The sequence below is a fragment of the Paenibacillus sp. R-74696 genome, assembly GCF_055814915.1.
Map to the genome: position 1 here is coordinate 1 of NZ_JBPULM010000008.1, position 57,671 is coordinate 57,671.

A 57,671-nucleotide genomic window follows, 5' to 3' on the forward strand; every position below is an offset into this window, starting at 1 on the left:
AGCTCAAGACCTCGTGGTCTTGAGCTTTTTTGTGTTTTTTGTCAAATCCCACTTACACTAAGGCTTCTAAATAAGCTAAACCCATAATCCGAACAAGCCTTCATTCACACCTAGATTATACATATAATACAACCCAAATATAGCACTAACGATGCCGGTTGCCCCAATTAGGACGCGATTGAGCTTAAAGCGGCTGGAAGAGAGAATAAACGGAATGCTGATGAAGGTGGTAAAGCACAGCATGCCGATTACCGTACCAACACCAAATACAGCGATATAGATCAAACCTTCGCTAATACTGTTCACAGTGCTCATCGTCAGGACGACCATGGCTCCACTGCCAGCGAGGCCATGAATGAAGCCAATCAGCAGCGATTTACGATAGGAGCCATGAAAATACTGGCTTTCCTTAGCACCCGCACCCGCATCCACATTCGCGCGCATGCTTCTAAGCGAAATAATCGTATTGACTCCCAGTACTACGATCATCACTCCAACCAGAAACTCTAAGGACATCGCCCATTTTTCCGTCATTTCACTTCTCATGGCCATGAGGATAAACCCGACAATAAACAGCGTTAGCGAATGTCCGATCCCCCAAAATACGCCGGAAAAAGCGGATTTTCCGATATGCTTGCTTTTAATCGCAATCGTGGATACCGCAATAACATGATCCGGCTCAAGCGCATGCTTGATGCCGAGCAGAAACCCGATGGCCAGCACAGAGAGTATACCCGCGTCCATCTCCCATAACCCCCTGTTTTTAATGCCTATAACAACTACTTCCGCAGCTTAAAAGCATCCTTACCCAACAGCAGTGGTCGCAGCTCGCTCCAAATGACATGGAACAGCGCCTCAAGCTCTGCCCCGCTATATCCAAGACAGCGCACGACTAGCCCGTTCGCCTCCAAAAGCGACACTCCGCCGTAAACCCTCTGCCCTGCTCCTCCTCCACTTGACGTCTTCACGTTTAGATAACGATCAAGCACCCGCCGCACCGCATCCACATGCTCTGCCCCGACAGCCTCGGATAAGCACCAGAAGCTTCCGAAATGAGAATATCCCCCGAGTACGGATTCAGGCGAAAATCTCAAAGGCTCCAGACGCAGCGGGTCCCACACGACCAGCCGATCCCCCCAATAGATCGACAGCTCGCTATGCAGCATTTCGTATTCAAACATCTCCCCAAAACCTGCGCGGCCAGGCGTCAGCATATCGCTCATAAACAGCTGCGCCCCCTGCTCCATATGTACCGACGTAATTCCTCTATAGCGAACATCCTTATAAGGAACGAGCGGACCGGGAAAATACTCCAGCACAGCATCTTTCCCGACTCGAATAAGATTGCTCTGTCCACTCGTTGTCCCGCCCATTCCCGGATGCAGCTTGCATGACGACTGTGTCGTAAGCAGAAGATGAGCATTTTCCCCTACTGTGCATTCCAGCTCCTGAACATCTCCGCCGAACAGGCCGGGAGACGATTCCATTAAATAAATAATCATCTCGCCGGACGGCCCTTTGAACGGGCGGGTTATTTTCAGCGGTGCTTGATGAGCCGAATAGCTCAAAACATTTTTCTCATTAATATAATCAATCTCACCCTGCCATCGGCTATGCATGGTCGTGATGATGCTCGTGATGGTGGTGATGAGTATGACTATGCTTTAGGGCTGGGCAAGCTGCGATAATCCATTCCACGACTTTAGCGGCACTTTCTTCACTTTTGAGATTGGTCATTACAAATGGACGATCACCGCGCATCCGCTTGGAATCCTCGCTCATCACCTCTAGGCTGGCGCCAACATAGGGGGCGAGGTCAATTTTATTAATGACGAGCAGATCGGAGCGGGTAATGCCCGGCCCGCCTTTGCGCGGAATTTTCTCGCCTTGGGCAACATCAATGATGTAGATAAACATATCGACCAGCTCTGGGCTGAATGCTGCCGCCAAATTATCGCCGCCGCTTTCAATGAACAGCAGATCCAGGTCGGCAAAACGCTCCTCCAGATCCTCGACCGCTTCCATATTCATCGATACATCCTCGCGCACAGCAGTATGCGGGCAGCCTCCTGTTTCCACGCCAATGATGCGCTCCTGCGGCAAAACACCTGTTTTGGTCAAAATAACTGCGTCCTCTTTCGTATAAATATCGTTGGTAATAATACCAATGCTGTAGTCTGGATACATGATTTCACTGATTTTCTCCAGCAGCGCTGTTTTCCCCGAGCCTACAGGACCGCCAACTCCGATTCGAAGCGCTCTTCCTCCTTGAAACGGCGTACTGTTCCAGCTGTCATGGGCATGGCTATGAGTTGCTCCTCCACACATACAATCATCTCTCCTTCATCTTTTTTATTGGCAACGCGGGGCTAACCTTCTCCACCATTAGGACATAAATAAACGGGAATACAAGCTCTCATGGCGCATAGCCGCAATTTCCTGCATGACGTTTGCAGTATACATCCGACTTGGCAAAAGCGGCTCTGTCGTTATCGCCGCCGCCTCGCGCTCCAGAAGCGGGAACAAGGCAGCCATCATTTTTTGACCATCTGTCTGGCCCAAGCTCCACATCCGAATTAAATTTTGCAGCATGCTGTTAACCGTCTGATATAAAAAGCTGAGCACCGCCATATGAGGCGTCAGCTGCAAATATGCGCAAATCCAGCCATGAACGATCGCCGCGTTTGCATCCCCGCGCTCATGCTTAATCCAAGCCGCATAATCGCCCAGCAGCGATTCGGGGTATACCGCCTGCACGGTATGCAAATACCGTTTGCCGATTTTACTTGCCCCTTCTCTTGACTCCCGCGCCAGGCGTGTCCCCGTCATCCTGCGCGATAAATCCAGCAGCTTCGCTTTAATCGTTTCCTGCTCCTGCTGCTCAGGCTGCTGCAAGTAAGCAGGCACCCATATCGCGCTCCAATACACGCCAGTTCCTTCAATGGGGGCAACCGTACCACAAATGTAGCTATCCATCCACGCCAAAAAATCGGGAATGGTGCGAATCCGCTCCTCCTGCACATACGTTTCCAAGCCGAACGAATGGGAAAAGGCCCCTGTTGGAAAGGCCGAGTCCACCAGCTGCGCCACCTGCAAAAAAGACATCATACTCGGCTTCTCCCTCCAAGCGAGCTGCTAAAATAAGTAATACCGCTGTGCCATCGGCAGCTCGCTTAGCGGCTCGCATATCGCCTGCTCGCCATCTACGAGTACCTCATACGTATCTGGATTAACGGTAATTTCCGGCGTTAAATCATTCAACAGCATGTCACGCTTGCCGATGTTTCGGCAGCCCGATACAGGCAGTACCTGCTTTGCAAGGCCCAACTGCTGCTTAATGCCAGCATCGGCAGCAGCCTTCGATACGAAGGTAATACAGCTGCTGTATTTGGCCTTCCCATGCGCTCCGAACATGAGTCGACCGATTTTTGGCTCCGGTGTTGGAATCGAGGCATTAGGATCGCCCATGATCGCGAAGGCAGGCATGCCGCCCTTCAGCACCATTTCCGGCTTCGTCCCGAAAAATTCCGGCTTCCACAAGACGAGATCCGCCCATTTCCCCGCCTCGACCGAGCCTACATATTTCGAAATGCCATGGGCAACGGCAGGATTTATCGTATATTTAGCTACAAAACGCTTTACCCTGCTGTTGTCGTTAGCACTCACCTCTCCGGCTTTGCCATCCGCAACAGCCTCGACATCCGTGCCAGCCCCGCCATCTCCAGCCAATGGACCGCGCTGGCGCTTCATTTTATCGGCTGTCTGCCACGTACGGGAAATGACCTCCCCCACTCGGCCCATCGCCTGAGAATCGGAGCTAATAATACTAAGTGCTCCTAAATCATGCAAAATATCTTCAGCGGCAATCGTTTCAGGGCGTATGCGAGAGTCAGCAAAAGCGACATCCTCGGGAATGTTGCGATCGAGGTGATGGCAAACCATCAGCATATCCAAGTGCTCTTCTATCGTATTAATCGTAAAAGGCTTTGTAGGGTTCGTCGAAGACGGAATGACGTTCGGATGGCCTGCGAGAGTAATAATATCCGGCGCATGGCCGCCGCCCGCCCCTTCGGTATGGTACGTATGAATCGTCCGTCCGTTAATGGCTTTAATCGTCTCTTCCACAAAACCCGCTTCATTCAGCGTATCGGTATGAATCGCTACCTGAATGTCCATCTCATCCGCGACTGTGAGAGCCGCGTCGATAACAGCTGGCGTTGAGCCCCAATCCTCATGAATTTTAAGGCCAATCGCCCCCGCAGCTACTTGCTCGCGCAGCGTATCCAGACCGGATGAGTTGCCTTTGCCGAGAAAACCAATATTCATCGGGTATTCCTCAGCCGCCTCCAGCATGCGGTGGATATGCCAGCTGCCCGGCGTACAGGTCGTTGCTTTCGTCCCCTCGGCCGGCCCCGTTCCTCCACCAATCATCGTCGTCACCCCTGAAGACAGCGCCGTCTCTATTTGCTGAGGGCAAATAAAATGAATATGCGTATCAATGCCGCCTGCAGTGATGAGCTTCCCTTCCCCCGCAATAACCTCTGTAGCAGCGCCAACGATGAGCTCAGGATGAACGCCGTCCATCTTGTCCGGATTGCCCGCCTTGCCAATGGCAACGATTTTCCCATTTTTGATGCCAATATCGCCCTTTACAATACCGGTGTAATCAATAATAACGGCATTGGTAATGACCGTATCGAGCACATTCTCATCCCGTGTACGAAATGCGGACTGTCCCATCCCGTCGCGCAGCACCTTGCCTCCGCCGAACTTGCATTCATCGCCATAATGGGCATAATCGCGTTCAATCTCTATAAACAGCTCTGTATCAGCAAGCCTAACCCGGTCGCCTATCGTCGGCCCAAACATGCTGATATAGGCTTCTCTAGAGATTGGCAAGCCTACCTGTTTATCCTCTCCTTCCGTGCTGAGCGGCGCAGCCCCCCCGCCATAAGCTACGAGCTGTACCAGCTTCTCCTCGCCTGGCTCGAAGCGCACAGCCGTGCCTGATGGAATATTGAGGCGAAAGCCTTCTGCTGCCGAGCGGTCAAAATCCAGCTTCGGATTCACCTGTGCAAAAGGAAAATGCGACCCGACCTGAATCGGACGATCCCCGCGGTTCATAACTAATAGGTCTCTTACGATGCGACCTGTATTTTGCCATACCATATCCTGCTTTGGAACCACCTCACCGGGAATCATGCTTGACTCTCCTTCCTTCGCGGAACGATTGGATCATGAATCGTTACCAGCTTCGTTCCATCCGGAAAGGTAGCCTCAACCTGTACCTCATGAATCATCGACGAGATGCCCTCCATGACTTCATCTTCAGCAAGAATGGTACGGCCGTAACTCATGAGCTCAGCTACCGTCTTCCCATCCCTTGCGCCTTCCATAATTTCATAAGTAATAATGGCAACAGCTTCGGGATAATTAAGACGCAGGCCGCGAGCCTGCCTTCTCCGTGCCAAATCAGCCGCCAAAACGATAAACAGCTTTTCCTTCTCTCTCTCCAGCAAATACATAGCTACACTCCCTTTATAGCGTCATCTTCGTCATGTTGTATAAACTATAAGTTCCTTGTCATATATACTAACATGAAAACCCTTATATTTGGATATTTTGAATAAAAAAATAAATATTGCGTCCGAACGCCAGCCAGCCTCATAAAAAAAAGCCTCCAGCCCCACGAAATCCGTGGTTCTGAAAGCTGGGCAAAGGTGCTTCTTCCCTATCCTTCTAGCACCTCTTTCCATATCGGTTATGAATCTAGCAAACTCAATATCATATTCATGCTATTGTCAACAAAAGAACGATCTGGGCGAGCTTTCATCAAAACCGTAAGTCCAATTAACGACACGACCAGCGTCTGCGCCAAAACCTTGGCGTTGATATTGCGATTAAGCTCGCCCGTGCTAATACCGCGTTCAATCGTCTCCTCAAAAATAACCGAAAGATACATCTGATGCTCTCTCGTCAAAATTTCAAATTTCTCATCGTGAGGGGACAGCTCCACCATCGTATTGATGCAAAAGCACCCCAGCTTTAAGCCTTCCCGGTATTCTATATCCAGCTTTTGCTCAAAAAAAGCACGAAACGCTGCTTTAACCGAAGTCTTCTTCTGCAGGCTCGCACGTACTTGAGCAGCATGTTCTCTTGTATATTTTCGCAGCGCAGCTTCAAACAGCGATTTCTTATCCCCAAAGGCCGCATAAATGCTTGGACGCTGAATGCCCATCGCCGCGGTCAAGTCACTTAAGGAAGTCGCTTCAAAGCCCTTCTCCCAAAAAATCCGCAGTGCTGCATCCAATGCCTGCTCCTCATTAAATTCGCGTATACGAGCCATAGAAACCTCCAATTAAATAACGATCAGTATACTATTATATTAAAATCCAATAGGAGAATTGTCAACGTAAAATCAATTATTCCTTGACAAGCTTCCAGCTTTAATTTTATAGTAAGCAAGCATAATTATGTACTGATCAGTACATAAATTCACATCCATAAAGGAGTTATTTTTGATGCTGAAAAAAGGATCACCATTTGCGGATCACGCCGCCACAACCGTACTCACTCAAGCAAACGACAACCCTGCCCCGGCTTTATCGCGAAAAACAGCCCTACTATTCGCTTTCGCCTGCGGACTTGCCGTAGCAAATATTTATTTTGCCCAGCCCTTGCTGGACACTATTTCGGGCGAGTTTGGCATTGCTGCCTCTTCAATAGGTGCGGTCATTACCGTTACCCAAATTTTCTATGCGCTTGGCTTGCTATTGCTTGTGCCGCTTGGCGATTTCTTGAATCGCCGCACACTCGTTGCCTCGCAAATGCTATTATCCGTCATCGCCTTACTCGTCGTCGGCTTCTCCACAAACTCAGCTGTTCTGTTTGCAGGCATTGCCGTCGTCGGGCTGCTTGCTGTTGTCACCCAAACCTTGGTCGCTTTCGCAGCCGCGCTAGCTTCGCCTTCTGAACGCGGACAAATCGTTGGAGTCGTTACGAGCGGCATCGTGATGGGCATTTTGCTGGCTCGCACCTTTGCTGGAATTTTGACAGACATCGCTGGCTGGCGCTCTGTTTATTTAGCTTCTGCAGCCCTTACTCTTATGATGGCCGTCGCGCTGTACCGCATATTGCCACGCGATGAGCGGCAGCGTGACAGCCTATCGTACTGGCAGCTGCTGCGCTCTGTACTCACCTTATTTGTGGAAGAACGGGTGCTTCGGATCCGTGCTGTGCTGGCATTGCTCATTTTTGCCGCCTTCAGCATATTGTGGACGTCTTTGGTACTGCCGCTTAGCGCTCCGCCCTTCTCGCTTTCGCACACCGCTATTGGCGCCTTCGGTCTAGCCGGCGCAGCCGGAGCTTTAGCAGCAGCGAGAGCAGGACGGCTTGCTGACCGCGGCTTTGGCCAACGAACAACAGGCATCGCGCTTGTCCTGCTGCTTATTTCCTGGTTGGCCATTCGTTATGCCGACCAATCCCTTTTCCCATTAATAATAGGTATTATCTTGCTCGATTTAGCCGTACAGGCCGTACATGTCACCAATCAGAGCATGATCTTAAGCGTTCGACCGGAGGCGCGAAGCAGACTGACCGCTGGTTATATGGTATTTTATTCTATAGGCAGTGCAGCTGGTTCGATTGCTTCTACCAGCATTTACGCTTATGCAGGCTGGAGCGGCGTATGCTGGCTAGGAGCAGGCGTTAGCGCCATAGCACTTCTATTTTGGGCGGCAACCCGTTTGCCGAAAGTAGCTTCCTAGCTCTCCATTTTTTCAATGGTGCATCCGCCAATTGTATTGGGGTTTCCATTGCTTTAGGCCGTTATCCCCTTAGCTCAGAAAAAAATATCGGCTCACCATTTGACACAAAGTTTCTGAGCTAAGGGGATAACTTAGCAAAGCGCAAAAAACAGCATCAGCGTTTTGCATTAATGAAGGATACAATTGCGGCGGAAAGACCAGTTGTTCCAAACCAGCTGTTTAAATACATCGGAAAAGCTGCTGCGAACAAGCTAGTAATTCCCCAGGAAATAAATGAGCATATAACGGCTACTGCAACAAGCTTGCGCATGCCTTTAGCTAGCCATTCTATTTAGTGTTCATTTGGCTATTACAAAATAACGCTCATTTATACTCGATGTTTATTTATCCGCATCTCTGCCAGTCGATCCGCTGCACGGAAAGAAGGAATTTGCTGCTCTCTCGATATTTCAAAAATACGCTGGAGCTGGCTGTAAATTCCCTCTACCTTGCTGAGCACTCGCTCCCTGTTATAGCCATATAATTCGTCAGCGACATTCATTAAGCCGCCGGAGTTGACGACGTAGTCTGGAGCATATAATATGCCCTGGGCCTCGAGCTGATCTCCATGCTTTTCTTCCTTCAGTTGATTATTGGCAGCACCCGCAACCACTTTCGCCTTAAGCAGCGGAAGGGTATCATCATTAATTATTCCCCCCATCGCGCATGGGGAAAAAATATCACATTCGACGCCATAAATATGATCCACGCCGACCGCTTTTGCCCCAAACTCAAGCACTGCACGCTCTGCATTTGCTTGCACGACATCAGTTACAATCAGCTTAGCACCCGCTTCATGCAAATAGCGGCATAAATGATAGGCAACACTGCCTACACCCTGTACCGCAATCGTTTTTCCCAACAGATCAGTTGACCCGAAAACCTCAAGGGCAGCGGCTCTGATGCTGTGAAATACACCGAGTGCTGTAAATGGCGAAGGATTACCCCCACTTCCAAACTCTGGCGATACTCCTGTAACGAACTTCGTCTTCTGACGAATAAAATCCATATCCGCCACAGTCGTCCCTACATCCTCCGCCGTGATGTATCGGCCGTTCAATGTTCCAATGAATCGTCCAAACGCATGAAACAGCTCCTCGCTTTTATCCGTCATAGGGTTGCCGATAATGACCGCCTTGCCCCCACCCAGATTAAGCCCTGCAACGGACGATTTATAGGTCATGCCTCGCGCAAGCCGGACGACATCATGGACGGCGGCCTCCTCCGTTGCATAGGGATACATACGAGTACCACCAAGTGCTGGTCCAAGTGTCGTATCATGAATAGCGATAATTGCCTTTAAGCCCGATTTGTAATCATAACAAAAAACGAGCTGCTCCACATCATATTGCTCCAACCGCTCAAAATACAAAACACCCACTCCTATCTCCATTAAAATAATGTCAGATATAATAACACTATTATCATCCATGAGGTTCATACCCTCTCGATAATCTATTCTTTAAAGCTATGATTTGACTCATCAGCTTGCCTAGCCAGCCATGCAAGTTTTACTAGACGGTTTGCCTTCGATGGGCCGCTCTTATAGATGGGCTGCAAACAAAAAACAGCCTTATTTTCTCGGCGATCCAGAACCGTAATCGTTCTGGACGCGGGTAAATAAGGCTGTTTAGGCAAGCAATTTCATCCTGTCCCTCTTTATTTTTGAAAAGGAATTAGCTTACGGACTTGCTCGTTACGCAGCCAAATGCCGCCCCAAGCTAACACAGCAAGATATACTGGAAATAAGGTGTTGCTGAATAATGGAGCATCCAGGCGCAGATGGGTTACGATGACCCCGCCGAAATACCCGGTCAGCAGTACAACGCCGAGGAATGACGTACGCGGCAGCGCATACAAAATCGTTGATACTAACGCAAGAACACCCATAATAACAATATGATGCTCCTGAAATCCGAGCTGAATGGTCGACTCAACTACAACCGCAGGCTTAAACAGCTTCATAATGCCATCAAACAGCATAAACAAAATAACCAATCCACTCATGCTCCAAGATGTCCAGAGCCGTCCTTTTGAAATGCGCGTGTTCATCGTTATTTTCCCCTTACGTTTTTTTGAACATATTGTATCACATTTCTCAGCTGCTACGGCAAGCGGAAAATACGTGGCAGAGCGGGCAAAAGCCTGTCCCTTGTAATTGGATCATCGAAATTCCATTTGGCCTCCGTTACATAAACCCGGCTGCTGTCAAACGACTTCCAATAAACGCTGTTTATAATTCGCGAAGCCTCGCTTCTGGAACGCTCGCTCTCACCTACTAATAAGAATAGGCGGTCAGCATAATATTCACTCATTTGCTCCTGATCAATCCCTTGAAATGGTATTCCTGCTTCAATTAATTGCTTCACCTTGACAGCTGGCTCAAACGCCATTGGATGATAAAGCGTTAAGGCGATGCCCCTCATGCCCATGACATACAAATCGCCATCTACTAGAACGAAAATAGCAGCCGTTTCCCTCTCCATCGTGTGTAAATTCAAATGCCGCCACATTTCTCCGGCTTTGCGCTCATAGCGTTCAATCCACCTCGTTGCCTGCTCTTCCTTTCCGAACAGCTCCGCCACCTGCATGAGCCGGTTATAGGTGGACTGCAAGCGATCAATGGATACGGTAGGCGCTATTTTGGACAGCTCCTCCATTCGATCCTGGCGAAAGCTGCTGTAGAGAATCAAATCCGGGTACAGCGCTTTTACCTTGCCGAGCTCCCCCAGCAAGCCAATATCTGAAATATTTTTCAGCTCATTGCGATAAACGACCTTTCTGCCGATGACCGTCATGTCCGCTCCTACAGGCCTAATACCCAGAGATAACAATTCGCCAAGCACATAACCCACTACAACGACTCGTGAAAAAGGTGTCACGTCCTGTTTTATTGTCTGATTGCTGACGCCGTGCGTTTTAGCATATTGCTTCGGAGTCAGCCCCATGGCATGCCGGAACCTGCGGGCAAAATAATATTCGTCCTTGAACCCTGTTTGACGGGCAATAACACGCAAAGGATCATCTGTTAGCAGCAGCAGTTCCTTCGCGCGATTCAAACGAAGCTCCGTCAAATAATCGAGCGGCTTCTTTCCCGTCAAGGTTTGAAACAAAGTGCTATATTGCCAGCGGGCTACACCGGACATTTTCGACAGCTGCTCCACGGTCATTTCCTCCCGGTAATGCTCCACCATATAAGCGATGCTTTCCTGAACAGCAAGCTTAGCATCCGACAAGGAGTGTGAAGCTGCAACATGCTCCATCAGCAGCACAAGAAGCTCCTGTAACCGAATCTGCTGCTTGAATTGATCCACTTGCTTGCCACTTTGATTATTTGCGGCACCCTCAGCAGCCTGCTCCAACAAATCAATGAGCCGAGACATCGCTGCCACATCAATTCTCGTCTCGTAGGGCAAATTCAACCCGATCTCTAGCGCTGGCTCCCGTTCTCCCATACGATAGGCATCGAAAGCAATCACATATACCGCTCCGCGATGCCCCTCCATATCCCTTGCTTCTATTTGTGCTTGTGCACCGGGAGCAAGCAGAAAGCACGCCCCTTTTTCGGCATAAATGGCGTGGCCCTCCAGATGGAGCTTCCCTCCGCATTGAGCAAAGGCAATGATGCGATGCCCCTTGCTTTCTAATGAAGGGATTATTCGATCAAACCCACAATCTACTATGTTAACCGACGTAAGAATATACAAGTAAGGCAGTGATAGGGAAGCTGTTGTTTCACCTGGTTTTAACAATGGAGCGTCATCCATTGGCGAGCCCCCTTCTCTTCATAATTGTACTAGTATATCGGAATATAAAAGGGCTATCAACAAACATTCGAGCCCGCTCTTCATTTTGTCCAATAAAAAATCAGACATTTCTCTATTGTTAGCTGCGATAATAATCCTTAGTATTATTGAACGTAATAATCATTCTCAATTGATGAAAAGGGGTACCTGCTCAGATGTCCAGAATAAAAGGAATTACCACCCTGCAGATGATTTTAGCTTTATTAGTATTAGTCATCCTCGCAATGGGCTGCTCGCAGCAAGAGGCGTCATCTACGGGCAACAAGGCGGGAACGAATACAGCCGCACCGCAGGAAAAAGCGATTACCGTGGCTTGGCTAAGAGATATAGGCCCGCTTAATCCTCATGTCTACTATCCATCGCAATTATTTGCCCAGTCCATGCTCTATGAGCCATTGGTCAGCTACAATGAGGGCGGAGAGCTTAAACCGCAGCTCGCTGAGTCATGGGTCATTTCAGCCGATGGCAAGGAATATACGTTCAAGCTCCGCCAAAATGTCAAATTCGCGGATGGAACGCCTTTTAATGCAGCTATTGTCCAGAAAAACTTTGACGCTATTATGCTCAACAAAAGCGTCCACAGCTGGATTGGACTCGTCAAAGTGCTTGAAAAAACGGAAGCTGTCGACGAATATACGTTCAAAATAACGTTGTCCGCACCTTACTATCCAACCTTGCAGGATTTGGCGATTGTGCGGCCTTTCCGTTTTCTTGCTGAAGCCGGATTTCCGGATGACGGAGATACGACGAAAGACATCAAGCAGCCGATTGGCACCGGGCCTTGGCAGCTCGCTGATTACAAGAAGGATGAATATGCGGTTTTCACCAGAAATCCAAATTACTGGGGAGAAATGCCCAAGCTAGACAAAATTACGGTCAAAATCATACCGGATGGCGAAACACGAGTTCTCGCTTTTGAGAAAGGCGAGCTGGATCTGATTTTTGGCGAGGGCGCGATCAGTATGGATGCTTTCCAGCAATTAAAGGATTCAGGCAAATATGAGACCGGACTATCCGAGCCTGTTGGCACAAGAAGCCTGCTGCTTAATACGCTAAACGACAAGCTGGCTGATCACCGGGTGCGGCTTGCGCTTCAGCAAGGCTTTGACAAAGCAACCATGGTAGATGGCGTAACGGGTGGCGTAGAGGAAGCTGCAAACAACATCTTATCCAAAAACTATCCTTATTCCAATATCGACTTTGCGCCTATCGGTTACGATGCTGCCAAAGCAAATGACTATTTGGATGAAGCCGGATGGAAGCTCGAAGCGGGTAAAACGGTACGGGAAAAAGACGGTCAGCCGCTCGAGCTTGAGTTAATGTACGATAAGGGCGATCTTATTCAGAAAGCGATGGCCGAAACGATTCAATCCCAGTGGGCAGAAATCGGAGTCAAGCTGAACCTCAATGCCGTCGAGCTTGCCATGATTCCTCAGCGCTTGCGGGAAGGCACCTTCGACATCCACTTCTGGTTTAATTACGGCGTGCCTTATGATCCGCATACGCTTATTAACTCGGTCAGGGAGCCAGGCTTCGGTATATCGGAAGCACATAGCAGCCTCCCAATGAAGGCGGAACTGGATCAGCAAATTGTCACAGCACTCGCTTCCACGGACGAAGCCGAACGCCAGCAGCTGTATACGAACATTTTGAAAACATTGAATGAACAGTCGGTTATTTTGCCAATCTCTTATATTAAACAAACCGTCGTTTACCAGAAAAACTTGAAAAACTTCAAATTTCCAGCCAGCCGTTGGGATCATCCTTTTGAAGGGCTCGAACTGAATTCGTAAAATGGGCAAAAGCATAGCTGTCTCCGTATCCCCGCCTTTTATAAGGCTTTATATTGTAACCTTTTTATTTTTCAGTGCAAATCCGATTATTAATATCATTGTTCCGCTGCGCGGTGAAGCCGAAGGAGCAAGCAATGCCGAAATTGGCATAATGATGGGCGCTTATATGCTTACCAGCATGCTGCTTCGGCCCTGGGCTGGCAATGTGGTCGCCCGTTTTGGCCCACAGTTTGTACTGCGTTTTTTATTGCTCGCGAACGTTATCATTTTGGCGTTATATGCGTTTCTCGGGCTGGAATGGTATTTTCTGCTGCGTGCGCTGCAGGGCGTGACGACCGCCTTTTTTTCCTTGGCACTGCAGATGGGCATTGTTGATACACTGCCTGAAAAGGAGCGTTCACAAGGACTGTCGCTATATTTGTTAGCTGGCATGCTTCCAACCGTTATCCTGCCAATGGCTGCACTTTACTTGTGGAATTGGGGCGAAATGCATACATTCGCAGCCGCCATGCTTATTATCGGCGTTGCAGCAGGAATTGTGGGGTATACTTCCCTCCTTCCTACCCGCTTGGCCAGCTCTAACACTGGCGGGCAAACAAGCTCTACACTGGCACAGCTTAACCAGTTATGGAGCAATCGGGCTTTTCTCGTGTGCAGCACGGCCATGCTCATTGCTTCTATTGGCTTTGGTGCTGTCGTCACCTTTATTGCCCTGTATACGAAGCAAAGTGGGGTCGGCAATGCCGGCATATATCTCATGATCCAGGCTGGCATCATCGTAATCTCCCGCTTTGCGCTGCGGACAAAATTGCCCTCCGATGGCAAGTGGCCTGCTGGCTTAACGATCAGCTTGCTGCTGTGTATGACGATAGGTACAGCGCTGCTAGCGATGTCGATTTATTGGGGAGCCGCCTATATGTATGTGGCAGCCGGATTTATAGGGCTTGGCATGGCTCTGCTTTATCCAACCTTAATGACCTATTTGACCTTTGTGCTGCCAGCCGCCTCCCGAAATACGCTCATTGGCTTGTTTATTGCCATGTCTGACCTTGGTGTTGTGCTTGGCAATATGGCGATGGGACCAATCGCCGATCATTTATCCTACTCCTTTATGTACAGCGTTTGCGCCTTATTATTACTTGCCGCTGCTGCCGTTGTACATATTAGCGGCCGCCGCTTGGCATCGGAATCCCACTAATACCTGTATGAAAAAAAACGCTCATTGATCGGCTATTTTGCCAGCAAATCAATGAGCGTTTTTATAATTTGCTGCCTTCCCAACGGCGTCCAGCTCATCACGAACCAATTAGGAATCGCATGTACATTCCCCTCATGAATAGCCCCTGTCTCCTGCCACGCAGCTGTTTGTGTCATCATCTTGAATATTTCCTCGCTGCCTGCCAAGACATGATGCTTCTGAATAAACAAATGCTCTGTCTCCAGTACAGGCAACGCTTCCGGCGGAATTTCCAGTCTCCACATCTCTTCAGGCACTTGTCCACCCGGCTTTAGAGCAAGCTCTTTATAAATCAGCTCATTAAGTGGATGGGCCGTTTTCCCTTGAATGCCGATTGCTCGGTGACTGACCTGCATAACCGTAATTCGTTCCTCGCCCATCGACTGGTGCAAAAGCTGCTTGGCATCTTCGATGCTCAAATCCAGACGAGTCAACACCGCTCCAGCTTCACGCTCCCGGTTTACAAGCTCGGCAATTTTCAAAAAGTTCCGTTTCCAATCCCACACTGAAAAATCAAGAAAAAATGGTGTTGCGATTTGCTTAAAGCTGTCTTTAAAATGCAAATGGTAATGATCTGCAATAATTAAGTCGCAATTGGAACGCTTTAGCTCTCTAAGCTGCTCATCCAACTGTTTGCTATACGCCTGTTCCCCTATGCCCGGATATTGAAACAAATCGACGACGCATACAGGCTCGATGCCGATGGACTGCAAATGCTCGTGAAAGCCAAGGGAAGAAGCTACCGCTATTTTCATCGTTCCGCGTTTCATATAAACGGTTGGTGATACGCCGACTAAACGCTGAAACATGCGGCTGAAATAAAACTCGCTGCGAAAGCCGACATAATCGGCCACTTCCTTCACGCGCCGATCTTCCTGATCGAGTATTTGCTTCGCTTTATCCATCCGAATTTGACTCAAATATTCAATAGGGCTTGCGACCTTCATTTTGCGAAAGAGGCGTGAGTAGGCTGTCGTCGTCATTTCGGCAGCCTCTGCCAAATGGTCGATGTTTATTTTCCGCATATAGTTTTCTTTCATATAAAGGATGCTGCGCTCAATCCGCTCATCGCTCGCTTCACGCTGCTCCGGTGCATTTGTAATAATAAAGCTTATAAACTCTTCCAACAGCAGCCGCAAGGAAAAAGCATCCGCCCTCGCTGCCCCTCTGCTTTGGTCATACATATGCAGCAATCGTTGAAGCACCTGCTGCGGCTGGCGAATAGGAATATGGCCCGGCAAAAAAGCGCCGGATAGCGATAATGATTTTACCCCTTCAAACTTTTTGCCTTCCTTCACTAGCATGATGGGCTCGAAAAAAAGACCATAATACGTAATCGTGCTGCAGCGGTCCGGAATATCAACGATCATTCCCGGCACTAACAGATACAGCTCGAAGGGGCGAATTCTGCACAATACACCATCTATTAAAAGACTTGCTTCGCCTTCTAAAATAAAACACATTACATGCATGCCGATCCGATAGCTGCCTGCACCTTGATGAACGGGAAACTTACGTTTCCGTATATATGAAAATAAATAGAGCTGATTCGTCTTCGAAGAACGCAGCGGCATTCGGTTTAGCACCGACCTTTCGTATAACCGTGACAATTTCTTCTATTATATAGTATTACGCCTCATCAGCAAATAGATCATATAAGGTGCGCCAATACATGCGGTAACTAGACCCGCCGGTATTTCATAGGGGGAAAATACCATTCTCCCTATCAAATCCGCAACGATAACGATTAAACCGCCAAGTAAAGCCGTAACGGGAAGACGCTTTAGGCTGCGCGTACCAACCAATCGCACTGCCATGTGAGGGGCGATAAGGCCAACGAACGCAATCGTACCCGCCATAGATACTGCCGATCCTGCTAAGGCGACGCTTATGAGGATAAACCAAAATCTCATTCGCTCCAGGCGCAAACCCAGCCCTTTGGCTGAATCATCGGTTAATTGAAACAGATCAAGCTGGCGTACACTTAACAGCACTAAGGGGAGCAGCACCACCGTCCACGGCAGCAAAGGCCAAAAATGCTCCCATGTCCGCCCATACAAACTGCCCGCCATCCACACGGAGGCTTGGGAAACGCGAAATATATTGCCAAGTGTCAGCAAATAGGTGATACATGCTGCTGCCATAGCTGAAATGCCAATTCCGACTAACAGCAATCGAATGATTGAAATGCCGTTGCTCCAGGACAACAAATAGATCAGTGCCGCTACAATGACAGCACCAGTGAAAGCAGCAAAAGGCAGCTGGCTCATCGGATATGCTGGCACAAGCACCATGACAGCGACTACAGCCGCGGCTGCTCCCGAATTGAGCCCAATAATGCCTGGCGAGGCAAGCGGGTTGCGAGTAATGATCTGCAAAATCATGCCGGATACAGCAAGTCCGCAGCCAGCTAAGAAGCCGGTGAGCACTCTAGGCAGTCTTACTCCACGGACCGTAAAAGCAAATTCATCATTGCCGACATGAAGCGCCGTTCGAATCGCCTCGAGAGGAGGCACCGCTCGCTCTCCAAATACGATGCTCAAAAGCAGAACAAGCAGATTCAAGCCAAGCAAGAGCAAAATGATTCCTAAGTAGCGTCCCTTTATAATAGAAGAAACTATTTCGCTTCCCCCTTTCGCTGCGCCAAATAAATGAGAAAAGGCGCTCCCAGAAAAGCAGTCACTACGCCTACTGGCAGCTCCTCGCCAGGCAATATAAACCGGGCTGCGATATCAGCCAGCAATAGCAATAAAGCGCCTAATACAATAGCATATGGCAAAATCCAGCGATAATTGGTTCCGGCCATGAAGCGGGCCATATGGGGAACCGCCAGCCCAATAAAAGCAATAGGTCCCGCAATAGCAACGGCACTGCCAGCTAGAATAATAATGACACCGATACAGAGCAGCTTAATGAATAGGACCCGCTGCCCTAAGCCTTGGGCCATTTCCTCTCCCAGGCTAATGACATTCATATGTTCAGCTAATAAAAACGAGCCAACCAGACCAAGCAGCATATAAGGAAGCACTGCTAAAAATAACTGCATATCCCGTCCCGTAATGGAGCCGGCAAGCCAGAAACGCATCGTATCCAGCGATTGTTCATTTAATATAAGAATGCCTTGCGTCAGCGAAGCCAGCAGCAAATTAATCGTCGCACCGGCGAGCACCAGCTTGACCGACGTTAGCGGCTGTCTGCCGATGGAGCTCAGTATAAATACCGAAAAACCCGCTATAGCAGCACCCGCAAAGGCTGACCACGTAAACAGTCCAAGCGAAGTTGTACCGAAAAGAAATGAAGCGATGACGGTTGTTAAAGCAGCCCCATAATTAATGCCGAACAGTTCCGGGCCTGCGAGCGCATTGCGGCTAAGCGCCTGCATCAGACAGCCAGCTGCTGCTAATGAGCCGCCAACCAGCATCGCGATCATCGCCCGAGGCAATCGGACTGACCTTACGATGAGCTGATCCCGCGATCCGTCAAAAGCCCAAAAAGCATCTATAACGGCTGCAAAAGGCACCCGTACAATTCCAAACATAATGCTGGAGGTCCATGCCAGCACAAGAAAAACAAACAGCACTGCCAAACCGGTCATTCTGCCCCTCAATGTTTCTACCTCCGAACGTAAAACGGTATAATCATACAGAAAGATTGGGCCGCCACTGCGGAAGACCCAATCTCCAATGAAACGATATGCACGAACCTTTTAACCTGCAACGTAGGTGTTTAAATCATCTGCTACTTTTGTAGCGGCTTGAATGCCTAGGCCACTCATCCAATATTCCCAATCTACCGGATGAACGCTATTATTTTGAGCACCCTTTAAGCTTTTCCATAGCGGACTGCTTTCCAGCTTGGCAAAGGCATCCTTCTCCCGGTCAAACCATAGTATAACATTTCCATCAAGATCAGCGATCTGCTCCTCCGTTAAATCTTTGGAGAACCCTTCATCGGTTTGCGCGGCCGGACGGACGATGCCCGCTTCCTTCATAATACCGCCGGCAAATGTCCCTTCCAAATAAATTTGGATTTTATCCTGGCGCGGACGGAAGAGCGATACTTCCTTGCCCTCGACCTTTGCTTTCAGCTCATTTATTTTTTGCGTGTAAGCCTCCAGCAGCTTTGTTCCTTCAGCCTGCTTATTCACGGCTTCGGCATGCAGCTGCAAATTCTCCTTCCAAGTTACGCCCAGCGTTTCTACGAATACGGTTGGCGCAATTTGCGCCAGCTGATCATGAATCGCATCATGTGTATCTTTATTTCCAATAATCAAATCCGGTTTCAGTGCATCAATCGCTTCCAGATTAGGCTCATTGACCGATCCAATATTTTCAATGCCGTCCGTTCCCGTCAAATAGGCAGGATAGGGATCACCAGCAGCCAAAATCGATGGAGCTCCAACTGGTTTGATGCCCATCTCCAGCAAATTGTCCAGAGCGCCGATATCAAGCACAACAACACGCGCTGGATTTACAGGAACTTCAACATCGCCATATGTATCCTTGACCACTCGGGTCGTTGCCGCTGGCTCCGTGCTGCTTGTGCTTTCAGGTGAAGCAGCTGGTGAAGCGGCATTTGTTCCACCAGTAGCCGCATTGCCGCAGCCTGATAAAATGAGGAGCATAATCATGAACCCTGCAAAATAAATCGTAAAACGGTGTTTTTTGTCTATAGCTCTTACTAGCATGTACTACATCCCCCTGCGATTAATAATGATTATCATTAATAACAAGAATACCAAGCCCCTTGGCAAGCTGTCCATGCAATAAGCTGTCGATCTCATGCATTATTTTTATATCCAGTGAAAATTCAACCATTATTATCCATGAATCATTATTTATCAGCTAATGGATTGCGTACTTGATGGATGCGCAGCTCATTATCTGGGAATAGCCTTCTTTTCGTCAATTGCTCAACGCCTATGACCGCATCGAATAGCGAGAAACGTTCAAACTGCTCGGCATACTCTGGAAACTGCTGCTGATACTCCACAATAATCTGTTTAACCAGCTGCCAAAACTTCTCCTCGGCGAAGCCGTAATGCTCCTCCATAAACAACGCCAGTTCCCCTAAGTTAATAAAGAAAAAGGCATCATGGACGAAATCGCGCACAGCTGCCGGATCATCCGTCTCCAAAAACGAATTGCGATTGACCCGCTGATGATATTCCGGCACTTGCACAAGCTGCGGGCACTTGTCCGGCTGAGCAAGAGCTGCTTTCATAAACCGGATGCCGTCATGAAAATCCTTCAGTGCAACCCGCTGCGGTAGTCCCGCTTGATGGATCAGTATCATATTTTGGGCATGAGATTCGATAGCGATGCCATGGGCAAACAGAAAATGAATAATCGGGCGTACGCTCGCGCCCAGCAGCTCAGTCAGCCAGTTCTCTGCTCCATGCCGCTTAATCCACGGATCAATGATGGGTTCGCCGTTCAGGTCCGTGGCACATAGAGCATTGAATGGCACCGCTGATTCTTCCGGCAGCAGCAGCGGATGCAGGCTTTCCCGCCATATGCAGGCAAGCACGCCATAGGCTTGCGGCTGCAAAGCAGCAGGAATGTCGGCATTGACATAGGCTGTGCCAGCAATCTCGCCTAAGAGAATGACGCGCAAGTGGTCGCGCAAATAGCTGTCTTCAGCTGCCAAGCCTTGCAGCCAATCCGTAATGAGCGGTGCATTTTCAACTGTATGCGGAGCCAGAATCCTTCCGGTTGATGTGTTTAAAATACTCAAGGCCAGCTTGACATAGGCTTTATGGGGAGCAGTCCGATTGGCAAGTGTACGAATCGACTGCTGGGCGGTATAACGCTCACCAGCTGTGCCTAGCAGTATCATTTCTCCCGAGCGAATTTGCGCTGAGAATACCGAGGTTAATTTATTGTTCCATTGCCACGGATGGACGGGAAGCAGCACATAGGCGCTTGCCTCAATGCCGGCCTGCTTGAAATAAGCGGCAAATTTGGACCGGCTGCTCTCATCCAGCTGTGCGCTGACCCATTCGTTCAGGTCCATCTGCGAAAAAGAGGCGTTTTTGAGCTTCGCTGAGCAGCTTGTCCGCGCGAACTTCCGCTGCACGGCTACCCAAATAGGCTCGATTGGCTTAGCAAACTCCGGTCCATACGCCCAATGATCCAAAACATTAAAGCCTATACGTGATTTGTAGCTCGGATGATACGGATGCCCATCCATTATCAAGCTTTCCCAGTCCTCATAAGGCTGCTGATGGATGGGGATCGCCGCCTGGTGCCGTTCATATTGGGCAAGCGTATCGTTGATTAACGTCTGTTCAAGCTCTTGGATAAAATGAAGCGTCCTCGCCTCATCCGCTCCGCTCCCAGCGGCAGTTTCAAGTAGAAACAGCGCGAGCGAATCAGCTTCCCGTTCGCTATTATTCATTCTGCGCCGCAGTGGCTGAGCATCCATTCGCAAGCGGTCGAACGTCAGATGGCGCGTGCCCTCGCAAATATATGCGACCGCTTCCCCGCTTTGGCTCACCCCATGAATTTCACAGGACCAGCGATTACCCGGCGCAGGCTTCAAGCCGTCGACAATACCTTCATAGAGCATGGACTGAACCAGCTGCCGAAAAATCCGGCGTCTTACCTGCACAAAATGAGGTGAGCGCATCGCAAGCGCATAATGGTGTTCCTGCATCGCTCCCTCTTTCGGCGTTGCTGTTAAAACTTCTGTCTGACCGTTTTTCATCTTCTCACTCCCCTGCTACTGTGTAGTGCTTCGGCTGGTAGGCATGCAGCGGATTGCTTACGCTGTGAACGCAATCCTTCGGCCCCTCGTACAATCGGCGTTTCGTAAGCTGTTCCACCTCGATATCTGCTGCAAATAGATCAAATGTTTCAAATCGTTCACCAAGCTCAGGAAAGTTCTCCTGATAGCCAGCGATAATTTCAGCCGTCATCTCCCACCAGGCTGCTTCCGCCAAGCCATAATGCTTCTCCAGAAAAAAGGCCAGCTCGGTTAAATTAATAAACATAAGCGCATCAAGCAAAAAGTCTTTGACCTCTTTAACATCCTCCTTCGCAATAAATGAATTGCGATTGACGCGTTGATGATTGGCTGGAGGATACATAATGTCCGGATAGCCTAGCGGGTGGGGAACAGCGGGCGAATAGCGAATGCCATCGTGAAAATCCTTCAGTGCCACACGTGTCGGCAGTCCCCGCTCCAATACAATAATCATATTTTGCGCATGAGACTCCAGCGCCGTTCCATGCGCATACAGCAGATGAATTAGAGGAAGGACTGTCACACTGATCAGCTTTTTCACCCAGTCCTCCAAGCCATGCTTCTGAATCCATTCCTCAATGACCGGCGTCCCATCTGTTTGCAGATAACACAAGGCCCCAAACGGAAGTGCTTCCTCGCCTGACTCCAAATACGGATGCAGGCTTTCTCGCCAGATGGCGCCAAGGGTGCCATAAACCTTTTGCTCAAGCAGATTTGGCAGCTTCTGATGCTGATAAGAAACACCCAGCACCTCCTTCAGCATAATGAGCCGGAGTTCATCGCGTAAAAAAGCATCGCCTTCCACCACCTCGCCCAGCCAATCTGATATGCGTGCCGCATTAAGCAGCGTATGCTGGGCCAAAATACGGCCGGAGGACGTATTTGTAATACTTAGCGGCAGCTTGACATACGCCTTGGAGCTATCTGAGCGATTGCTAAGTGTGCGAATGGACTGCTGCGGAACATATCCATCGCTTCCATAGCCTAAATAAATCATTTCTTGCGTCTCCAGCTGCTCAAAAAATGCCATGGCCGCAAACCGCTCCCACTGCCAGGGGTGGACAGGCAGCAGTGTATACTCGCCGGGATTTTTACCCGCCGCCTCTATTTTCGCTTGGAATGCCGCATAATCGGCTCCAAGCTCATGCTGCAAATAGCAAGTAAAATCAATTGCGCGAGAAATCGTAAAACTCGCAGATGTCTGGTGCACCGCTACCCAAGCCAAGTGCAGCTCCGGCTTAAATTCCGGGCCATAGGCCAAATTGTCCTCCAGCGTAAAGCCCATTCTAGATTTATAGCAGGGATGATACGGATGGCCCGCTTGCACATAACTCTCCCAGTCGTCATAATCGGCTGGCTTATGCTGCTGAAATGCCTTCAGCTGCTGGAGGGCCATCGTATCTTTCAGCAGCGTTTGCTGGATTTCATCGATAAAGACGGACAGCAGCGCCTCTGTCGTTCCTATGGCCGGTGCAATTTCCAGCAGAAAACGAGGGAGAGAAGCCGCCTCTACAGCTTGACCTGCCGCACAGCGTAAAACAGGCTCATCCGACAAGCGGATACGACCATAGCTTTTTTTGCGAGAAGCTTTAAACCGATAAGCGACCTGCTCGCCAGAGTCAGCCTTTCCGTAAAGCTCATATTCCGTTTCTGCACCGTTTGCGATGGCAGGCCTGGTTACAATTTGCTCATACAGCAGCGACTCTATTAGTTGGCGGAAAATTCGCCTTCTTGCTTGAATCAGCTCATTCGAGTGCAGCAATGACAAACTAATATGGCTCATAGGGCACCTCCAAAAAGAGTACTCAGCTCTTCGACATAAATATGCTCAGGGTGCGGATGGCTCAAAAAGTCATGATGCGAAATCGCCCAGCCATATGCGCCCGCATAACGAAACAGCAATACATCACCTACACGTATCTCTTTCATTTCAACATCTTGCGCCAGCACATCCTTTGGCGTACATAGCTGGCCGACTATTGTCGCCGAACCGTCATAAAGCGCCGGCCGCTCATAGGAATGCGGCCAATGCTCAATGGCGATCCGCTCGAACGGATGGCTGTGATTCCAGGAAACAGGCAGTCGAAAATGATGGGTGCCTCCTCGAATAATGACATAATCCTTCCCGTGATTCCGCTTAATATCCAGCACCTCGACGGCATAATACCCGCTGGACGCGGTGAGGTAACGCCCGCATTCAAACAGGATTGTGGTCGTAGGCTCCAGCTCCCTGCCTAGCATCGGCTCAAGCCCGCTAACAAACTCGGTCCAATTAAACTGCCGATCCAAATCCGCATAATTGACCCCGATGCCGCCGCCCGCATTGATATAATTTAAGGTCAAGCCGTATTTTGCAGCCCACTGCCGTGATAGGGTGCAATAATATTCAACCAGGCGAACATGCTGCTCCGCATCCAAATTATTCGATAGGGAGTGAAAATGGAATCCTTCCACTCGGACATGCCGCAGCTTCTGCAATTGCCCCATAACTTCCGGAATCGACTCCTCGTCAATGCCGAACTGAGTTGGCTTTCCACCCATCGCCAGCGTCGCTTGCGGAAGTGGGCCCCGCAAATTAATGCGCAGCAGAACCGGTGCCACAATGCCTCGCCTTTCAGCAATCGCATTCAGCTTATTCAGCTCATGACCGCTCTCCACATGAACGAGACTGACGCCGTATTCCATTGCGCCTTCCAGCTCCTCCTCCGTCTTTCCGGGTCCGCCGAATAAAATCGGAATTCTCGAGGATATTTCGCGCACTTTTCTGATTTCGCCTAGCGATGCGACCTCAAAACCGTGCACAATTTCAGCGAGTGCAGCAAGCACCTCGCGCTCCGAGTTTGCTTTAATCGCATAAAACAGCTTGCAGCGCTGGGGCAGCGATTGCACTCGCTCCCTCACATGACTGCGCAAGGCATCCATGTCACGCACATATGCACATAATAGGCCGGGTTGCTCCACCTTCAGCTTTTGAATATAAGGAACGATGCTCTGGATTTCTGAACGTACGCCGCTTGAGGTTACAGACATAGACGCGTACCTATTCCTTTCTGCACGGCCTGCGCATAAATTTCCGCCGCGCTTGAAATATCCTCAACCGCCATTCCCATCGGATTAAGCAAAATAATTTCATCATCGCTTTCGCGCCCCGGCTTGCTGCCAATTACGATTTCACCCATCTCAGCATGCAGCTGCTCACGCGAAAACCTGCCCTCCAGCACGAGCTGATTGATCGTTTTTTTCTCGCGGTTGGATTGATCCCAATCGTCGACAACGACTTTATCCGCAAGAACGAATACGTCCTTATGCACATCCATAATCGAGATATTGCTGATGAATGTGCCTTTATTCAGCCATTCGTATGGAATATACGGCGCTGAGGCTACTGTTGCGGTGACGAGTACTTCCGCCTGCCGAACGGCTTGCTCCGCCGATTCCTCCACCTTGAAGTCGACCTGCTTGAACTGCCCTCGCAGCTCAGCTGCCAGCAGCTCGGCATTCCCCCTGTTCAGGTCAAATAAACGAACGGTGTGAATCGCCGCAAACTGCTCCACCAAGGAGGTGATTTGCATCTTCGCAATGACGCCGCAGCCGATGACTGAAACAGCACCAAAATCTTTTTTCGCTAAATGCTTTGCACCAATGACGGTCACCGCCGCTGTGCGCATGCCGCTTATGAGACTTCCCTCCATAACGGCGATCGGATAATTGGACTCGGGATCATTCAAAATAATAAGAGCGCTTGCCCGTTCTTTGTTGCGCTTCGCCGGGTTATCGTGCTTGCTGCCAATCCATTTCAGCCCACTTACGGCAACTTCGCCACCGACATAAGCAGGCATAGCAATAATACGATCGGCAATATGGCCTGCGTCCCCGTTCACCCGCAAATACGGTTTTAGCGGCTGCATATATTCCCCCTTTGCATGCAGTTCAAACGCCCGGGTTACCGCTGCGACATATGGCGCTGAATGCGTTCCTCCAAGCTCCACAATATGCTGCTTGCTTAAATATAAAATTTCATGTTCCTGTACCTGGCTCATTCGTTGATCACTCCTGGCTCATATTGGTTTTGCTCTGCTGCATGATGGTCTTGAGGCAACTGCTCTACCCATCGCTCATCGTAAACGGTATCCAAATAGCGTTCTCCCCGGTCTGGGAGCACAGTTACTACGTTCGCCGCAGGCGGCAAGCTCGGAAGCAGCTTTTGCAGAGCAGCTACAAGAGAACCTGATGATCCGCCTGCAAAAATCCCTTCGCGCTCCAGCAATTTGCGGCAGCCCTGCACAGATTCGCGATCATTGACGTGGATGACCTGATCGACCTCAAGAGAAGCAAATAATTCAGGGACACGGTTTGCTCCGATGCCGGGAAGCTCACGCTGTGCAGGCGGTGTTCCGAAAATAATCGAGCCTACCGCATCTACCGCAATAATTTTAGCCCGCGGAAATGCCTCCTTTACGCGGCGTGAAATTCCGAGTATACTGCCTGTTGTACTCACAGCGCATACTAAATAATCGATTGGGCGGTCCATTTGCTCCACGATTTCCTCTCCAGCCCCATAATAATGCGCTTCCCAGTTAAGCGGGTTCGCATATTGATTGATCCAGTAAGCATTGCGGTCTTGGCTCACAAGCTCCTTCACTCTGCTTATTCGCGATTGTAAATAACTGCCGTATTCATCAGGCTCCTTAACCATATCGATATGGGCACCCAGGTAGGTAATCATTCGTAAATTGGTTGAGGTAATTTTCGGATCTACCACACAGGTGAACTTTAGCCCATACATCTTGGCAGCGAGTGCCAGGCCAATGCCCAGATTACCAGACGTACTCTCGATCAGATGGGTATTGGCCTGAATCGTTCCTTCCCTCAGCCCCTTCTCGATAATGTAGCGGGCAGGGCGATCCTTCATGCTGCCGCCGGGGTTCATCATCTCTAGCTTGGCGAAAATAGATGCCCCGTGCGAACCAAACAGAGAATTCAGGCGAACTAATGGCGTTCGTCCAATGCAATCGATAATCGTATTGGCGATTTTCGGCGACCTTTCTTTAACCTGCAAAGCGTTTTGTTCCATGCATGAACACCAGCTTTCCTCTTGTTTTGATGCCGCTTATACGCATAGTTGATAATGATTATTAATTTCAAAAATGCGACATAGGCTACATTATGCTATTCCTTTATTTACCTGTCAATATATTTTTATTTTGTATATTTTTTCTTTAATATCATTGACTTTGATAATATTTGTTGATAATCTTGGGTGGTATTTGATTATTTATCACGTTAGACAAGGCAGGCGAGTGAAAATGCAGCAATTATCTTGGAATAGAAGTGTGCGTATATTATGGGGAGGGCGGTTTCTTTCCAGCGCCGGCTTGACGGGTATCAGCCCGTTTATTCCGTACTACATGGAGTCGCTTCAGGCTGGAAGCCCATCCCAGGTCCTCATGTGGACGGGGCTTGCCGTATCTGCGCCAGCGGTCTCTTATGCGCTGCTGACTCCTTTGTGGGGAAAGCTTGGCGACCGCTGGAGCCGGAAATGGATGGTCGTCAGAGCTTTGCTCGGGCTCGCGCTAAGCATGTTTCTGATGTCCATTGCCGCTACGCCGTTTCAATTTTTTCTGTTTCGGCTGTGCCAAGGCGCATTCGGCGGCATCTCCGACGCAAGCAGTGCGTTCATCGGAACCCATGCTCCGCCTAAAAGGCAGGGCTTCGCGCTTGGGCAAATGGAACGCGCTTCCGCAGCTGGCTTGCTCGTTGGCCCTCTGCTCGGAGGCATTTGCGTTAATACATGGGGAAGCGGCCCTCTGCTGTTCATAACTGCCTCTTTAACCGCTTCCTTTGCCCTGATTGCTGCCTTTGTTTTACCTGGATCTGCGCAGGAAAAGCCGAAAGCTGCGATTCCCCCGTCTAAGCGGAATGGTATATTCGCTTCTTTTGCAGCGCTGTTAAAGCATCCTGTTGCACGCTCCTTTATCGCTGCCGGCATTTTGTTCAAGCTTGCGGACTTCGCAACCTTTACGATTTTCACGCCGTATATGCGGGAGCTGCTTGATTCTCCCGCTAAAGCGGCGACGGCGGTAGGCATACTCATCGCCGCTTCTTCTGCCGGAGAATTAATAGGCGGCCCATGGTGGGGAAAAAGAAATGATAACCACCAGCCCGCGCGTAATTTCACCGCAGCCGGACTGTTATGTGCTCTTTGCATCATCGCCCAGATGCTGCCCTTTGGCGTTATTTGGCTATTTATTGTTCGCTTTCTGCAAGGTTTTTTTTACAGTGCCTTATTGCAAACCGTCATGCTGTCCGTCCTCAAAACCTCATCCGATCATGATAGAGGCGTTAGAATCGGGGCAACGAACAGCCTCCTCATGGCAGGACAAATATCAGGTCCAACCATCGGCGTCTTTATTGGGGCCCAATTTGGCCTTTCCTCCGTTTTTTTGGTCATGGGAGGCTTCATGCTGCTCGCCTCTATGTTAGTCTGGTTTCCCGCTGCCCATATCCGGCGGCAAAATCGTTTTTCTGCCCATTAGACCATCATTTGAAAGGAGCAAGTCCAGTATGTCGCAAGCACAATTCAAGCAAGATTCTTTGTCAGGCCCATCCATTCAGCGTTCGGAAAAAGAAAGCATCAGCCGCTTATTAAATGCCTATCTTCGCGAGTCAGGGCAATTCGAGCCCAGCGATGTTTCCTTTTTTCATCCTGAAATAACGAAAGTCGTCTGGCTCCCGCACACGAAGCTTGGAATCTATGTAACCGTTTTGCATTTGTCTGTGGGAGGCCACCATGTTTTCGGAGAGCACTTTTATACGAAGGAAGCACAGCAGTGGAAAAAAAACTCGTTCGCCGAAATTATTCACCTCGTGTTGGATGAAATTTGCTTCATCGAAGCAGACTCAGCATCTAAAACGCAAAAACGAGCGGAGCTGGAAGCTCTTATTCATAACAGCCAGCAGCGCATGAATCACTATTTGGCTTTTGCGGCTGAGCAGGAGCAAGAACAGGGGGAGCAGCTGCTCGATTTCCGTTATTTAGAGCAGGCGTTGCTGTGCGGACATCCTTTTCATCCGACTCCAAAAAGCCTGCAAGGCTTTTCGGACAGTGATTCACAGGCTTATTCGCCAGAATTTGGCACAGCCTTCCCCCTCCACTGCTTTGCTGCGGCACTTGCATATATCGCGGAGGATTGGCTTGAGGGGCGGACAAATGAGGAACAGCTCGCGTGGATTCCACCTGCAATGAAAGCGGCAGCCGCAGCGAAGCTTGGCGCAGCGAGCGGCGATTATGTGCTGCTGCCCTGCCATCCTTGGCAGGCAGAATACGTACGCAGCCTTGCGCCTGTGCAAAACTTGCTGGAGCAAGGACTGCTTGTAGATTTAGGGGACACAGGACCACTCGTATACCCAACCTCATCTGTGCGAACGGTATGGAACCCAGAGCAAGCTTGCTTTTACAAGCTATCGCTGCACATCCGGATTACGAATTTCATTCGTGAGAACACGCCCGAGCAGCTACTGCGAACGCTTGACGCCTCAAGGGCAATTGATGCTATTCGCGAGGAGTATACGACGGGGTCATTTAAGCTTTTGCTTGAGGAGGGTTATCGCACGCTGCGCCTACCTGAGGCCGACCAAAGCTTGAACGAGGAGTTGATGTCTGCATTTTCGATGATTGTGCGCGAAGCACCGGAAGAATGCACTTCTGCCGAGGAGCCACCATTTGTCATCGCCTCCTTGCTCGAAGTGCCACCCGGACACAACGAGCCTCTGTTGTTCCGAGCCGTGCGCCAAGCGCTGCATCCAAAGCAGCCTGACTGGACCAATTGGCTGCGCCAATATTTGCACCTGTCAATGAAGCCGCTGCTGCATCTATACGCAGAAACGGGCATCAGCCTGGAAGCACATGTGCAAAATGCGATGCTGCGCTTGCACCAAGGCATGCCCGCCACTTTTTATGTCAGGGATCTTGAGGGCATTAGCATTAATGTGGAAATGGCCGAGCAGCGGGGCTGGATTAACACCTTGCTGCGGGAAGACAGCCCTGTCCTCTATTCCGAGGAGCAAGCCCGCCATCGCTTAAAATATTATTTTTTCGTTAACCATCTCTCCCATCTAATTGCACGAATTTCATATTATAGCGGGCAGGAAGAGCAGGTGTACTGGGCCATCGCGAGCAACGTGCTGCATGAAATCAAGCATGCTTCCTCCCATGCGCTTTTGCACAATCTCATTACAGATTTATTGACCAGCGCTACGCTCCCGGCAAAGGCAAATCTGCTCAGCCGTTTTCATCAGCGTGGCGAAACGCCCTTATACGTGGAAATACCAAATCCGATGCGCATAGAGGTACAATAAAAGCAGCGAGCTTGCCGTTTACGCATAAAAAAAGGCCTGTCCCCGCAGTCATGATGACTCATGACGGAAGGACAGGCTGTTTTTCACCTAACATTGGCTTCGCCTCTTTAATAGTCAACGCTATTCAAACATAGACACATGCTTGTTGGCGCTTTAGGCCATTATCCCCTTAGCTCAGAAAGCTTAGGGTTTCAGCCGAATACAGTGATTCAAAGCCTATCATCTAACAAACATGAACAAAGAAGAAATTAATCACGGGGATTAAGACGAGGCTGCAAGTTTGAAGCTGTCTCTTTATTTTATCTATTTATGCGCATCTTCTGAGCTAAGGGGATAACAGCTGTAAGCAAACGACAACTAGCCAACAGCAGCTGGTAGACGGTAACTGGCAATAACAAACAGCTCCTTGCCAACTGTGCCACCAACGTCCTTTATAGCAAGCCGCTTGCTTTCATTTATTTGCCGATCCACAATGAAAAATCCTCCTCGGTAGCAAGCACGCTGTGAGTCGCCGAAACGGCCTGCTCCGTCCCTCTCGCATAATCGATTCCACTATCAGCGTAGTCGTAGGAGAGGGTGACTCTCGTTTTTTCCTTCAACGGATTGGCATGGGGAATCGCCGACAGCAGCGACTTTGTATACGGATGTACGGGTCGCTCGAAAATATCCTCCGTCGTTCCCGTCTCGACTAAATAGCCTAAATGCAGCACCCCAATTCGATCGGAAATGTATTTAACCATCGATAAATCATGGGAAATGAACAAAAAGGCCGTGTTCGTTTCTTCTTGAATACTCTTAAGCAAATTTACAACCTGCGCCTGAATCGACACATCGAGGGCGCTGATCGCCTCGTCGGCGATAATAAGCCCCGGCTCCATAATAAGCGCCCGGGCTATGCCTATGCGCTGCCGCTGCCCGCCCGAAAACTGATGCGGATAACGGTTCGCATGCTCGCGTGACAGCCCCACTTTTTCGAGAATGCGCTCTACCTTTTCTTGGCGCTCCTGCTTCGTTCGGTACAGCTTATGAATATCAAGCCCCTGCGCAATAATGTCGATTACTTTCTTTCGCGGATTCAGCGAGGCCATCGGATCTTGAAAAATCATCTGCATTTTGGTGCGCAGCAGCGTCTGCTCCTTCTCCTTCAGCGTGCCGGAAATATCCGCACCTTGAAAAGAAATCGCGCCAGCCGTTGGCTCATACAGCCGAATAATCGTTCGCCCAATCGTCGATTTGCCGCTGCCCGACTCTCCTACGAGCCCATAGGTTTCCCCTTTATGGATATCAAAGGAAACCCCATTTACCGCCTTGACTGTATATTGCTTGCTCACTCTAAAATGCTGCTTCAGATCAGCAACTCGTAAGATTGTTTCTCTTCCCACTCGCTCCCCATCTCCTTCGCCACCTTGCCCAATCTCGCTTTCAGCGTCTCTGACATTTCAATTTCCGGCGCATTCTCGTGCAGCAGCCATGTCGCGGCATAATGCGTATCCGTTACTTTAAACATGGGCGGCTCCAGCTTAAAATCAATATTTAACGCATGGACATTGCGCGGCGCAAACGCATCCCCAGTAATCGGATGAAGCAAATTCGGTGGACTGCCGGGAATCGTGTACAGCTTTTCATTCGTCGAGCCCATGTCCGGCATCGAGGAAAGCAGTCCCCATGTATACGGGTGACGGGGATCGCAAAAAATTTCTTCCACCGTCCCCTGCTCAATCATTTTTCCTGCATACATGACCGTCACATAGTCCGCCACCTTCGCAACGACGCCTAAATCATGCGTAATGTAGATGACGGAAATGCCTGTTTTGGCTTGAATGGTTTTAATCAGCTCTAAAATTTTAGCTTGAATCGTCACATCAAGCGCCGTCGTCGGCTCATCGCAAATGAGCACCTCCGGATCGCAGGCAAGCATAATGGCAATGACGACACGCTGCCGCATGCCCCCGGACAGCTGATGCGGGTAGCATTTCATCCGCTTCTCAGGATCGCATATGCCGACGAGCTGCAGCAGTTCAAGCGCCCGCTTGCGCGCTTCGGCGCGGCTTTTTTTCAAATGGATGATCATGCTCTCCATAATTTGATTGCCAACGGTCATCGTCGGATTCAGCGATGTCATCGGATCTTGAAACACCATGGCGATTCGCCTGCCATTGATTTGCGAGCGCATTTCCTTTTGTGACAGCTTGAGCAGATCATGGGTCACACGTTTGCCTTTTTCCTCATAGTGGAACAGGATAGAGCCGGCATTAATTTGCTGATTGCTGCTCAAAATCCGCATGATTGCCTTTACCGTAACGGACTTGCCGCTGCCGGATTCCCCGACAATCGCGACCGTTTCCCCTTTGCGCAATTCAAGATCCACACCGCGTATGGCATTTACGAGCCCACTCGCTGTTTGAAACGAGATCGATAAATTCCGGATTGAAAGCACCGTTTCGCTCATTTGCTCTCCCCTCCTAGCTTTCCTTCATTTTCGGATCAAGCGCATCACGCAGCCCGTCTGCGAGCAGATTGAAGCTCAGCATCAGCAGCGCCAGCACAACGACCGGCGCGACAAGCATATACGGATAAATCGTCATGGACTTGAAGCTTTCGCTAATAAGCGAGCCTAAAGACGCCATTGGCTGGGGAATGCCGAGACCGATAAATGCCAGAAAAGCTTCTGTAAAAATCGCGCTCGGCACTGAAAACATCGACATGATAATGATTTGCCCAAAAATATTAGGTAAAATATCTTTGAAAATAATACGAAAATGACCCGCCCCGAGCGTTCGGGACGCCAGCACAAACTCCTGTTCCTTCAGCTTTAAAATTTGTGCCCGCGCTACCCGGCTCATCCCAATCCAGCCCGTAATCATTAAGGCGAGCGTTATCGTCACAAACCCCGGCTTTAGCACGACAATGAGCAGCGTCACAATGACCAAATTCGGTATACCACTTAAAATTTCAATAATCCGCTGCATGACATTGTCAACCGAGCGGCCGAAATAACCGGAAACAAGGCCATAGCACATGCCAATAATCATATCTACTGCAACGGCGATTACCGCGATGTATAAGGAGATGCGCGTTCCCTCCCAGGTACGGGTCCATAAATCCCGCCCCAGCGTATCGGTGCCGAAAATATAATAGACGTCGGTCAGCCCCTTCTGCTCGTACGCATTAACCCCATTGGCTGCTCCATTAAAAATAAAAAAGTTTTCCAAGCCTTCAATGCGCGGGGGCAAGCTTTTATGCTTAATATTGATTGATTTATACGTATGCTCATTCATCATCGGCCCGAAGGCTGCAAAAAAAGAAATGATAATAATAATGACTAAGCCAATAACCGCACCTTTATTCGCCTTAAACCGCAGGAAGGCATCCCGTCCATATGATTGGCTCGTATAGGTATGATCGAATTGCACCCGCTCGCTATTGCCAGCAAGTTCGAAATCGCCACCTGTATAAGATTGAACCGGCTTACCCATGCTTCTCCCCCTTCGCCAAACGAATGCGCGGGTCTATGACGCCATATAAAATATCTACGGCCAGCATAATCGCAATAAACATCATGCTGTAAAGGAAGGATACGGCGATGATGACGTTATAGTCATTGATTTGAATCGCTGTCACAAGCAAACTGCCGATGCCGGGAATTGCGAAAATTTGTTCAATAACGAGACTGCCAGTCATTAAAGCGACAACGAGCGGCGCGAGCACCGTAATAATGGGAATGAGCGCATTTCGCAGCGCATGAACGATAATCAGCCTCGCGCTCCCTACTCCCTTGCTCTCCGAAAGCCGTATGTACTCCGAGCTAAGAACTTCAATCATCTCAGAGCGGGTAAACCGCGCAACGGTCGCAATCGTAAACATTGAAAGGGCGATCGTTGGCAGCACGGTAGACACAAATGGTGAGGCAGAGCTATATAAGAGCGGAAACCACTTTAGCTTCCACCCCAGAAAATACGACAGGGCGAGGGCAAATACATAAGAGGGAAAGCTGACACCAATCACTGATATAAACGTCGTCAAGCTATCTGCCAAGCTATTGTGCTTAAGGGCGGCTACAATGCCGAGCAGTAATCCAATCACCGTTCCAAGCAGAACGGCCTGAAACCCAATTTGTATGGATACGGGCAGACGCGCCTCCAGCATCGCGGATATCGGCATATTTTTCTGAATAACATAGGAAACCCCAAAATCGCCGCTCAGCATCGCTTTAATATAATGGACAAAGCGATTAAACACAGGCTGGTCAAGGCCATATTTAGCATCCAGCACCGCCCGCTGCGCCTGGGTAATTTTCTCATCGTTAAAGGGTGAGCCCGGCATAAGCTCCAGCATAAGGAAGAGCGCCAGCAAAATAACGAGCAGAGTCACAACGGCTAAGCCTACTCTTTTTAACACATAGTTTCTCAATCGTTTCACCTCTATAAGTGTAAAACTTATGAATGCTTATATTTTATAAATGCCGAATCACAGCCGCTTGAACTTTCGCTTCTGTGATTCGGCCCTTTGAGGGAGCAGCCCGTTATTGTTTATCGGCTAATTTGTAAGAAATACTGCCGCCTATCGTGCCAAGATTAACTCCGGTTACCTCCGGTTTAATTAATATAGCGTTGCCCTTCTGATACACGGGGAAAATAACCGCTTGCTCCAGCACTTTCGCCTCAAGCTGCTTTAACGCTTCCCACCGCTGCGCAGGCTGGCTGGCAAGATCGCCTCTGCTCACCCGATCCGCGAGTTCATCATAGGCTTTCTCGCTCCATTTGCCAAAATTGTTCGGATTATCTGTCGTCCACATCGCCAGATAGGTCATCGGATCGTTATAATCTGGCCCCCATCTGGTCAGGCCCACTTCATATTCGCCGTTGTACATCAGCTCGACGCGATTTTTCTTCGGCTGGGACTTCAGCGTAAAGGTCACTCCCGGCAGCGTCGTTTCAATTTCCGATTGAATGAACTGTGATACGAGCGTCGCTGATTCCGTATCTTCGAACAGCAGCTCCAGCTCAATCGCATCAATGCCAAGCTCAGCCTTCGCTTTTTCCCAATATTTCAGCGCTTCTTCCTTATTGTTCGATGGATAGCTGCCTGCCGTTTCCCGGTAATCCTTACCGTCCGGCCCCGTCGCCAGAAACTGCGGAACGGCAAAATCTGCTGCGATGGAGCCATCCTTCAATATCTCATCAACGACCGCTGTTTTGTCGTAAGCAAGCGAGAACGCTTTGCGCAAATTGATATTTTCCAAGCCGGGAACCTTCTGATTGGGCGATAAATACCAGAGATAGCCTGTCAGCACGCTTTGATATTCAGGACTTTGCTGATAGCTTGTAATTTGTTCGCCGGAGAGCGCAACATAGTCAATGTCTCCATTTTCATAGGCGAGCACCGATTGCTGAGTATCTTTAATAATTTTATAGTTTAGGCCATCCAGCTTTACGCTGTCAGCGTCGTAGTAGTCGTTATTTTTCTCCAAGTAAAAGGTTGTGCCGCCGACTTCCCAGGTTTTCAGCTTGAACGGGCCATTCGCCAGCAGCGCTTCTGGGGTTAAAGCGAATTCCGTGCCTTTCTCCGTCAAGAAGGCTTCATTTACAGGAAAGAATGAAGGAAAGGCGATTACAGAGTTAAAGAAAGGGATGGGACGTTCAAGCTCCACCGTCAGCGTCTTGTCATCAACAGCCTTTACGCCAAGCTCGTCGAAGCTTTTCTCGCCAGCGATGATGGCATCGGCATTTTTCAAACCGGCTACCCCTGCGATGAAGCTGTACTCACTAGCCGTTTCCGGATTAACAAGGCGCTTCCAGGCAAACTCAAAATCTTTCGCTGTGACTGGAGTGCCATTGGACCACTTCGCATCCCGCAGTGTAAACGTATAATGGAGGCCATCCTCGCTCAAATCTACCTTTTCAGCTAGAGCCAGCTGGGGCACGCGATTCTCATCAATCGAATACAAGCCTTCTGTCGTAGCGGCAATGACTTCAAAAGACAACCCGTCCGTCGCAATGGCGGAATCCATCGAAGCAAGCTCCACATCTTTGCCCAAATTGAGCACCTTCAGCGCTTCAGGACTTGCTTCCGGTGTTGTGCTCTCTAAAGGGGCACTAGAGCTTTCGGCTGAAGCTGGCGTTGTGCCCGAGCCCTGCTTTGCGCTTGTGCAGCCTGCTAATAATAAAAGGATCGAGAATAGGGCGATTGCTATCTTTACTTTTTTCAACAAGGTTTCCTCCCCAAATACTAGAAATAAAAAAGGAATCTCATTCCATGTAAAATTCAGGATGTTTCAACCTTTTTCTGCATTATACAAGTCGATATTTTTAAAGTCAACTATTCTTATTGGAATTATCAAATTAATTGATATAACGATAGAAATATCAAATAACCCCCATCTCGGCAGCGAGATAGGGGGAATAGACTAGCCATGCTATTAGGAAATAGATGTGGAAATTCCTTATTTCAAGTGTATAGAACCTGGCTCACACCAACGGGCAAGTCCTGCTTTGACCGCCTCCAGTGGCGCCGATGCTGTACAGTCAACCGCCCATGCAATGTAGCCATCGGGGCGAATTAAAGCCGTATGGACATTTTCCCACCCGACTGCTGCATCAGCTATAGAAGCTTGCACACCTTCCACATGCGCATATTTCTCCCAATCAACTAGCTCGCCGAATTGGGGGTCACTCGCCAGGTGAAGCAGCACATAGGAGCCTGCATGCATGAGCTTATAGGATTTTAGAAGAGAGCCGCTCGCTAGCCTTAAAGTAAGCTCCGAGAATCGGTGTCCATTCAAGGGATGTGGCGGCGAGTGGGGGTCAGGCGCATACCCTACATCGAAGGCTGAAATTTGGGCAGCGAGCAAGGCATTGGCTTCGGGTATTTGCAGAAGGGATGCCATAAGCTTTCTTAACTCCACCACGCCCGGAAGCTGTCTAATCAATAGAGCCTGCGCTTCGGTATTGCGAAGCAGCGCCGTGCTGACAGGATAACGTTCCTCATGATAGCTGTCCAATAGCCAATCTGGGGCCCAGCCATTCAGCTCAGCAGCCAGCTTCCATCCTAAATTCACAGCCTCCTGCAAACCGACATTCATTCCTTGTCCGCCTGCTGGAAGATGAATATGTGCCGCGTCTCCGGCGAGGAAAACCCGATTTTTGCGAAAATGCTCCGCTTGGCGGGTTGCATTGCCGAATCGCGAGAGCCACTCCGCTTCTCTAATCCCAAAATCCTGTCCATAAACACGCAGCATGCTGGACTTAAGCTCACCGAGTGTGACTGGTTCGTCCTTAGCAATCGCCATCCGCTCGGAATCGAATACAATGACCCGGTGAATCTGCTTAGTCACAGGTACAATCATGATACCGCCTTGTTCCGTAAAATGAGATACGATTCCCCCTGCTTCCAGCTCTGGCAGCTTGACATCGCCAAGCATACAAGTAAAGGTAGCATCAGTTCCTAAAAAAGCGATGTCCATTTGTTTACGGACAAGGCTTCCGCCGCCATCAGCGCCCACGACGTATGCAGCGGTCAGCCTATATTCTCCTTCCGACCCTAGCGCCGTCACTTCAACGCCTTCGTCGTGCTGGCGGATCGATTTCACTTCCGTCTCCCGAATAATAGCTACGCCCAGCCCTCTTGCCCGCTCCTCCAGCAGCTTCTCGGTTTCACTCTGGGCAAGAACTAACGTATAGTTCGAGGCAGAATCCAAAACCGAAAAGTCCAAAGGCGTTGCCAGACCCGCGAAATGCCCTTTCGGAATCGGCCTCCCTTTCTCAAGCAGCTCTGGAGCAAGCCCTCGCATGTCTAATATCTCCAGCGTACGGGGATGAATCGTTAATGCACGAGAATAAGGTGTTGTATCCTTCAAACGCTCCAGCAAGCAAACTTTTATGTTAGCTAAAGCCAGCTCAGAGGCTACCATCAGTCCGACTGGCCCACCTCCTACCACAATTACGCCATCTTTCATTTATCGTCACACCTCTCCATTGAGCATTCATAATGACTGCCCCGCTATCTCCGCAACACTATGCTCATAAAAACCGATCAAATCCAGAATAAACCGTTTGACTACCTCAAGCTCAGCCTCACTATAGGCATGTAAAATCCCCATGAATTTCTCCTGCGCCCTGTCATGCAGCTCTTCATGAATGACATACAATTGCTTGCCCGGCGCAGTCAGACGAAAAAAAACTTCCTTTTTATTATCGTTTAATTGCGTTTTACGTACCCAGCCGTTTTTCAAAAGGCGAGTCGTTACCTTGGAGACGTTTCCCTTGCTCAGCCCCATTTTATCGGCAATTGCCGTCAAATTAAGCGGCTCGTGCTGGCCTATGCAGGACACCACATGAATTTCCGTCATATTAAGCGGCGTATCAAATTCAATGCTGCTGCGCAGCTTCTGTAAAAATAGGCTGCCTTCGTTCTGCTCGGACTGCTCTTGCTGATGCAGCAGCTTTATAATTAGTTCATACACATATTGCTTGTTCATTTGATGTTTTTCCACGCTTAACCCATCCTTTGCTAGCTTCACTCCTTTCATTATAGCTCATAAATTGTTTCTAAAGAAACAATTAGCTTAATAAAAAATGCGCTGCAGCTGCAGCTTACAGGATGGTCAGTTTCTTTTCAGCCGGCGTACGCGACTTTGCTTTCGGAATTTTATCGAAGTAGCCCATAAGCAGTATACCAACAATACGCTCATCCGGCTTGACGCCTAGCCCTTCACAAAATATAGGAGAGTGGATACATTCGAGCGTTGACCAAACCATCCCGATCCTTTGCTCCCAAGCCAGTAGCTGAAAGTTTTGAATGAGACAGCTGACGGCTCCATAATCCTCCTCTTGCTTATGCGCATCCTTGTCCGCTTTCATCACAACAATTAGAAACGCAGGGGTTTTGCTGTAATGCTGCATCATCATTTGCTTCAGCTTTCCAGGCATTAGCTTAAGGCGTTTCAGATGGCTCATCGACTCCATCATTAGATCGACCAGCCTGGCTTTTGCCTCCATACGTTCGGCTACAATAAAGCGCCAGGGCTCCCGCAGCCCATGATTGGGTGCCCACACGGCATCATTTAACAATTGGAGCAGCATATCCGGCGCAAGCGATTTTTCGTTAAAGTGCCGAATGCTGCGCCTTTCACGAATCGTAACTGCAATGCTCATTGAAGGGCCCTCCTTTCATTTTATTTTCCATTCCAAAAATTTTGTTTCAAAGGAAACAAAATAGATATAGGTAGAGAATTACACTCTGCAATCTCTGTATAAATTGTTTCCCTAGAAACAATTTAATCACACCCATCCTCTTTTCGTCAATGAAGAGTTAAAAATAGTCGCCGCGCCAAAACCTATAGCCCCATTTCGCAATCAAAAAAAACAGGAAGTGTCTTCAAACTGATCAAACACTAAACGAGGGGGTGATAACGCGGTTCCAGCCGCTTTAGGCAGGTAACGCCATTTTTCCCTATCATCGTTTGTGAATCTTCTTGTTTGAAAACATTCCCTGGCTAGCTTCCTTTTTTTGATCATGACAGTGGCATTCGTATTTGTTAATATGCCTTCTTAAATTAGGAAGGATCGTCAACCGGCGGCTCTCCGAATACCGGATTCCCATCCTCATCCCAGTCTATTTTTTTTATCCTTGCATGGCGATTGGGGTCATACAGCGGATTGCCTACGATCTCCTTATAGCTCCGGGCATGATAGACAAGCACATCATCAAGCTCGTTCTCCGCAACCGTGAAGCAGTTATGCCCAGGTCCGTATTGCCTTGTCCGCTCGCTCGTCTGAAACACGGGCTGCGGGGATTTGCTCCAAGCAGCCGTATCAAGCGGATCACAGGCCGCATCTGCCGTCAATAGTCCCATGCAATAATGATGATCCGTTGCGCTTGCGGAATAGGTGATAAACAGCTTTCCGTTTCGCACTAGCACCGCTGGCCCTTCGTTCACCTTGAAGCCTGTGATTTCCCAAGAAAACTCCGGCTTCGTCAGAAGCACCTGCTCGCCGCGCAGCGTCCACGGATTTTCCAGCTCTGAAATGTACAAATTGGAATTGCCAGCAATATGCGGCGCTTTCTGCGCCCAAACCAGATACTGCTTGCCTTTATGAGAGAAGCTGGTCGCATCGAGCGAGAACGTGTCCCAAGCTGTATGGATTTGTCCCTTCTCAGTCCAGTTGCCCTCCAGCGGATTGGACGAAGCATTTTCAAGGACAAACATGCGATGGCTGAACAAGCCGTCAACGATTTCTTCAGAAGGTGCCGCCGCGAAATAGATATACCATTTTTCTTCAATGAAATGAATTTCCGGTGCCCAGATTAGAGCGCTCATTGGCCCCATGCCCGGCTTCGTCCATACAACGACTGGCGTACTTTCGGCAAGCTCCGTCAGCCCCTTTGCCCTGCGCAGCTCAATTCGGTCGAATTCAGGCACGGATGCTGTAAAATAATAATACCCGTCCGAATGCCGGTAAATCCACGGGTCCGCTCTTTGTTCGATAAAGGGATTAGGAAAAAGCTGTTTATTTACTGGATTAGCTGCATCTTTCATCGTTGTGAGCCTCATTTCGTCGTTAGCCTTTTACCGCGCCCGCCGTTACGCCGCCAATAATATAGCGCTGAGCGAATCCGTAGAAGATCATAATAGGAATCATGGACAGGATAATAGCTGCGAATGCCATATTCACCTGGGACGTATATTCGCCGAAAAACTGGAATTGCACAAGCGGCAGCGTGGAAACCGCCTTTTTCTGCACAAGCACCATAGAAACAACGAAATCATTCCACGCCCCAAGGGCGCTAAGTACAATGATTGTCATGTTAATTGGCTTCAGCAGCGGAAAAATAATACTAAAAAACGTTCGATACCGTGAAGCTCCGTCCAGCAAAGCCGATTCTTCCAGTTCCCTTGGAACCGTCTTGATGAAGCCTACATAAAGGAAGCAAAAATAACCGATCTGCACGCCCGTCAACGAGATGACGAGCCCAGGCAGCGTATTCAGAATATGAAGGTCCGCCCATGTTTTGTACAGTGGAAACATCAGCACCTGAAACGGCAGCATAATGCTCGACATAAATAAATAATAGAAAAACGTATAAAAGCGGGTATTGTTTCGGGCAATGACGTAAGCTCCCATGGAGCAGACAAGAATCGTCAGAGCAACCGTCGCCGACGTTGTCACCACACTGTTGCGAAGCGCAAGGAAAAAGTTGGAGGCTTCAATAGCATCCGCATAATTGCTCCATGAAATGTGTTTGGGAAAGCTGAGCGGACTTTCGGCCGTCTCCATCGGCGTCTTAATGGAATAGACGATTGCGATATAGAAGGGGAACAAGAACAGCAGGCCAATGGCATAAAGGATAGCAATGCGAATTCGTTCCACCCATTTAAACGGCTTGGTAGCTCGCGATGTGTTCAATATTCCACCTCCCTTCTGCGGAAATAGCCGGTAACGAGAACGGTAATAAAGAGAATGAAGGCGAAAAGCACAATGGCGGACATCTGCCCGTAGCCTGCCTTGAAATAAGGAAATTCATAATTGTAAACATACATAGCCATCGTCTGGGAAGACGTCCCTGGACCACCTTTTGTCGCGACCATTGAGTAATCAAATTGCCTTAAGCCTGTCCCCAGCCACAAAGGAATGCAATACGTAAAGGCAGGCATCAGCAATGGGATCGTAATGCTGCGGAACTGCTGTACGATGCCAGCGCCATCAATGTGGGCCGATTCATACATGTCTTTCGGAATGGTTTGCAGGCCCGCATAATAGATGACCATCGCAAGACCAACCTCTTTCCAGACAGCAATGATGACAATGCCCAGCATGACAGTTGAAGGATTGCCAAGCAGACCGCTATCGGTGTGGAAGAGAATCGGATAAATATCACTGTAGATATAGCGCCAAATGATGGAGGCCAACACAAGGCTGATGACCATCGGCATAAAAATGAACGTCTTTAACAGGTTGACCCCTTTGAATTTTGTATTGAGCGCCACGGCTAGCAACAGACCCAATACGTTTACGAGCAACGTCGTGGAAAAAGCGAAAAACAGCGTATTCTTAATCGGCTCGATAGCATCGGTGTCACTGAACAGCAGCTTGAGGTTGCGCAAGCCAACATAGTCATAGGTTGGGCTGATGCCATCCCAATTGGTAAACGCAATGTTCAACCCGCGGAAAAAGGGGAAAATCACAACTAAAGAAAAAAACAAAAGAGCCGGAATCAGGAACGTAAAGGTTACGAGGTTGTTTTTGTATAGTCGCTTCATCCACTCACCGCCAAATAATTATTAAGAATGTACAGCTTTTCGGCGCCCCTATGCCATTCAAGCGCCGAAAAGCTCGAGCTGTTACTTCATTTTATTGATTTTTGCAAAGCCATCGTCCAGCTTCTTAATCGTCTCATCCACATTGCGCTCGGCAGGGTCGGTAACGAGGAAGAAGGTCATCACTTTTTGCCATGTATCGTCATATTGGCCGTACCAAAGCGGCTTCACCTGATTGTTGACAATTTTTCCGGATTGGAAAACGGCTTGGAACTCCGCCGAGATCGGATCTTGCTGTGCTGGTTTAATATCTTTGGATATGGTGCTGATGGTCTGTACGCCATCCGCCCAAATTTGCGCTCCCTCATCGGAGGCCATAAAATCAAAGAATTTTTTCGCCATCTCGACATTCGCCGACTTGGCCCCAATCATCCATGTGTCATCCGTGGAATACGTCATGTAGTTGTCTTCTGGATTATCAGTCGCCGGATACATAAATACTCCGAAATTACCGCTCGGATTGTAGCTGCGAATGCTGCCTATCGCAAAGCTGCCCATAATATCCATCGCGGCTTTACCTTGTGCAAAATATTGCAGCGAACGATCATAATCAATATCCTTGGCGTCGCTGTTCGCATAGGCGCTAAGCTGGTTTACGCGCTGCAGGAAGTCCTTGTAGCCAGGAACGTCCGAGAAGCTTTTTTCACCAGCTATAATTTTGCTCGCATAATCGGGGTTGTTCACGAGCAGTGTCCCCCACATGTCCGGCCACATAAAGCTCATGTAGGAAGCTCCGTCCTTCCATGAGGCTGCAAATGGCGTAATGCCTTTGGATTTCAGCGTCTCCGCGGCCTTCAGCAGCTCCGAATAGGTTTTCGGCACCTCAACGCCTGCCTCTTTAAATAAATCCTTGTTGTAAATGACGGCATTCGTCATCAAATCAATCGGCAAACCATATACCTTGCCTTCATACGTAACATTTGGAATATAGGCCGGATCAACCCTTTTAACAAAAGCTTCATTCGTTACGTCCAGGAAGGCTCCGGCCTTCGTCATGTCAACCATGCCTGCAGGGCGTCCAAATATAATGTCAGGCGTATCTCCTGCGCTGACTTTCAGCTTAATGTTATCGTTGTATTTATCTACTGGCATAACCGAGATATCGAAGCTCACGTTTGGATTCAGCTCAGTGAATTTGTCCGTCAGCTTCTTGAAGGTATCTACCTTCGGCTTCTCAACCATGTAGTGAACGACGCTCAGCGTAACTTTCTCGCCTGCGTCTGTTTTGGCAGGAGCGGACGCAGGCGAGGATGGAGATGCACCTGTCTGGGAGGAACCCACATTGCCATTGCTCGCACTTCCGCAACCAGATAACATCGTTACTGCCAAAAACAAGGTGCTTGCCATTGATAATGCTTTCGCTTTTCTCATTTTTTTGACCTCCGCTTTAGTTATGAATGGTTTTTTTGAATTGTAACCGCTTTCTATTTGGATTATAGAATAAAGAATAGCGATATTATATATCCAATTGGTTATAAAAATCACTTAATTATATTTTTCTTTTAAGTCCCTCTATTTTGATGATATATTATAATTATCTTTCCTTTTGAGGTGGCGCCAATGGGCAAAATGCCTTTATACAAACAAATACAAAGCTATTACAGAGAGCGGATTCTAACAGGCGAATTGCGCTACAAGGACAGAGTGCCTTCCGAACAAGAAATTATGGAGGAATTCCGGGTAAGCAAGATTACGGTGAAAAATGCATTGATCTCTCTGGCGGAAGAAGGACTGATCACCCGTATTCAAGGGAAGGGCACATTCGTCGCTCAAGTGAATGATGAGGCTCTCAGCGTGAAATCGGAGCTGCAAAGCGGTTCGCCTGCTGAAGGCATGAATAACATTATTGGGTTTATCATTCCTACCTTGAAGACGAAGGTCATTCAAAAGCTGGTAGATTACGTAGAGCTTCATGCGAAGGAAGCGGGGTATCAGACGATTTTGCATATTACGAGGGAATCCTCTGTGGAAGAGTCAAAAGCGATTAACAAATTGACTGAGATCGGGGTAAAGGGCATTATCGTTTTCCCTACCGAGGACGAGAAATACAATGAATCCTTGCTGCGATTATCGCTCGATAAGTTTCCCTTTGTATTTATTGACCGTTACCTGCGAAACATTGATACTTATCAAATTATTTCAGATAATGCAGCCGGGTCCTACGAGACGATCAATTATTTATTAAGCAAAGGGCATCAAAATATTGCTTTAATCTCACCAGACAATACGAATACAGCGATTGAAGACCGCACGCTGGGTTTTGAGAAGGCGTATATCGATAAACGTATCTCCATCGACAAAACACTGTGGTGCCATGTTCCGCTTGATATTTTACGCACAGATCAGGCCGAGCCGTATGTGACGGCCTTCCTTAGCCTTCATCCCGAGGTGAGCGCCATCTATGCTTTGTCCGCTGAAGCCGCTCAAATTGCCTATCAATCGCTTGGGAAGCTTGACCGTAGGAAAACCGAAATCGTCTCCTTCGATAATCCCGACCTTCCGGGCATTTCCTATGTCAGCCAAAACGAAAATCGGCTCGCCCAAGCAGCTGTCTCCTTGCTGAAATCGCAAATAGAAGGGGAATATTTGCCGCAGCAAACCGTCATTGAAGTAGAGCTTGTTTTATGCGACCAGCTGCCTTGAAATTAGAGTCAGCCCCTTTCAAACAACCTAAAGCCAAGAGGAATTCCCCCTTGGCTTCATCCTTAACGATAAAACGTTATCGTCTTGCCTGGCTATCAGACCTTCTGATACGTAAATAATGGCGAGGCTTCCCAAACCTTGCTCGGAATTTCCCGCTTTAATACCGGAATGACATCGGCTGCAAAACGCTCCACCTGCTCGCGCTGCTCTGCCTCCGTCAGTCCATCCACGCTAATGCTTAGCACTTCGTGCCCAAACGCTTGATGGTAATCCAAAATCTTCTCAATCACATGCTCCGCACTGCCGACAAGGGCTGGCCCATTTGCAATGTTATCCTCCAAACCCTTGAATGGCGATTGATTATGCTTCGCAGAATCCGTTGACTGAAAGGCGTTATAATAGGGGCGGTAGCGCCGAATCGCCTCTTCATTCGTATCTGCCAAATACAAGCTGCCGGCTCCCGAGCCAACGAGCGCATCCTTCGGATCATGTCCATAAAACGCCCAACGCTCCCGGTAATGATCAATGAGCGCTTTATATTTTGCCTGGGGATGGAAGCTGTTGGAGGAAAAAATCGGCTCGCCGTATTTAGCTGCCAGCTCCGTCGATAAAGGGCTTGATGCGCTGCCATGCCAGATCGGAATACGCGCTTGGAAAGGGCGCGGCTGCGTCGTTACCTTGTCGAGCGGAGTGCGGAATCGGCCTTCCCAGCTTACATTTTCCTCGGTCCATAGTCGATTAAGCAGCCCATATCGCTCCGCCATGGACTCCCACTGCTCCTCTTCCGTAATGCCAAACAGCGGATAATGCCGCGGATCGTTGCCCTTGCCAATAATCAGCTCCAGCCGCCCGCCGGACAGATGGTCCAGCGTCGCATAATCCTCGGCTACACGTACCGGATCAAGCACGCTTAATACGGTAACCGTCGTGAGCAGACGAATGCGCGACGTTCTGGCGGCAATCGCGGTGAGGATGACCGGAGGCGACGAGGACAAAAACGGCGCGCCATGCCGCTCCCCCACTCCATAAGCATCAAAGCCAAGCTTTTCTGCCAGCACCGCCTGATTCAGCACATTTTGAAATTTTTGCTGCGTGGTGAGCGCCTCTCCAGTGACGGCATTGGGAATATTCATCAGCAAGCTGAATAAAGCAAATTTCATGCTTGTTGCTCCTTTCAGGTTATAAAGTCAATAGACAACTATTCACCTAAATATAGTATGAATTAAGTTGAATCCACCTTATCACCTGTTTCCTGCTGCCGTCTAATAGAGATTTTTTATTTTCTCATTTAAATATCCGATCTGCAACAAGCTACAACTGGTGAATACGCCCAGCCTATTAGGACAGAGGTACGCGGTATACACCCTCGCTGCCTCCCGGCGCTGTCCCGATATATAAATAGCCGTTATGATCAACCGCTGTCGTTATTCCATAAAGCGTGCCTGACGGTTCATGCAAGCTTTCGAGCAATTCCCCTTGCGGGCTGTATTTGGCAATAAGCCCATGCTTCACCGGCGCGCTGGCGCCATTCAGCAGCGCTTGCGGCACTTTAGCCATCAGCCCAGCCAGCCACGGGCTGTTGTGCATTTGATCTACAAATGCCAAGCGGCTCGTGAAAATGCCGACCCAGAAGTTCCCTTGCGCATCCCGCGTTACATTGTCCGGGAAGCCAGCCATATTTTCAGCAAAAACATCCGCCGTCCCCTGCTTCTCCCCTGAAAGCCAATAACGGGTCATCTGATAGCGATACGACTCTGCCACCAGCACATACTCCTCATCTGCCGACAACGCAATTCCGTTGGCAAAATAAAGTCCTTCCAGCAGCACTGACGTTTGCTTCGTCGCCGGATCATATTTGAGCAGCCGTCCATGCGGCTTGTTTTCCGCCATTTCCTTAAAGGTCACCTTGCCATAATTCGACGTATCGGAAAAATAAACTGTGCCATCCTTCGCAATATCGAGCTCATTAGCTAAATAAATCGGCTCGCCGTCCACTGAATCGGCAAGCACCTCTATGCTCCCAGTCTGCGATACCGCAAGCAGGCCTTTCTGCACATCGGTCACAATGAGGTTCCCGTTAGCATCAAACATCATGCCATTTGGTGTTCCTTGCGTATCTGCATACACGACTGCCGGCCCGGGATTACCCTGCGCATCGAAAGGAACTTGATAGATTTTACCGTCGGAATCCCCTGTATAAAGCTTCCCTTCCTTATCAAAGGTAATGAATTCCGGAAAATGCGGGGCATCCGTAACCAGCTGGGCGGAGCTGAGCTTGTCGTTCTGCTGCCACGGCCCCTCCGCCTCGAAAGAAGGCGCGGTTGGCGCGACCCATTTTACCGGCTCGACTGGGGATGGCATAATAATAAAGACCAGCGCTCCTGCCACGAGCAGCCCTAAAAGGGATAAGCCCACCCTGCTGATGATTTTGCGTCTAGAGCTAGCATTCGTTTTTCTCGATGCAGATGTCATTTGAATATCTCCCTTATGATTATGCTGACGGCTGATGCATGGATTAGCGTGGCTTGAGCATGCCGCCTACGATCCGTAGCGACTGCTTGCGCGTTACGAACCGCGACAGCTGTGCTCCGATATAATTTTTCATACCCGGTACAAAATAGGACTTGCCTTGCGCCAGCTTGCGCAGCGCCTCCTTGACGATTTTTTCCGGCGTATCTTTTTTCCCGACGGAGGCGGATTCCGTGCCTACAACCTTGAAGAAATCCGTATCGGTCGAGCCGGGACAGAAGGCAAAAAACGTCACGCCGCGTTTGCGATTTTCCCACGATAGAGCATCCGTAAACGATAAGACGAAAGCTTTGGTCGCCCCATAAACCGCCATATAGGGAAGTGGCTGAAAGCCCGCAGTGGAAGCTACATTGATGACGGTACCTGAACTTCTGCGCAGCATGCTTGGCAAAAACAAATGGGTCAGGCTTACCACCGCCGCAACATTGAGCATGATCTCCTCATGCTGGCGCTCACCGGATACTTGCTCGAACAAGCCATGCGTAGCAAAGCCTGCATTATTAATAAGCAGTTCAATATCCACCTTCAGCTGCTGGCATTGCTTATACAGCTCGCTCGGCGCACTATCCTTGGACAGATCAAGCGCAATGACCTTTGCTTGAATGCCATGCTTCTTGCTAAGCTCCGACGCCAGATTATTCAGCTTGCTCTCCGACCTTGCTACAAGCACCAAGTGACTGCCTTTCTCCGCTAATTGTCTGGCGAATTGCTCGCCAATCCCGGACGAGGCTCCAGTAACGAGCGTCCATTTTCCTTGAATATTCATATAAAGTCCTCCTATTTTTATACACCGTATTTTTAAAGAAACACCGTTACCAAGATATTAAAAATAAGCACCGTTACTTTTGAGCTAAAACGAGTCGTTTGCTTGATTGGTAACAGTGTTTCTGTATAGAACCATAGTAATCCGACATCTTCATGATGTCAATGTTTTTTTATTCAACTTGCTCTGATGATAGATACAAAGGGAGCAGGGCAGCTTGTCCAAAGCCTTATCCTTCGCATTGACAAGCCTTCATCGTCTGTATAGAATTTGGGTTAGTGAATAGGAAACCCTGTTGCTTATTAAAAACAGGTTGACCGAGACGAAGGTGATAAAAATGAGTGAACAGGATCATCCCCTTAATACGAATAAGCGCGAGCTGAAAACCTATCAGGAAGCCCGGCTGCAAAATACCGAAAATCTCCGCAGGCTCGTCGTAGACGCTGCGGCTACTATTTTGCAGGAGGAAGGCCCTGAAGCAGTTAGCGTTCGTAAAGTATCACAGAAAATGGGCTGCTCCACCAAAATTATTTACAGCTTGTTTGTCAATAAAGAAGGGCTTGCGCAGCAGCTGTATCTCGATGGCTGCAAAATCATGGCTCGCGAGTTTGAGGCAACGCCTGCACTCGCCGATCCGAGGGAGCATTTGCTCGCTTTGGGCGAAACCTACTGGCAGTTTGCACAGCGCTACACCAGCTATTACAAGCTGATGTTTGGCGGAGCATTCGGCGATTTCAAGCCAGATGATGAAAGCCTGCAGGGCACGGTGACGGCTATGCGGCAGCTGATCTATGTAATCGGCAGCGCCCAGCAGCAGGGTCTCCTGTCAGCGGCGTCCCCGACGGATACGGTAGAAATTGTTCGCCTCGTCTGGGGCGCCCTCCACGGCGTCATCCATCTGCAAATGGGCGGGCATTTTGGCGATGTCCCATCCGCCTATGCCACCTATCAGCAAACGCTCTCCTTATTATCGAGCACCTTGTTTGCTAAGCAGGAAGGCAAAACTTAAACGCCTAGCGTCAGCTTCTAGCGATCCGTCAAGCTGCAAGTCGATTAAGCAGACCGCTTAATCCCAGTATAAAAAAGTCGCCAGTCCTCTAAATAGGGGGACTGGCGGCTTTTCATCTTTTATTTTTGATTCGCCGTCATGACGCTGACGATTTTCTCCAATTGAAGCTCCAGAGAATACGGATCTTCCATAACGAACTCATCGCCATTTTCGCCAAAGGTGCCGTATTTATATACTTGGCCCTTTTGCACGGCAGGCAACTGCTTCCACAGCTCGCTGTTCAATACTCCCTCGCTTCCTTCGTCCTCTGCCCCGTATAAGAAGATATGATCGCCCGTATATTGCGACAAAACCTCCAATGAAATACTAGCAAAGCCATCCTTCATATCTTTCGCTTGCTGGGTTGGCGGCAGCTCCAGCATTTGATAAATGGTCGAACTGCCATAATTGCCGCCCTCAGCCGCGATGACATACAAGGCTTTGTATCCGAATTGAACGATGGAGACCGTTTCGCCTTCCTTGACGATTCCGGCTATTTTCGCTTTTGCCTCTTCAACCTTTGTATCATACTCTGTGATCCACTGTTCGGCTTCCGTCTCCTTCCCGAATATTTTGCTGACGTTCCGGAATTTCTCCAGCGGTCCTGCTGTCTTCAGTTCTTCCCAATAAGGCAGAAACACCGTCGTGCCAACCTTCTCATATTGCTCAATATTTTCATCAATAGAACCAATGATTAGATCCGGCTCCAAATACGTCAGCTTCTCCAAATTCATTGGAAAACCGCCCAAATCCTCTATGCCATCCAGTACATCCTGCGAAATGCCGGAATTCCCAAGCCATGCCTCATTCAACATAAAACTTCTGACCCCAACTGGAATAATGCCCAGCTTCAACAGATGGCCCATATACTGATCGGCGGCAACCCGCTGCGGATTAGCAGGCACCTCTACATCACCTTTAGGCGTAGCTACGATCCGGGTCGCGGCTTGTGGCTCCGCTTGCTGAGCCGCAGGCGATGTCTCCGCATTCGCAGCACTAGCCGACTGGTTAGTCGCAGATCCCGAAGGGCTAACACTCGTATTTGCCGCTCCCCCGCATGCGCTTACGAGCAAGGTAAAGCACATCACTAAAGCCATAACTGCTATTTTCGTTCTTCTTTGCATCAATAACTCTCTCCCTGTCCGATAATGAAAATGATTTTCAGTATCATTATAGGGATAAAACGGAGGTTGCAGAACGGCAATTCCTTGCATCGATAAGGGCAAATCCCGACCTTTCCCTTCCATGCCATACTTCTCTCTATATCGAGCTGGAGAAATCCCCTTAAATTTTTTGAAGCTTCGGCTTAAAGAATGGGCATCTGGGAAGCCTACGTTTTCGGCAATTTCCTGCAGGGTCGCATCCGTCCGCAGCAGCAGCTGCGTCGTACGCTGGGTCCGGATCTGGCCTAAGTAATGCATAGGGCTGCTGCCTGTTTTATTTTTGAACAGTCTCGACAGATGCCCTTCGCTGCATTCCAATGCCACAGCGATCATATCCAGCGTAAGCGGCTTAGTGTAATGCTCATGAATATGGTGAATGGCCATCGCTGCTAGGTCCGGTCGAATCGGGTCCATTTCCTGCTGATGCCATTGCCAAAGCAGCTCATAGACGAACTGGTAAAAGCCTGCCTTCACCTGCAGCCTGCCCAGCCCCGTCTCCTGCCTCCACTCCTCATACAAACGCTCGACTTTATCGAATAAAGCAAGCGGCGCGCTAGGCTCAAACGCATATTGATAATGGAAAGGATTATCCTTCTCTATCCGCTTCGCTAGATCCTGTGCGCTCGGCAGCGCAAGCGTCGGCTTGTACAAAATCATATAATATTCCAGCTCATCCTCCGCCAAAATAGTCAAGCTCATGCCTTTGCCGCCATGAAAAATATGAAATCGCTTAGCCACATGCATTTGCCGGTCCAGCCAGATTTTCGCGTTTCCCCGCACCGTATACATAAACGCACTGGCTGGCAGCCGATAAGAGGAAAGCTCTTCCCCTTTGTCCATTGCCGAATAGCGAATATCAATTATTTTAATAAAAACATGATTCCATAGCCTTATATGTTCATTTAATTGCATACTGCCGCTTCACTCCCCTGTTGCAAACCCACCCGAACGTTTAAATTAGTTCCATTATAATTGATAATCATTCTTAGTGGCAACCAATTCAGGATACTTTAATGAGCAGTGTTCCGTATAAAAATCGTATACTTTCCTATATTAAAAAAACGCTCTGCTCTGAATGAATAGAGCAGAACGTTTTATTTCCAACATAGCCGTCTTACAGTTACTTGCTTGCCGTTGTCGCCAGCAAAGCGTTCGTAATGACATCCAACTGCGTATTCAACGAATAAAGATCGGTGTAATAAAACAAGCCGAAATCCGCATCGATGACATGCCCGGCCTTCACCGCAGGCAAGCTGCTCCAAACCGGATGTCCCGACAGATCATCCATCCCCTCCCAAGAGGAGCGTATCACATAATCGCCCGCAAATTGCGACAGCACTTCCATGGATACCATTTCGCTTTCTACCGTTTTCGTCTTCTCCAGCTTCTGCTGAATGATTTCCGGCGCTTTCATGCCTAAATAATCATACACAATTTGCGAGCCCCGACCATATTCCTTGCTTTCAATGATCAGCATTTCTTTCGTGCCGCCTTCGATAATCGTAATTGTCTTGTCCAGCAAGCCAGCCGAGCGAAGCTTTTCTTTGCTCTCTTCCACCTTGCTCTGGAAGCTATCCAGCAGCGCCTGCGCTTCCTTTTCCTTGCCAAACACTTCACCAAGCTTCGTAATCCGCTCTACTGTGGATACTTGATCAGCAGGAATGAGCACGGTTGGCGCAATATCCTTAAGCACCCTGTAATTATCCTCGGAATTGGCGATTATCAGATCCGGATCAAGCGCCATGACCGCCTCCGGGTTCGTTTCATTCCAGTGGCCCAGTGATTCCACACCTTCCAATTGCCCTGAGAAGGCTGCGCCATCATAAACTTCAGAAATGCCGATTGGCTTAATGCCAAGAGCAACTGCATCACCGAGCATATACAGCACAACGATACGCTTTGGCTCCGCTGGAACAACAACATCACCTTTTACCGTGGATATGGTCCGTGTACTCGCTTCACTAGCAGTATCGGCATTAGCCGCAGTAGTTGCGGTTACGTTCGTCGCAGTCTGGGATGTGTTTGAACCCGCATTGGTTCCTCCAGTAGAGCAAGCGCCAAGCACTAATGTCAAGCTAAGCAGCATGCTCAATACGAGTGCTGCATTTTTATTTCTTTTCATATCTGTAAACCCTCCGCCATAATATTGATAATGATTATCACCACCATCCATACTATAACGTTGCCGTTCGTACGATCCAATGGACAATTTGGCACTGCCCAATGGACTATCTTCCTTTATGCTGCCGCCTCGCTCCTTGGCTTGATAACGTGCTGGCGATAGACCCGTCTGCTTCTTAAATAAACGGCTGAAATAATATTCATCCGTATAGCCTACATAGGCTGCGATATCCCTAAGCGTCGCTCCCGACTCCAGCAGCAGCTTTTTCGCTTCCTTAATGCGAATTTGGATGAGATAATCAATCGGGCTTGCGCCCGTCTGCTTCTTGAATTTCATCGACAGATAACGCGGACTATAGTTAAAGCGATTGGCAAGCTCGTCCAGCGATATCCCTTCTTGATAATGCTCATGCAGAAAACGTATCGCCTGAGTGACAAGATCCGGCTCGCCGCTCGCCATCTCCGTTGTTTTCAGCTGGCCCAGCACCTCATGTACAAATTGGTAGAACAACCCCTTAATTTGCACGCTGCCGAGACTTCCGTCATTTCGGAGCGTCTGATTCATCGTTGACATCAGCACGAGCATCGCCAGCGGCTCATCGGGCTCAAACCCATATTGAATTTCAAAAGGGCTTCGGCGCTCCAGCAGCTGGCGAATTTCCCTCCAGCCCGAGAAAGCGAGCTTTGCCCGATAATACAGCAAATAAAATTCAAATTCTTCCTGCGCTTCGATTTCCAGCTGCATTCCCTTTGCGCCATGCAGCAAATAAAAACGCCGCGACTGATAAAAATGGCCGTCCAGACGCATATTCGCCGCTCCTTTTACCCCATACAAAAAACCGCTAGCCGGAAAACGATAATCACTCAGCCGTTCCCCAGCATTCATGACAATATGCCTAATATCAAATATTTTCACCGCCGTATGATTCCATACGGCTATATGTTCACCCAGTTTCATGCTGCTTCTCTCCTACTGTAGCTAAACCCCTTTTTCCCTATTATAAATGATAAAACTTCTCAATTAAAGTTAAAAAGAAGAGCATATGCCCAAATCGTATGCTCTTCTTTCATACTATTCCTCTAGTTTTATGTCGCGGTGCCTTTTATGATTATTTCAGCAGATTTCGTTGCGCCCTCGTTACAATACGCTTGGTTTGCTTCGAATCTGACTGCTCCTGCCAACGCTTGCATACCTGAAGCACCCAATCCGGATTCGTTTTGCCGGCATCATTCAGCCAGTTGCCCACAGAGTCCTGCACATATTTTGCCTCGTCGGAACAAACCGCTTCCAATAGCGGCAAAGCAGGAGCAGGATCTTCCTTTAAAGCCGCAATATGCTTGGCCCATACGCCTACCGGACGCGTAGCTTCAATAGCAAACCGCCGAATATTGGCATCAGCATCGATTACCCAGCTTGCGAAATAAACCAATGCTTCTCTTAATTCGCTAATAATGGGCTCCCTTACAGCCATCCAGGCTATTTCACGCACGCCAAAATGATGATCTGCCGCAAACGGGCGAATGCCCGCCAATCTCTGCTCCAAGCTCAATCGGGCATCGAGCCCGATCATGTATGCGGCCCAGCAGCGGACACTATCCGAGCGGTGGCCCGCCAGCGCCTCATAAAGGCCCGATCGCTCCGCAGCACTTTTGCCTTCCAACCATGCGAGCCACTCTCCAGCAATGGCCGGAATGATCTTCATAATTTTACGCTCGCTGAATGCGTCCATACTCAGCAGCATGGGCTCAGCATCCTGTCCAAGGCTCAGCCCACCTGTTACGGCCCGCAGCAGCGATTTATGGTCAACAGCCAGCCATTCGGTCAAATTGGCGCTTTCAAGCTTGCCCTCATTCAGCAGACTGGCAACCTTGGGTGGAATATCATCTATTTTTCTAGCTCCTTTACGGTGCAAAATAACATCCGGTATCAACATTTCGGTATCCATGAAACTCTCCCTTTCCTTTTTAAAAATAGCAGCATGCCAGCACGCATCGCCGGGCAATAGCCGATAATGCCTTCCAAGCAAGCTGCTATTTATAAAATACGCGATAAGGGAGCGTAAAAGCTGTAAGGCAGCTTACAGCTTTTGTTTTGTTTCGTTTTGTTTTGCAGCTAAGTTGCCAGGCGCTCCAAAAGCTTACCTTGGTGGATGCAAATGGTTCTAAATCCGGTACTGATTAAGCCTTCTTTAACGAGCTCTTGAAGGGCGATCGTTACAGATTCCCGGCTCGCGCCAACGAGATGGGCAATTTCCTGATGTGAGAGCGGAAAGTTTATTTTATCGAATTCGCCCGCGCTAGTAAGTCCAAAGTCCTTGCCGAGCCGCATAAGCGCATGTAAAATTTTATCATGCAGGTTTCCGAGCGCCAAATGCTCCGTCAACTGGCTCATGCCGTTCAAGCGGTCGCTTAATACCTCAAGCAAAGACAGCATGAACCGGGGCCGATGCAGCAGAAAATTTTCAAAGCGCTTCGGGTCCATCAAGCAAATATCGCTATCTTCGGCTGCTTCAATGTAATGGTTCCGCGTTCCAAACGAAATCATCGCCATTTCCCCGAATACATTGCCTTCGCTCAAAATATCCGAAGTGAACTGCTTGCCCTCCGCGCTAAGCTTATACAAGCGCACCTTGCCCTTTTTCACAAAATAAAGTCCTTCGGCAAATGACGCCGGCGTCTGAATAAAGGTATTTTTCGAAAAAGGCGTAATGACGGTTAGCTCCTCCATCTCGATTAAATCTTCCATCGACAACGAATGAAGCAAATTAAATTGCGACAAATATTGAATTTTATCCTGCTTTTTTATATCATACGAATGGCTTTCCGCTTCGCTCAACGTTCCAAGAATAAAAATTTGCAAGGTCATTGCATCGCCTCCATAACTAGCTTAAAGGCCTGCTCGTTCATTCGCTCCAGCTTATCCGGATTGCGGATAATATAAATATTTTGCAGCAGCCCGTTTTTGATATGGAGGAATACGGCGGAGGTTACGCGCTCTTGCTGCTTGAACATGATGGCGGTCTGGCCGTTCAGCTGCGTTATCTTGATGTCGAAGCCACCAACCTCTCCTTCGCTCGCCTTGCGAATGATGCCAAGCAGGAAACGGGCCACATGCTCGCTCGTCTGGATCGGACGAATAGCGGCACTCACCTTGCCGCCTCCATCGGATAGCAGTACAGCATCACTGGCAAGCATCGACAGCACGGTATCCACCTTACCCTCGGACAGAGCGGAGAGAAATTGCTGCGCCCACTCGTCACTAACCGCTCCTGCTCCCGCCAGCTCCTGCTCCGTAACACCCATTTTCCCCCGGGCTCGGCTAAGCAGCTTGCGGCAGTTCATTTCACTTTTGCCCGTAATTTCTGCAATAGCAGCGTAATCGAACGAAAGCGCCTCTCTTAGCACAAATACCGCCCGCTCGGCTTGCGATAGCCGCTCTAACAAGGCAAGCATCGCATAAGATAACAGATCACCACGCACGACAGCTTCAAATCCATCATCAGCGGTCATTTGCAGCGGCTCGGGCAGCCATGGCCCGATATACTGCTCCCGGCGTTTACGCGCCGATTTGAGCAGGTCATAACAATGATTTGTCATCATTTTGCATAAATACGCCTTAGGCTCCTGCAGCCGCTCCGGCTCCACCCGCTGAAGCTTAATAAATACGTCCTGCACAGCGTCCTCGGCGTCAGATACCGAACCGGTGAGCTGGTACGCCAGCCGGAATAGAAGATTTTTGTACCGTTCATATAGCTCAGTCACTTCGCATGCCCCCATCTATGCTTACTGGCATTTCTTGTTACGATCGATCATATCAAGCTTCCTATTAGGCGTCCATATGCTTTATTAAGCAGGCACTTTATCTCCTTTTGATCCCTTTGACCATAGAACGAGCAGAGGCTGTTTTTTGTGACATTTCGTGTTGATTTGAATTTTTTCAGGAAATCACTTATACTTAGCAATACGTTTAAACAATTAAACCATATAGCGGAGTGAAGCCATGAGCGAATTTATCGGCAATCAGAAGGCGATTCACATTTTTGAAAGTTTAAGCCCTTATTTTCAAGGCCTGGGGGACCCCGTTCGCCAGCAAATTATATCGCTGCTTATCGACAAAGACAGCATGAATGTAACGCAAATTGCCGAGCATATTCCGATGTCGCGGCCTACCGTTTCCCATCATCTGAAAATATTGCGCCAGGCAGGGCTGCTTACCGTTCAGAAAAAAGGAACTGAAATGTACTACCGGCTTGAATTCAATGACGCTATTGCGCTGATGAAACAGCTTGTCCAATTCGTGGAAGAGGAATGCCAATGCTAGTGCCAATATCCAGGCTAGCATGCTGACATTCCTTTTTCAAACGGCTATATGTCGAAAAACTTAAACGTATAAACATTTAATCGGAGGTCTACTTTATGTATAAAAACAAGGTTCTTATTGTTGGAGGATATGGCGAAGTTGGCAGACAGATCGCCCACATTTTACTTGATCGGCATGCGGATTTGGAAATTATTTTGGGAGGAAGGTCGCCGGGGAAAGCCGCCGCCTTTGAGTCTGAACGAGTACATACTGCGGTTGTAGATACGAATGCGGAAGATCCGCTGCAGCATACAGGCGAGCATATCTCGCTCATCATTAGCGCTGTCAACGATTTGCAGGATAAGCTGCTTCTAGCTGCCGTGAGAAGAAAAATCCCATTCATTGACGTGACGCGCTGGACGGAGTTATTCGAGCAGGCTGCTGCTAAATTGAGAAAGGTAGAGCTCCATGCTCCTGTCGTGCTGTCTTCCGGCTGGATGGCGGGAACAGCTTCTCTATTCGCTATGATGCATGCCGATGCCCTCAAGAACGTAGCTGTCGATATCCATGCTCTATACTCCCTGCAGGATAAAGCGGGCCCAGATTCTACCGCCTACATGGATCGGATGACGATCCCATTTCATATTACGGAAGCGGGAAAAAGCCGCCTAGTACATCCGATGACCGATCCGGTAAAGGTCCAATTTCCCAATGGCTATGAGGCAAAATGCTATCGACTCGACACTCCCGATCATGTGACACTGCTTAAGGCCGGCCATATTGACACTGCCAGCTTCCGCATCACCTTCGACAGCAAGGCAACCACCTCTTTGCTCGTGGGACTCGTTAACAGCGGGATATGGAAAATGATCAGCGGGAAAAGGTTCCGATCGTTCAGGCAGCGCCTGCTCTACAATCCAGGTACCGGCAGCGCCCATCATGTGCTTATTCACCTTAAGGGAAATGACCATAATGGCCGCTCGGTCGAGCGGCGAATCGCCATTTCGGACCCGCTCGGCCAGACTCACCTTACCGCCCTCGG

At 49.1% G+C, this 57,671-nt stretch carries 48 protein-coding genes (1 of these 48 running past the window's edge); 9 read left to right on the forward strand and 39 right to left on the reverse strand.

Translation table 11 applies throughout. From position 1 onward, the window contains the following. Positions 1-75 precede the first annotated feature (75 nt). From ACSR9A_RS01135 to ACSR9A_RS01165, 7 genes are all read right to left on the reverse strand, one after another. Positions 76-744 carry a HoxN/HupN/NixA family nickel/cobalt transporter gene (locus ACSR9A_RS01135; protein WP_473755186.1) on the reverse strand — a complete coding sequence of 223 codons (669 nt, stop codon included), beginning with the start codon at positions 742-744 and terminating at the stop codon, positions 76-78. Between the two features lie 35 nt (positions 745-779). Beyond that, a complete protein-coding gene (locus ACSR9A_RS01140; RefSeq protein WP_473755187.1) occupies positions 780-1,619 on the reverse strand; it encodes an urease accessory protein UreD in 840 nt (279 codons plus the stop codon). Then, entirely contained in the window at positions 1,612-2,328 is a 717-nt protein-coding gene (ureG, locus tag ACSR9A_RS01145; protein WP_473755188.1) for an urease accessory protein UreG, read from the reverse strand. Before ureG ends, ACSR9A_RS01140 begins: the two co-directional genes overlap by 8 nt. 57 nt (positions 2,329-2,385) lie before the next feature. Next, entirely contained in the window at positions 2,386-3,108 is a 723-nt protein-coding gene (locus ACSR9A_RS01150) for an urease accessory protein UreF (protein ID WP_473755189.1), read from the reverse strand. Positions 3,109-3,135: 27 nt separating this feature from the next. Next, positions 3,136-5,202 carry an urease subunit alpha gene (gene ureC, locus ACSR9A_RS01155; RefSeq protein WP_473755190.1) on the reverse strand — a complete coding sequence of 689 codons (2,067 nt, stop codon included), beginning with the start codon at positions 5,200-5,202 and terminating at the stop codon, positions 3,136-3,138. After that, positions 5,199-5,525 carry an urease subunit gamma gene (locus ACSR9A_RS01160; RefSeq protein ID WP_341278614.1) on the reverse strand — a complete coding sequence of 109 codons (327 nt, stop codon included), beginning with the start codon at positions 5,523-5,525 and terminating at the stop codon, positions 5,199-5,201. The genes ureC and ACSR9A_RS01160 overlap by 4 nt, the downstream gene beginning before the upstream one ends. Positions 5,526-5,761: 236 nt before the next feature. Beyond that, a complete protein-coding gene (locus ACSR9A_RS01165) occupies positions 5,762-6,346 on the reverse strand; it encodes a TetR/AcrR family transcriptional regulator (RefSeq protein ID WP_473755191.1) in 585 nt (194 codons plus the stop codon). 175 nt (positions 6,347-6,521) lie between these two features. On the opposite strand from ACSR9A_RS01165, the gene ACSR9A_RS01170 reads away from it, so the two are divergent. Beyond that, entirely contained in the window at positions 6,522-7,766 is a 1,245-nt protein-coding gene (locus tag ACSR9A_RS01170) for an MFS transporter (protein WP_473755192.1), read from the forward strand. A gap of 367 nt (positions 7,767-8,133) precedes the next feature. Here the strand turns inward: ACSR9A_RS01170 and ACSR9A_RS01175 are convergent, their stop codons facing one another. The 3 genes from ACSR9A_RS01175 to ACSR9A_RS01185 all read right to left on the reverse strand — a co-directional run bounded on the left by ACSR9A_RS01175 (position 8,134) and on the right by ACSR9A_RS01185 (position 11,572). Continuing rightward, positions 8,134-9,198 (reverse strand): Leu/Phe/Val dehydrogenase, encoded by a 1,065-nt coding sequence (locus ACSR9A_RS01175; RefSeq protein WP_473755339.1) that lies wholly within the window; start codon positions 9,196-9,198, stop codon positions 8,134-8,136. Positions 9,199-9,464: 266 nt separating this feature from the next. Beyond that, positions 9,465-9,857, reverse strand: a complete 393-nt coding sequence (locus ACSR9A_RS01180; RefSeq protein WP_473755193.1) for a DoxX family protein — start codon at positions 9,855-9,857, stop codon at positions 9,465-9,467. Between the two features lie 53 nt (positions 9,858-9,910). Beyond that, positions 9,911-11,572, reverse strand: coding sequence for an AraC family transcriptional regulator (locus ACSR9A_RS01185; protein WP_473755194.1), 1,662 nt, complete (start codon positions 11,570-11,572; stop codon positions 9,911-9,913). A gap of 194 nt (positions 11,573-11,766) precedes the next feature. Between ACSR9A_RS01185 and nikA the strand changes: the two genes are divergently transcribed. Together nikA and cntE are read left to right on the forward strand one after the other, a co-directional pair. Then, positions 11,767-13,404: a nickel ABC transporter substrate-binding protein gene (nikA, locus tag ACSR9A_RS01190; RefSeq protein WP_473755195.1), complete on the forward strand. Its 1,638-nt coding sequence runs from the start codon at positions 11,767-11,769 to the stop codon at positions 13,402-13,404. A 1-nt stretch (position 13,405) separates the two neighbouring features. Then, entirely contained in the window at positions 13,406-14,602 is a 1,197-nt protein-coding gene (gene cntE / locus ACSR9A_RS01195) for a staphylopine family metallophore export MFS transporter CntE (RefSeq protein WP_473755196.1), read from the forward strand. Positions 14,603-14,634: 32 nt separating this feature from the next. On the opposite strand, the gene ACSR9A_RS01200 is transcribed toward cntE, so the two are convergent. The 9 genes from ACSR9A_RS01200 to sbnA all read right to left on the reverse strand — a co-directional run bounded on the left by ACSR9A_RS01200 (position 14,635) and on the right by sbnA (position 26,462). Then, the gene (locus tag ACSR9A_RS01200) at positions 14,635-16,215 is read right to left on the reverse strand and encodes a helix-turn-helix domain-containing protein (RefSeq protein WP_473755197.1); all 1,581 of its coding nucleotides are present in this window, start codon (positions 16,213-16,215) and stop codon (positions 14,635-14,637) included. 45 nt (positions 16,216-16,260) lie between these two features. After that, positions 16,261-17,214, reverse strand: a complete 954-nt coding sequence (locus ACSR9A_RS01205) for a FecCD family ABC transporter permease (RefSeq protein WP_473755198.1) — start codon at positions 17,212-17,214, stop codon at positions 16,261-16,263. 44 nt (positions 17,215-17,258) lie between these two features. Continuing rightward, entirely contained in the window at positions 17,259-18,248 is a 990-nt protein-coding gene (locus tag ACSR9A_RS01210; RefSeq protein WP_473755199.1) for a FecCD family ABC transporter permease, read from the reverse strand. Positions 18,249-18,347: 99 nt separating this feature from the next. Beyond that, the gene (locus tag ACSR9A_RS01215) at positions 18,348-19,328 is read right to left on the reverse strand and encodes an ABC transporter substrate-binding protein (RefSeq protein WP_473755200.1); all 981 of its coding nucleotides are present in this window, start codon (positions 19,326-19,328) and stop codon (positions 18,348-18,350) included. A 146-nt stretch (positions 19,329-19,474) separates the two neighbouring features. Then, positions 19,475-21,349, reverse strand: coding sequence for an IucA/IucC family protein (locus tag ACSR9A_RS01220; protein WP_473755201.1), 1,875 nt, complete (start codon positions 21,347-21,349; stop codon positions 19,475-19,477). A gap of 4 nt (positions 21,350-21,353) precedes the next feature. Then, positions 21,354-23,171 carry an IucA/IucC family protein gene (locus ACSR9A_RS01225; protein WP_473755202.1) on the reverse strand — a complete coding sequence of 606 codons (1,818 nt, stop codon included), beginning with the start codon at positions 23,169-23,171 and terminating at the stop codon, positions 21,354-21,356. Beyond that, the gene (locus ACSR9A_RS01230; RefSeq protein WP_473755203.1) at positions 23,168-24,418 is read right to left on the reverse strand and encodes a type III PLP-dependent enzyme; all 1,251 of its coding nucleotides are present in this window, start codon (positions 24,416-24,418) and stop codon (positions 23,168-23,170) included. Before ACSR9A_RS01230 ends, ACSR9A_RS01225 begins: the two co-directional genes overlap by 4 nt. Next, positions 24,409-25,428: a 2,3-diaminopropionate biosynthesis protein SbnB gene (sbnB, locus tag ACSR9A_RS01235; protein ID WP_473755204.1), complete on the reverse strand. Its 1,020-nt coding sequence runs from the start codon at positions 25,426-25,428 to the stop codon at positions 24,409-24,411. Before sbnB ends, ACSR9A_RS01230 begins: the two co-directional genes overlap by 10 nt. Continuing rightward, a complete protein-coding gene (gene sbnA, locus ACSR9A_RS01240; RefSeq protein ID WP_473755205.1) occupies positions 25,425-26,462 on the reverse strand; it encodes a 2,3-diaminopropionate biosynthesis protein SbnA in 1,038 nt (345 codons plus the stop codon). Before sbnA ends, sbnB begins: the two co-directional genes overlap by 4 nt. A 232-nt stretch (positions 26,463-26,694) precedes the next feature. On the opposite strand from sbnA, the gene ACSR9A_RS01245 reads away from it, so the two are divergent. Together ACSR9A_RS01245 and ACSR9A_RS01250 are read left to right on the forward strand one after the other, a co-directional pair. Continuing rightward, positions 26,695-27,924, forward strand: coding sequence for an MFS transporter (locus ACSR9A_RS01245; protein ID WP_473755206.1), 1,230 nt, complete (start codon positions 26,695-26,697; stop codon positions 27,922-27,924). A 28-nt stretch (positions 27,925-27,952) separates the two neighbouring features. Next, positions 27,953-29,746: an IucA/IucC family protein gene (locus ACSR9A_RS01250; RefSeq protein ID WP_473755207.1), complete on the forward strand. Its 1,794-nt coding sequence runs from the start codon at positions 27,953-27,955 to the stop codon at positions 29,744-29,746. A 455-nt stretch (positions 29,747-30,201) separates the two neighbouring features. Here ACSR9A_RS01250 and ACSR9A_RS01255 read toward each other — a convergent pair whose 3' ends face one another. From ACSR9A_RS01255 to ACSR9A_RS01310, 12 genes are all read right to left on the reverse strand, one after another. Beyond that, positions 30,202-31,128: an ABC transporter ATP-binding protein gene (locus ACSR9A_RS01255; protein ID WP_473755208.1), complete on the reverse strand. Its 927-nt coding sequence runs from the start codon at positions 31,126-31,128 to the stop codon at positions 30,202-30,204. Continuing rightward, a complete protein-coding gene (locus ACSR9A_RS01260) occupies positions 31,092-32,195 on the reverse strand; it encodes an ABC transporter ATP-binding protein (RefSeq protein WP_473755209.1) in 1,104 nt (367 codons plus the stop codon). Before ACSR9A_RS01260 ends, ACSR9A_RS01255 begins: the two co-directional genes overlap by 37 nt. A 13-nt stretch (positions 32,196-32,208) precedes the next feature. Then, on the reverse strand, positions 32,209-33,222 hold the full coding sequence (gene opp3C / locus ACSR9A_RS01265) for an oligopeptide ABC transporter permease (RefSeq protein WP_473755210.1): 1,014 nt from the start codon (positions 33,220-33,222) through the stop codon (positions 32,209-32,211). Next, on the reverse strand, positions 33,215-34,156 hold the full coding sequence (locus ACSR9A_RS01270) for an ABC transporter permease (RefSeq protein ID WP_473755211.1): 942 nt from the start codon (positions 34,154-34,156) through the stop codon (positions 33,215-33,217). The genes opp3C and ACSR9A_RS01270 overlap by 8 nt, the downstream gene beginning before the upstream one ends. A gap of 112 nt (positions 34,157-34,268) precedes the next feature. After that, complete coding sequence (locus ACSR9A_RS01275) at positions 34,269-35,954, reverse strand: peptide ABC transporter substrate-binding protein (protein ID WP_473755212.1); 1,686 nt, start codon at positions 35,952-35,954, stop codon at positions 34,269-34,271. 234 nt (positions 35,955-36,188) lie between these two features. Then, the gene (locus ACSR9A_RS01280) at positions 36,189-37,700 is read right to left on the reverse strand and encodes a monooxygenase (protein WP_473755213.1); all 1,512 of its coding nucleotides are present in this window, start codon (positions 37,698-37,700) and stop codon (positions 36,189-36,191) included. A gap of 27 nt (positions 37,701-37,727) precedes the next feature. Continuing rightward, complete coding sequence (locus ACSR9A_RS01285) at positions 37,728-38,237, reverse strand: MarR family transcriptional regulator (RefSeq protein WP_473755214.1); 510 nt, start codon at positions 38,235-38,237, stop codon at positions 37,728-37,730. 100 nt (positions 38,238-38,337) lie between these two features. Beyond that, a complete protein-coding gene (locus ACSR9A_RS01290; RefSeq protein ID WP_473755215.1) occupies positions 38,338-38,898 on the reverse strand; it encodes a nitroreductase family protein in 561 nt (186 codons plus the stop codon). Between the two features lie 401 nt (positions 38,899-39,299). Next, the gene (locus ACSR9A_RS01295; protein WP_473755216.1) at positions 39,300-40,283 is read right to left on the reverse strand and encodes a glycoside hydrolase family 43 protein; all 984 of its coding nucleotides are present in this window, start codon (positions 40,281-40,283) and stop codon (positions 39,300-39,302) included. A 22-nt stretch (positions 40,284-40,305) separates the two neighbouring features. Further along, on the reverse strand, positions 40,306-41,151 hold the full coding sequence (locus ACSR9A_RS01300; RefSeq protein WP_341278645.1) for a carbohydrate ABC transporter permease: 846 nt from the start codon (positions 41,149-41,151) through the stop codon (positions 40,306-40,308). After that, complete coding sequence (locus tag ACSR9A_RS01305; protein WP_473755217.1) at positions 41,148-42,005, reverse strand: carbohydrate ABC transporter permease; 858 nt, start codon at positions 42,003-42,005, stop codon at positions 41,148-41,150. The genes ACSR9A_RS01300 and ACSR9A_RS01305 overlap by 4 nt, the downstream gene beginning before the upstream one ends. A gap of 81 nt (positions 42,006-42,086) precedes the next feature. After that, on the reverse strand, positions 42,087-43,433 hold the full coding sequence (locus tag ACSR9A_RS01310; protein WP_473755218.1) for an ABC transporter substrate-binding protein: 1,347 nt from the start codon (positions 43,431-43,433) through the stop codon (positions 42,087-42,089). A gap of 189 nt (positions 43,434-43,622) precedes the next feature. Between ACSR9A_RS01310 and ACSR9A_RS01315 the strand changes: the two genes are divergently transcribed. Continuing rightward, complete coding sequence (locus ACSR9A_RS01315; RefSeq protein ID WP_473755219.1) at positions 43,623-44,705, forward strand: GntR family transcriptional regulator; 1,083 nt, start codon at positions 43,623-43,625, stop codon at positions 44,703-44,705. Between the two features lie 95 nt (positions 44,706-44,800). On the opposite strand, the gene ACSR9A_RS01320 is transcribed toward ACSR9A_RS01315, so the two are convergent. The 3 genes from ACSR9A_RS01320 to ACSR9A_RS01330 all read right to left on the reverse strand — a co-directional run bounded on the left by ACSR9A_RS01320 (position 44,801) and on the right by ACSR9A_RS01330 (position 48,000). Further along, positions 44,801-45,865, reverse strand: coding sequence for an LLM class flavin-dependent oxidoreductase (locus ACSR9A_RS01320; protein WP_473755220.1), 1,065 nt, complete (start codon positions 45,863-45,865; stop codon positions 44,801-44,803). Positions 45,866-46,043: 178 nt separating this feature from the next. Beyond that, the gene (locus tag ACSR9A_RS01325; RefSeq protein ID WP_473755221.1) at positions 46,044-47,177 is read right to left on the reverse strand and encodes an SMP-30/gluconolactonase/LRE family protein; all 1,134 of its coding nucleotides are present in this window, start codon (positions 47,175-47,177) and stop codon (positions 46,044-46,046) included. Between the two features lie 43 nt (positions 47,178-47,220). Next, positions 47,221-48,000 (reverse strand): SDR family NAD(P)-dependent oxidoreductase, encoded by a 780-nt coding sequence (locus ACSR9A_RS01330; RefSeq protein ID WP_341278658.1) that lies wholly within the window; start codon positions 47,998-48,000, stop codon positions 47,221-47,223. A 334-nt stretch (positions 48,001-48,334) separates the two neighbouring features. On the opposite strand from ACSR9A_RS01330, the gene ACSR9A_RS01335 reads away from it, so the two are divergent. Beyond that, a complete protein-coding gene (locus tag ACSR9A_RS01335; protein WP_473755222.1) occupies positions 48,335-49,006 on the forward strand; it encodes a TetR/AcrR family transcriptional regulator in 672 nt (223 codons plus the stop codon). A 119-nt stretch (positions 49,007-49,125) separates the two neighbouring features. Here ACSR9A_RS01335 and ACSR9A_RS01340 read toward each other — a convergent pair whose 3' ends face one another. From ACSR9A_RS01340 to ACSR9A_RS01360, 5 genes are all read right to left on the reverse strand, one after another. Next, positions 49,126-51,120 (reverse strand): ABC transporter substrate-binding protein, encoded by a 1,995-nt coding sequence (locus tag ACSR9A_RS01340; RefSeq protein ID WP_473755223.1) that lies wholly within the window; start codon positions 51,118-51,120, stop codon positions 49,126-49,128. A gap of 208 nt (positions 51,121-51,328) precedes the next feature. Beyond that, positions 51,329-53,287 carry an AraC family transcriptional regulator gene (locus ACSR9A_RS01345; RefSeq protein ID WP_473755224.1) on the reverse strand — a complete coding sequence of 653 codons (1,959 nt, stop codon included), beginning with the start codon at positions 53,285-53,287 and terminating at the stop codon, positions 51,329-51,331. A 151-nt stretch (positions 53,288-53,438) separates the two neighbouring features. Continuing rightward, entirely contained in the window at positions 53,439-54,275 is an 837-nt protein-coding gene (locus tag ACSR9A_RS01350) for a DNA alkylation repair protein (protein WP_473755225.1), read from the reverse strand. A 167-nt stretch (positions 54,276-54,442) separates the two neighbouring features. Further along, positions 54,443-55,075, reverse strand: a complete 633-nt coding sequence (locus tag ACSR9A_RS01355) for a Crp/Fnr family transcriptional regulator (RefSeq protein ID WP_473755341.1) — start codon at positions 55,073-55,075, stop codon at positions 54,443-54,445. 116 nt (positions 55,076-55,191) lie between these two features. After that, positions 55,192-56,091, reverse strand: coding sequence for an RNA polymerase sigma-70 factor (locus ACSR9A_RS01360; protein ID WP_473755226.1), 900 nt, complete (start codon positions 56,089-56,091; stop codon positions 55,192-55,194). A 238-nt stretch (positions 56,092-56,329) separates the two neighbouring features. Between ACSR9A_RS01360 and ACSR9A_RS01365 the strand changes: the two genes are divergently transcribed. Next, positions 56,330-56,650 carry an ArsR/SmtB family transcription factor gene (locus ACSR9A_RS01365; RefSeq protein ID WP_473755227.1) on the forward strand — a complete coding sequence of 107 codons (321 nt, stop codon included), beginning with the start codon at positions 56,330-56,332 and terminating at the stop codon, positions 56,648-56,650. 95 nt (positions 56,651-56,745) lie between these two features. Beyond that, positions 56,746-57,671 carry the 5' portion of a saccharopine dehydrogenase NADP-binding domain-containing protein gene (locus ACSR9A_RS01370; RefSeq protein ID WP_473755228.1) on the forward strand. It continues 154 nt past the right edge of the window, so 926 of the gene's 1,080 nt are visible here — the first part of the coding sequence; it begins with the start codon at positions 56,746-56,748; its stop codon lies off the right edge, out of view.

Excerpts from the sequence above, each read along its gene's own strand:
- ACSR9A_RS01135 (WP_473755186.1), bottom strand. The coding sequence starts at position 744 with ATGGACGCGGGTATACTCTCTGTGCTGGCCATCGGGTTTCTGCTCGGC.
- ACSR9A_RS01140 (WP_473755187.1), bottom strand. The coding sequence starts at position 1,619 with ATGCATAGCCGATGGCAGGGTGAGATTGATTATATTAATGAGAAAAAT.
- ureG (WP_473755188.1), bottom strand. The coding sequence starts at position 2,328 with ATGTGTGGAGGAGCAACTCATAGCCATGCCCATGACAGCTGGAACAGT.
- ACSR9A_RS01150 (WP_473755189.1), bottom strand. The coding sequence starts at position 3,108 with ATGATGTCTTTTTTGCAGGTGGCGCAGCTGGTGGACTCGGCCTTTCCA.
- ureC (WP_473755190.1), bottom strand. The coding sequence starts at position 5,202 with ATGATTCCCGGTGAGGTGGTTCCAAAGCAGGATATGGTATGGCAAAAT.
- ACSR9A_RS01160 (WP_341278614.1), bottom strand. The coding sequence starts at position 5,525 with ATGTATTTGCTGGAGAGAGAGAAGGAAAAGCTGTTTATCGTTTTGGCG.
- ACSR9A_RS01165 (WP_473755191.1), bottom strand. The coding sequence starts at position 6,346 with ATGGCTCGTATACGCGAATTTAATGAGGAGCAGGCATTGGATGCAGCA.
- ACSR9A_RS01170 (WP_473755192.1), top strand. The coding sequence starts at position 6,522 with ATGCTGAAAAAAGGATCACCATTTGCGGATCACGCCGCCACAACCGTA.
- ACSR9A_RS01175 (WP_473755339.1), bottom strand. The coding sequence starts at position 9,198 with ATGGAGATAGGAGTGGGTGTTTTGTATTTTGAGCGGTTGGAGCAATAT.
- ACSR9A_RS01180 (WP_473755193.1), bottom strand. The coding sequence starts at position 9,857 with ATGAACACGCGCATTTCAAAAGGACGGCTCTGGACATCTTGGAGCATG.
- ACSR9A_RS01185 (WP_473755194.1), bottom strand. The coding sequence starts at position 11,572 with ATGGATGACGCTCCATTGTTAAAACCAGGTGAAACAACAGCTTCCCTA.
- nikA (WP_473755195.1), top strand. The coding sequence starts at position 11,767 with ATGTCCAGAATAAAAGGAATTACCACCCTGCAGATGATTTTAGCTTTA.
- cntE (WP_473755196.1), top strand. The coding sequence starts at position 13,406 with ATGGGCAAAAGCATAGCTGTCTCCGTATCCCCGCCTTTTATAAGGCTT.
- ACSR9A_RS01200 (WP_473755197.1), bottom strand. The coding sequence starts at position 16,215 with ATGCCGCTGCGTTCTTCGAAGACGAATCAGCTCTATTTATTTTCATAT.
- ACSR9A_RS01215 (WP_473755200.1), bottom strand. The coding sequence starts at position 19,328 with ATGCTAGTAAGAGCTATAGACAAAAAACACCGTTTTACGATTTATTTT.
- ACSR9A_RS01220 (WP_473755201.1), bottom strand. The coding sequence starts at position 21,349 with ATGAAAAACGGTCAGACAGAAGTTTTAACAGCAACGCCGAAAGAGGGA.
- ACSR9A_RS01225 (WP_473755202.1), bottom strand. The coding sequence starts at position 23,171 with ATGAGCCATATTAGTTTGTCATTGCTGCACTCGAATGAGCTGATTCAA.
- ACSR9A_RS01230 (WP_473755203.1), bottom strand. The coding sequence starts at position 24,418 with ATGTCTGTAACCTCAAGCGGCGTACGTTCAGAAATCCAGAGCATCGTT.
- sbnB (WP_473755204.1), bottom strand. The coding sequence starts at position 25,428 with ATGAGCCAGGTACAGGAACATGAAATTTTATATTTAAGCAAGCAGCAT.
- sbnA (WP_473755205.1), bottom strand. The coding sequence starts at position 26,462 with ATGGAACAAAACGCTTTGCAGGTTAAAGAAAGGTCGCCGAAAATCGCC.
- ACSR9A_RS01245 (WP_473755206.1), top strand. The coding sequence starts at position 26,695 with ATGCAGCAATTATCTTGGAATAGAAGTGTGCGTATATTATGGGGAGGG.
- ACSR9A_RS01250 (WP_473755207.1), top strand. The coding sequence starts at position 27,953 with ATGTCGCAAGCACAATTCAAGCAAGATTCTTTGTCAGGCCCATCCATT.
- ACSR9A_RS01260 (WP_473755209.1), bottom strand. The coding sequence starts at position 32,195 with ATGAGCGAAACGGTGCTTTCAATCCGGAATTTATCGATCTCGTTTCAA.
- opp3C (WP_473755210.1), bottom strand. The coding sequence starts at position 33,222 with ATGGGTAAGCCGGTTCAATCTTATACAGGTGGCGATTTCGAACTTGCT.
- ACSR9A_RS01280 (WP_473755213.1), bottom strand. The coding sequence starts at position 37,700 with ATGAAAGATGGCGTAATTGTGGTAGGAGGTGGGCCAGTCGGACTGATG.
- ACSR9A_RS01290 (WP_473755215.1), bottom strand. The coding sequence starts at position 38,898 with ATGAGCATTGCAGTTACGATTCGTGAAAGGCGCAGCATTCGGCACTTT.
- ACSR9A_RS01295 (WP_473755216.1), bottom strand. The coding sequence starts at position 40,283 with ATGAAAGATGCAGCTAATCCAGTAAATAAACAGCTTTTTCCTAATCCC.
- ACSR9A_RS01305 (WP_473755217.1), bottom strand. The coding sequence starts at position 42,005 with ATGAAGCGACTATACAAAAACAACCTCGTAACCTTTACGTTCCTGATT.
- ACSR9A_RS01310 (WP_473755218.1), bottom strand. The coding sequence starts at position 43,433 with ATGAGAAAAGCGAAAGCATTATCAATGGCAAGCACCTTGTTTTTGGCA.
- ACSR9A_RS01315 (WP_473755219.1), top strand. The coding sequence starts at position 43,623 with ATGGGCAAAATGCCTTTATACAAACAAATACAAAGCTATTACAGAGAG.
- ACSR9A_RS01320 (WP_473755220.1), bottom strand. The coding sequence starts at position 45,865 with ATGAAATTTGCTTTATTCAGCTTGCTGATGAATATTCCCAATGCCGTC.
- ACSR9A_RS01325 (WP_473755221.1), bottom strand. The coding sequence starts at position 47,177 with ATGACATCTGCATCGAGAAAAACGAATGCTAGCTCTAGACGCAAAATC.
- ACSR9A_RS01330 (WP_341278658.1), bottom strand. The coding sequence starts at position 48,000 with ATGAATATTCAAGGAAAATGGACGCTCGTTACTGGAGCCTCGTCCGGG.
- ACSR9A_RS01335 (WP_473755222.1), top strand. The coding sequence starts at position 48,335 with ATGAGTGAACAGGATCATCCCCTTAATACGAATAAGCGCGAGCTGAAA.
- ACSR9A_RS01340 (WP_473755223.1), bottom strand. The coding sequence starts at position 51,120 with ATGCAATTAAATGAACATATAAGGCTATGGAATCATGTTTTTATTAAA.
- ACSR9A_RS01345 (WP_473755224.1), bottom strand. The coding sequence starts at position 53,287 with ATGAAACTGGGTGAACATATAGCCGTATGGAATCATACGGCGGTGAAA.
- ACSR9A_RS01350 (WP_473755225.1), bottom strand. The coding sequence starts at position 54,275 with ATGGATACCGAAATGTTGATACCGGATGTTATTTTGCACCGTAAAGGA.
- ACSR9A_RS01355 (WP_473755341.1), bottom strand. The coding sequence starts at position 55,075 with ATGGAAGATTTAATCGAGATGGAGGAGCTAACCGTCATTACGCCTTTT.
- ACSR9A_RS01365 (WP_473755227.1), top strand. The coding sequence starts at position 56,330 with ATGAGCGAATTTATCGGCAATCAGAAGGCGATTCACATTTTTGAAAGT.